Consider the following 53,834-nt stretch of genomic DNA (forward strand, 5'->3'; position numbering starts at 1 on the left):
TGCACCGCCGCTACGAACGCAAGGCCGAACACTTCCTCGCCTTCACCGCCATCGCCTGCAGCCTCATCTGCTACCGCAGACTCGCCAAATGAGACAACGTCTTAGTGCCGGGGGCACGGAATACGAGAATGCAGGTCGGAATCGTCGTGCTGTAAAAGAGGTTCGCGGGTAGCCCGATCACGGCTTCCAGGAGGTCGGTGTCCAGGACGCGTTGGCGGATGGCTGCCTCCTGGCCGCCCCGGAAGAGGACGCCGTGCGGCAGGACGACGCCGGCCCGCCCCTTCTTGGGATCCATGCTGGCGATCATGTGCTGCACGAATGCCCAGTCGGCCGACGACTGTGGGGCGACCCCGCCGATGGCTACCCCATGGCCTCCACTTCAGGCTGTAGGGCGGATTGGCGACAATCACGTCGAATTGCTTAACGGACCCGTCCGGCTTCTTGAAGCGCGGGTCCCTCAGGGTGTCGCCGACCTCGACCTTGAACTCGGTCAGGTTGTGCATGAAGAGGTTCATGCGGGCCACACCTGCGGTATCCGTTACCGCCTCTTGCCCGTTCAGGCCTAGTGTGTATCCCCGCCTGCCGTGGGACTTCAGGAGACTCGCGGCAGCAATGAGCATGCCACCCGACCCGCAGGTCGGGTCGTACACCGACTCATGGTTCTTGGGGTCCAGCAGCTCGATGATCAGTTCCACGACCTCGCGCGGGGTGAAGAACTGGCCGGCGCGGGTGCCGGAACCGTCGGAGAAGCGCTTCAGCAGGTATTCGTACGCTCCCCCGAGCACGTCGTGGGACATGTTGCCCTCGTGCATCTTGGGGACACGGTTCATCGTCCGCATGACCGACGCCAGCACCTCCCCTGGAAGCACCGCTTCGGAGGTCCAGGTCATGGACCCGAAAATTCGGGAGAACTTGTCAGGGTTGGCCGACTCGATGGCCTGGAGGGAAGCGCGAACCCGCTGGCCGAGGCCGTGCTGGGCGACGGTGGCGAGGATGGATGACCAAGAGGCGCGGCACTCGGCGACGGTACCGGGGAAGATGAAGGGGATCTTGAACGTCTGGTAGTTGCTGTACTCGACCTCGTCGGCTTCTTCGGCTGAGAGGTCGAGGTCCTCGTTCTCCTTGAGGAAGGTCTGATGGGTGTGCTCCCAGGTATCCGACAGATACTTCCAGAACATCAGAGGGAAGACGACCGAGGAGTACTGCGCCTCGGGCATCGCCACGCGCAGCTCGTCGGCGGCGTCCCACAACCGGTTCTCGATCTCCTGCTGGGTCACTGCCATCAGTCGGGGGTGTCCTTGCTCGTCAAAAGGTGGCGGCCCGAAGGCCGTGAAATCCTACTTTTCACCCCATTTAGGGCGGGCTCTGCATGTACACACCAGGCTTAACCTACCGGGCGAGCACACGCGGAGCGTCGCACTCCCTCCGCGGGAGACTCACAGACGATATCCGCCTCCCCGGAACCACGAAAAACGGCAAACGACGCAGCCATCGGGACGCACCCTGCGGTGCCCTCGGGCATATGCGCGCGGGTAGCCGACGGCGCCCTGCACACCCCCCGTCGCCACTGCGAGGTTCGTCCGCCGAGCCCCATCGCTCGAGAGCTGCCCGCACCAGACCTCCCAGGACGCAGCACGATGACTTGCTACTTCTGTCCGATCAGTGCAACTCGAGTGAGGTACCGGGCTCGCCCCGATGCCATTTTCCGGCTCGCGAGAGGCGGGAACCGTCATACGTAAGCTCATGCGGGCGACTCCGGAGACGTCGGCAACAGCGCTATGGCATATCCCACCACCCACCACTGACAGTGCGGGCCGCGCGCCTTCCCGGAGCCGAAGACAGAGCGGTTTCAGAGATCCCCATCGAAGGATCCCGCAGGCCGTAGCACAGCTGTCCACAGTGCCGTCCGGCAGCGCCAGCCGACGATAATCGAAATCATGAGCGGATTAATCGCATAAGCGTTCGAATTCTGAGAAGCGTTGTCAGTGCGGTCGGGTATACCGGTCGGCTATGAGTGTTGCTCAGGATGCGGCTGCGTCGGCCTCCGGCGGTACGCAGCCACCGTCGGTTGACGGCGACGTTCCAGATGACCATCGCCCGGCTGCTGCGGTTCCTGCATCGCGGGACGCTGGCCTCAGCGGAGAAAGAGACCCACAGACCGCTCAGGACGACTACCTGCTGGTTGAGCTGATGTGTGCCGCGTTGGCGAAAATCCGCCTCGAACGACAGCGGGCCGGCGTTCAAGCTCGCGGCACGGACGGGTCGGGGCCATTGCCGCGTGCTTGGCGTGATGCACGAGGCCGCTTGTGGTGGAAGGCGCAGTCACTGGATTTGGAAGGGCCCGGCAACGACCTGGAACTGTTCGACTGGTGCCGTCGCCCGCTGAGGTCGTGGCCTGTACCGCTCTCCCTCACCGAGGGCGATCTCGAAGCGGTGCTGCTGGAGGGTGATGCCCTGTCTGAGTTCGCCGAGCAGGCTGCAGACCTGATCCAGCACGCTGACGTCGAGGCGGAACTCGTTCAAAATCAGGTCTTTGCCGCCCTGATGCTGTGTGCACGGATGAACGGTAGGGACGACGACGCTGTCCAGCGGGTCTACTGCCGGCTGCGGAGCCTGCTGATCGACCGTCCGGTGCTCAGCGACCGCGAGGTCCAGGCACTGGCGCGGGAACTCCCCGCAGCGGACTCCCACCATGACTCGTTCCTCGCCAAATTCGTCCGCATCGCCTACGTCCACCACCCGGTCCAGGCGCCGGGGAAGGTTCGCCTTCGGCGCTGTGCAGACTGCCGAAATCCGTTTGACGACGGGGCCGTTGGCTGTGGGGCTCCCGGCTGTACCGGGGTGCCAGAGCAGTACGAGGTGACGTGTCTGGGCGCGTATTGGACCCAGCACCGGGCAACCCGCCAGTTCTTCCACGACCCGTGACTGCTGGAGGGACGGCTGCTGGACCACCTTGGCGAACTCGCCGACGGCACACTGTGCGTCGAGGGCTGGCCGTGCCTGGATGCGTGGGATATCGCGTTGACGTTCAAGGCTCGGGAACCGGGTGCCGAGGCGGAGCGCTGGGCCGTCGACGCCAAGGACTGCTCAAGCCCAGCCCTACTCGCCCGGGGCTTTCGCTGCGATCCACGCGTGCCGGCGCGGCGACGCATCATCGTCATTCCCATGCACCGCCTCAGAACTCCCGGCTACGTAGCGGATCTGGAGCGTGAACTGCAGGGTCGCGTTTCCGGCGTCGAAGTCCTCGACGAGAAGACGTTCCTGCGGCAGGCCGCCGTCCGTGCGCGTCAGACGGGAGAAACGCGATGAGGGACACCCGCGCCTGGAGCAAGTCGCTGGTGAAGGAACTGGCGGACGACAGTGTGCGCCCCCTGCTCGGCCCCCTCAGGCCGTGGGAGATCTGCGCGTTGGAGGTGGGCCTGTCGTTCCTGGACGACCATCTGCCCGGCCAGGGCGTCGGCGCGCTGTGGCCGGTCCTGTCCGGTTACATGCGTCTGGAGGAGGACCTGGGCCCGCAGCTCCGGACCCTGCGGGAGGTGATGGGCCCCCTTGCCAAGACCGGGACCATGAGGGAGAAGCTCGATCAGTACGTGAAGCTGCCGGTACAGGTACGGGGCTTCGAACCCTGCGACATGCTTGGCCACAAGCCGGAGTTGTCGACCGTGTTCACCCGCCGGTCCACCCCGTACGCAGCGGCCCGTCATGACCTCTACCGTCAGACGCTGCAGAAAATCGCCCCCTATCAGACGACGTCCTCATGCCGGCCGGCGCCGCCAGGTTCGGTGTGTTCCTTCGAGCGGGCCGACGGCAGGCGGGAACAGATCCGCGTCCCCGAGACTCTCCTCCCGGCTCCTGCTCCTGCGGTGCTGCCCGCAGCAGTCTCCCGAGTGCAGGAGCCCATCCCCCTCACGCGGGATGACTTCCAGTGGGCTGCCGAACATATCGACAAACTCCTGGAAGCCCATCCAGAGATTGAAAACCGGAACTTCGTCAAACGGTTCGAGGAGATGGAGGCCCTGCTGGCCGACCACGCCGAAGGTCGTCTCCTCGATCAGCAGTGGCGGATGACCATTGATCGCCTGTGGCACGTGGTCGGCCTGATGAACAGCGGCAAGTCCACCCTGCTGGACCTGATCGCCTTCATCGTCGCCCGCCGCGGCGGCAAGGTCGGGTTCGTCCTCGCCTCCGGCAGCGACGTGTTCGCCAAAGTCAGCTTCCTGCAGGCCCTGGGCATCGATGCTGTGCCCATCTTCGGACGCACCCGGGAAGGCGTCCACAAGGACCGGTTCTGGCGCTCGCTCCTCCACGACGGCGAGACGACCTTCCCCACAGGTCTGGACCCTGCTGCGGAGTTCGCTGACGACCAGTGTTGCCTGGAGGAGCTGCGGCTGACCAGCAGGACCGACCGGGCTCCGCTGCCCCGCGAGGAGCGGCCTTGCACAGGCCGTCTCACCGTGGCCGGCGAGAGCGGGCGTCGCGACTGCCCGCTTCTGTCCCAGTGTCCTTCGCATACGGCGGCACGCAAGGTTGCCGAAGCACAGGTGTGGGTGACGACCGCGGCGGGCCTGGCGTCGACGCGGATGCCTCAGTCCCATATCGAGGTCCGCGTCGCCGAAGCGGCGCAGCACCACCTGTCCGTCCTGCTCGTGGACGAAGCCGACACCGTGCAGCAGCAGTTCGACGACCGTTTCCTGCTGCACGAGATCCTTTCCCAGCCCGGCCGGGGCTGGAGTCACCGGGTAGGCGACCGCATCGGGCAGCGGCTGGAGCACTCCTGGTTCCTCGATCTGCTCGACCCGGAGGTGACGGCTGGCGACAAACATTTCCGTCGGCACGATCAGGCACTGACCGAGCTGTACCGGCTGGTCATCGCCTCTGGTGCGAACTCCCTGCGCGACGTCATCGCGGAGGGACCGTTCACCGGCTACAGCCTCATGCGGCGCTTGGCGCGCAGTCTTCACGGCCTTGGTGAACGGACTGACTTCGCGGACAAGGCGGAACAGGAAGAAGCCGCCGACTACTACTTCGAAGAGCACTTCGCCTCGGTGCTCTCCGCCCCGTTCCAGGCTCCTGCGGCGAACTGGGCCGAGCTGATCGAGGCGATGACGGCAGCCCACGACACTCATGTCTCGGCCCAGGAGGCCGCAGAGGCATGGATCACGACGCACCAGCCCGCCATCGACGAGGCGAAGGTCCGAGGCACGCTGGCGGAGTACGCACAACTGCTGCAGGCCGGGGTGTGGGCCGCGCGTATCACGACCTCGTTCTTCGAAGTTGCCCAACGGCTGCACGCCATCAGCTCCTCCCCGATCAGCGACGGGGAGGACTTCTGGAGCCGGCAGCCGCCACGTGACCTGATGCCGTTCGTGCCCGAACAGGCTGCCGGGAACCTGATGGCGCTGCAGTGGCAGCCCAACCCTGGTGGTGACAGCGGGTCGTTCAGCATCCTGTGGCTGCGCGGGGTCGGCCGCTGGTTGCTCTACCACCTCCATGATCTCCTGACAGCCGAGGGCATCGAGGGACCGCATGTCGTCCTGGCCTCCGCCACCAGCTGGATGCCCGCCTCGCCCCGCTTCCACCTGGACGTCGCCCCGAACCTGGTACTCCGGGAGCCGGCCAAGGCCAGGGCGGCGCTGAAGGAGAGCAAGATGTTCTTCCGGCCGCCGCGCTACGCCGACGGCCGCCCCGTCTTTATCTCGGGCACCGGCGGCGACCCCACTCGGCATGCCCACGCCCTGTGCACGGCCGCCGACTGGATCTGCAATCCGGCCCCCGGTGCGCGCGAGTCCCTGCTCCAGCAGGCCCGTCTGCGGCTGGCCGACGACCGTCAGCAGGTCCTGTTCACCGTGCAGAGCACCCGCGATGCCCAGACGGTTGCCGACTACATCAATCACAAGACGCCGTACACGGCCCTCCACGTCATCCGCGACGACGACCCGCCCACTCGGCACAGCATCCCAAGGCGCCGCCTGCCCACCTTTGCCGCTTCCGGCGCGGACATCCTGGTTGCTGCCGAGGGCGCCGTCCAACGCGGCCACAACATCCTCAACGCAGCTCGTCGCGTCGCCGCCCTGGGCGCGGTGTTCTACCTGGCCCGCATCCACCCACCCACCGACGATGCGACCTTCCCGCTGTCCCTGCTCAGCCGCGAGGCGATGCGCCGCCTTCGCGGCCCGATCGAGCTGGCCGACCCCTTGGTCGATCCCGTCGACCTCGCGCGCAAACTCCGCCACGGCGAACGCCGCCGCTGGCAGCAGCGGGTCGGAGAGCCGGTGCTGTTCTCCCGCCTGACCGACCCGGTCGAACACGCGGCGTTCGTCGGCAACTTCCTCGTCCCGCTCCACCAGACGATCGGCCGCGGCATCCGTGGCAATGAACCGGTTCTGGTGTACCTCTGCGACGCCGCCTTCGCGCCCCGGACCGCCACGCTCGACGAAACCGCGGCCGACACTCCCCGCACGAGCGTGATCGTCGCCGCCCAGCAACTCCTGCACGGCTGGCTCATCAATCCAGGCCCGACCGCCACCGCGGCGCAGCGCCTCGACCATGAAATCGCCCACGCCTGCTGGGGTCTGGCCTCCCATCTCCTCGACAACATCGACTGGGGTCACCGCTGATGCCCGCCTACCGCGCCACCCAGGCCACCGTGCTCACCTTCACCCCCGGGGCCAGCTGGCCCGTCACTGGCTATCGCGCGACCTGCCCACCCGGGATGCTTAACGTCCTCCAGGACGCCTGGGAGGCCCGCCCCGGCCGACGAAAGCGCAACGGACCCGACAGCCTGCCCACCAAGCCACTGAAAGACTTGATCACCCTTATCGACCCGGACATCACCTCCGTGCACTGGGACCCTCGCCATCCGGCGTGGCTGCGCGCGCGAACCGAGATCGACCCGGACCTGCTGCTGATCGCGCTGTCGGCATGGGCCTCCGCTCACGTGGCGCCCCAGGTGCCGGACACCGACTGGTACGGCCGTCTCGAAGCCGCCGGCCAGTTCGAATGGATCCCCGAAGACCTCGACCTCGCCCAGCACGGCATCCACCCCAACGGCACCGCCAACCCTCCCGTGCACGTCTTCGACCTCCTGCCCAGCCTCGTCGCCGAACACCTCACCACCACCGACCTTCAGCTCCTGGGCCACCACCGTGACCTGCGGCTCGGCCCCACCCAAGCCGACGGCCGCCGCGTCCTGCACCTCGGCCAACCGGATCCTCTCATCGATGAAGACGGCGCGGTCGGAGCCAGCGTGGACGTCCTCACCCTCCGCCTGGAAACCGTGCCCGGGGTCCCCGAGGTCCACCTCCACCTCGACCTGGGCATGACCCGCTTCGCGACGAACGCGCTCGACTACATCCCCCGCCGCGGAAACGGCGACCCCACCGCCAGCGTCCTGCTCTCCGCCAAGGACGGATTCCTCCACCGCCGAGAACGTCCCATGCTCCTGCAGAGCTCCGTCACCATCCGCCGACGCGGACAGGACACATCCTGGACCTGGCAGCCGGGCGTGACCAGCATCCTCGCCCACCTCACCCACCACGAGCCACCCAGCCTCGACGAACTGCGCAACGCCCCGGGCAACGCGGCGGCTCAGCCCTTCGCCGCCCACCTCGTGCACAGCACCGGCATGACCTACCGCTATCCGGACCAGGACGGCGCCCCGCCGGCTCGTGCGACCCACGACCATCCGGTCGGCCACGGTTACCAACCTCGCGACCACATGGAAGTCCTCGCCCAGGTCGCCGGTCAGCTGGAGGACAAGGGCCTGGTCCCGCTGACGCCCACGCCCAAGGCACGCACGCGTGCGAAAACACGCCTGCCACTGCAGCTGCCCGACTCCCCCACGTACGAGCTCGAAGTCTGGGCGTCCTCCGACCGCTCCTGGCAAGCTCTACAGACCGCCGCCGCTAACAAGCTCGGCCTGACACCCGCCACCTCAACAGCAGCGTGCGCCAGCTTCACCGGACCGATCAACCTCACCCTCCACCGCCACGACCCGCAAGACCTGACCGCCGGTCTGCCACGCTCCATCGAGTCGGACCCGGCAGCCCGGCGGGCCGCCTACGAAGCCAGCGAGGCCGAACGCACCACGCGAATCGCCCGTACATTCCCCCGCCTTGCCCACCCCATCGCCTGCATCGTGGAGATGGAAGGCGCGGCCTACTTCTCCCGCACACACCAGCGCGACCCCAAAACCCTCTTCAAGAAGGTCCTGCCGAGCCTGCGCCGAAACGTCCAGGGGCTGCGCCCCATCCCGCCGGCCAACCCCAATCCCAGCAAAGCAGCGCTCGCCAGGCGTTTTCCCGGCACCGACATCGAGCGCGCCACTTCCGCCCTCCGGGACGCCCTCCGCCAGGCCGGACACCTCCCCAAACTCCCCGCCCCACCCGGCATCGAAGGCTCCTTCGAGCTGATCACCGTCTGGCTCGCCCCCGCAGGCGAGCGGATGCTCGTGCCCATGCTGATCCGTCAGCACACCCACGAGGAACCCACGGCACAACTCATGACGACGACGGGCAGCCCCACCGAGCGCCCCATGCCGTTGACCGCCCTACCGGAAGCCCTCGTGGCCGGCCGCGGACGCGTGCCCCGTACCACACGCGCGGCCCTCGCCGAATTCCTCACCAACGCCCTGTCGCTCGACTCCACCGCCAATCGCCTGCTGCTCGTACGCCGCGCCCGGACGAGCGACAAGGACATCTGGCCCTGGCTCCAGGACAGCCGCATCACCTTCGACCAGCTCGTGCTGCCGGGCATCGACCTCACGGCCCCCAACGCGGACCCAGACCGCCGTAAGCCCGGCGACCAACCTGGCCTGCGCATCATCCGGCTACGCGAGCGCAGCGATCGCTCTGCGGTGCCCAGGGCCTTCGGTGTCACCCAGGAAATGGTCAGCGCCGGCGACGACACCGACGAACTGATCCCCGTCACCCGTCACGGACGATTCTCCGGCCTGGTCGAAGTCGGGGAACGCGCCTTCTGGGGCATCAACCCGCGCCCCGATCAGAACCAGACCCCTCTCACGCTCACCAAGTTCGACCCGGCCCAGACCGCCAACCGGACCTGGACCTGCTCCAACCCCACCTCCCTGGAGATCGTGCCCGCCTTCCTCCAAGACGGCGACAACCCGGCCGACTGGGCCATGTACGTCCAGGCCCAACGACGCCTCCACGCCCACACCGACATCGCCACCACGTGGCCCGCCATCGTCCACCTCGCCGAGCTGATGGAGGAATACATCGTCTGATCGGCCAGCCCATGCCGCTGCTGACTGGTCAGGTCACACGCGCTAGCCGGATGGGTATGAGGCCATCCGGCTACGCGTCACCGCACCCAGGTAGATTCCGCCGAAAGCCGCCCAGGTAGCAATGGCGGATTCTTCGGCGGGCCGTTGTCGTCACCGTACGAACCGCAGCGGCCATGCATCCACGTCGCGGACAGCGGACACACAGATCGTCCCACGTCATTGCGGGTCCTCCCCGCCCACGTCCTCCATCGTCACTGGGAGCTCCGGGTCAGGAGTCGTACGCCCATGCCCGGCCGATCTGCCGGTACTCCTCAACGCGGATAGGCAGCCTGACCGCATACGATCCGCGTCCAGCAGGCCGTCGAGGTGGTCAATCTCGTGCTTGACGAGGCGGTCCAGGCCGCGCTGGTTGGTTACCGTGGCACCGTTGACGGATGTGGTCTCCACGGTCATTCTCAGAGGGCGAGACACCTTCCCTCGCACGTTGAAGAAGGACAGGTACCCTTCGTACTGCTCATCGCTCTCCTCCGACACATCCGTGACACGAGGGTTGAGGACGACGATGGGGCCAGCGCCGGACTCGGCAGGCTGAACGACAGCAGCAGCACGGGTAATGCCGATCTGAGGCGCGGCGATCCCCAGCCCTTGGCGAAGGTGTGCACCTGGGCGATGCACTCTATGAACGCGAAGAGTCTGTCCACAACACGTTCCGCGCCATCCCGCTCGGCGGGAAGGTCGAAGGGACGTGCCGGCTCACCGAGGATGCCCGCCTGGACGACCCCGAGGTTGCGCGTCTGCTCGCTGGGCCCCTTGGCGCACCAATCATCATCACGTTTGTCACGGGGTGAGATGATGACCGGCGCCCGGCTTGTGGGTGGCCGCCGGGCCTGGGAGGGTAAGTGGCTGGGGCGAAGCCGGCATGGTGGCCGCATGCATAGCCAACGCTCGAACTATGTTGCCCCACCACATGTGCGCCTGACCTGCATGTTTCTACCGTGTGCCGACACGTACCCGTCCCCACCGCACACGAGGAAGTGGCGCACATGGCCTCCGGAACCACCGCTCCCCCACCATCCGTGAACCTCAAGCGCATCGTCGCCGCCAGCCTCATCGGAACCACCATCGAGTGGTACGACTTCTTTCTCTACGGCTCCGCCGCCGCGCTCGTGTTCAACCAGCTGTTCTTCCCCGACTCGGATCCGCTGGTCGGCACGCTGCTGTCGTTCCTGACGTACGCGGTCGGTTTCGCCGCCCGGCCCCTGGGCGCGCTGGTGTTCGGGCACTACGGCGACCGGCTCGGGCGCAAGAAGCTGCTGGTGCTGAGCCTGCTGCTGATGGGCGGGGCGACCTTCGCCATCGGTCTGCTGCCGACGCACGCCACCATCGGCACGGCCGCCCCGGTCCTGCTCACCGTGCTGCGGCTGGTCCAGGGGTTCGCCCTGGGCGGCGAGTGGGGCGGCGCCGTCCTGCTGGTCTCGGAGCACGGGGACGCGCGGCGACGCGGGTTCTGGGCCTCGTGGCCGCAGACCGGTGCCCCGGCGGGGCAGCTCCTGGCCACCGGTGTGCTGAGCCTGCTGACCGCCCTGCTGTCGGAGGCCGCGTTCGTCAGCTGGGGCTGGCGCATCCCCTTCCTGCTCTCCGGGGTGCTGGTGATCGTCGGTCTGTGGATTCGTCTGTCCGTCGACGAGTCGCCGGTGTTCAAGCAGGCCCTGGCCCATGCGCAGGCCCGCAAGGCGACCGAGGGAGCGACGGCGGAGAAGCTGCCGCTCGTCGCCGTGCTGCGGCACCACTGGCGTGACGTCCTGGTCGCGATGGGCGCCCGTATGGCCGAGAACATCAGCTACTACGTCATCACCGCCTTCATCCTCGTCTACGCCACCACCGCGGCCGGCGTCTCGAAGCAGACCGCTCTCAACGCCGTGCTGATCGCCTCGGCCGTGCACTTCGCGGTGATCCCGGCCTGGGGAGCGCTGTCCGACCGGATCGGCCGCCGTCCCGTCTACCTGATGGGCGCGATCGGTGTCGGGCTGTGGATGTTCCCGTTCTTCTCGCTGATCGACACCGGCGGCTTCGGGTCCCTGCTCCTGGCCGTCACCGTGGGTCTCGTGCTGCACGGGGCGATGTACGCGCCGCAGGCGGCGTTCTTCTCGGAGATGTTCGCGACGCGCATGCGCTACTCCGGGGCGTCGATCGGCGCCCAGTTCGCCTCCGTCGCCGCGGGCGCGCCCGCTCCGCTGATCGCCACCGCGCTGCTGAAGGACTACGGCAGCTCCACCCCGATCGCCCTCTACGTCATCGCCGCCGCCCTGCTCACGGTCGTCGCGGTGGGGGCGGCGAAGGAGACCCGGCACCGGGACCTCGCCGACGCCGGCCTTCCCCGAGACGCCGCCGAGGTGGAGCGGAGCACCGCCGCGGCGAAGGACGCCCGAGCCGTCTGACCCGCGCCCGATCCGGCCCCCGTACGCCGTCGCGTACGGGGGTCAGCGCCGTTCCGGTGCCGCCAGCCGGTTCAGGCGCAGCGCGAGCTGGATCTCCAGTGCGCGGGCCGGGCTCTGCCAGTCGTCGCCGAGGAGGCGTCCGACGCGCTCCAGGCGCTGGGCGACCGTGTTGACGTGGACGTGCAGTTCGTCCTTGGTGCGGGCGGGGCTCATGCCGCAGGCGAAGTAGGCGTCGAGGGTGCGCAGCAGGTCGGTGCCACGGCGGCGGTCGTAGGCGACGACCTGGCCGATGGTGCGGTCGACGAAGCCATGGATGTCCCGGTCGCCGGCCAGGAGCAGCCCGAGGAAGCCGAAGTCCTCTGCGTCGGCCCCGTCCCCCGAACGGCCGAGGAGGCGCAGGGCGTCGAGGCAGCGCCGGGCCTCCCCGTAGGCCGTGGCGACGGCGTCCGGGTGCTGGGCGAGGTTCCCGGCGGGTGCGGAGGCGCCGACGGTGACGGGGGCGTGGACCGCCGTGCCGAGGTCGCGGGCGGCCCGGCGGGCGAGGCCGGTGGCGGTGTCGCCGGACCCGAGGGGCAGCAGCAGGACCGTGCCGCCGTCGCGGGCGGCGGCCAGGCCGTGCCGTGTCGCGGCCAGGTGGGAGGCCGCCGCGGCGAGGCGTCTGCGGGCGTCCGCCTCCTGGTGGGCGTCGGCCGTGTCGCTCTCCAGGCGGGCGGCCAGCACCACGTGGACGGCGTCGAGGTCGGCGTGGAGCCGGGTGGCGCGCTCCCGCAGCACGCGCGGGTCGCGGTCGCGGGCGTCGAGCAGATCGTCGAGGAGCTCTCCGCGTACGCGCTGCTCGGCCTCGGTGGCGGACCGGCGGGCCAGGAGCAGCAGGGACGTGACCGTGGCCGCCCGCTCCAGTGTGCGCTGGTCGACGGGGTCGAGGCCCGGGTGGCCGCGCAGCACGAGCGCGCCGAGCAGCTCGCCGCCGGCGGCGACCGCCGCGATCCAGTCGTCCCCGTGCCGCACCGCGTGGCCGTCCGCGCGGGACGCCTCCAGTGCCGCGGCCGGTGCCAGGGCGGCCTCGGCGAACTCGACGGTGCCGTCGAGGACCTCGGAGACGGCGGCGGCCACGTCCTGGACCCCGCCGCCGCGCAGCACCAGCTCGGCGAGCCGGTCGTGGACGTCGGAGGCACGCTCGATGACGCCGCTGCGGTCCTGGATGATCTCGTTGGCCCGCTCCAGCTCCGCCAGGGCGGAACGCGTCTCGGTGAGCAGGTTGGCGGTGTCGATGGCGGCCGCGGCGAGGGCGGCGAAGGAACCGAGCAGGGCGATCTGCTCCCGCTCGAAGACCCGGGCGCGGCGGTCCGCGGCGAAGAGCACGCCGATCACGTGGTGCCCGAGCATCAGCGGCACGCCGAGGATCGCCACGAGTCCCTCGTCCCGCACGCCCGTGTCGATGGTGCGGGTGTGCTGGAAGCGGTCGTCCTTGAAGTAGTCGTCGGTGACGTACGGCCGGGCGGTCTGCGCGACCAGGCCGCCCAGCCCCTCGCCCATTCCGAGGCGCAGCTGCTGGAAGCGGGCCGCGACCGAGCCCTCGGTGACCCGCATGTAGGTGTCGCCCCGCTCCGGGTCGTTCAGGCTGAGGTAGGCGACGTCCGTGCCCAGCAGGGACCGGGCCCGCTGCACGATCGCCTGCAGCACGGCGTCCAGGTCACGCAGCCCGGCGAGGTCGTGGGCGGTCTCGAACAGCGCGGACAGCTCGGCCTCGCGGCGGCGCCGTCCCTCCAGCTCCGCGCGGACGCGCAGGGCGAGCGGCTTGGCCCGCTCCAGCGCGGCCGTCCACGCGGCCGGCCGGCCTTCGGCGCGCGCCAGCAGCACCGGCTGCTCGTAGGCGTCGGCGGACGCGCCCCGGGCCAGGAGCTCGAGATACGGCGTCTCGGCGCTGACCGGTGGGTGTGCGGCGTCGGCTGGGCGCTCGGCGTGCTGCGCGTGTTCGCTGGGCATGCCCACAGGATTCACCATGACCCGTTCGCCCCGTCAGGCCTGTGGAAAACTTCCCCGCCGGCGGGTGCGGCCCCTCAGTGGGCGGTCCAGCCGCCGTCGAGCACGAGGGAGGTGCCGGTCACGAAGGACGCGTGCGGCCCGCAAAGGTAGACCACGGCCTCGGCGACGTCCTCGGGCTCGATCAGCCGCTTCACCGCGCTGTCCTGGAGCAGCACCTCGGACAGGACGCGCTCCTCGGGGATCCCGTGGGCCTGCGCCTGGTCGGCGAGCTGCTTCTCGACCAAGGGTGTGCGCACATAGGCGGGATTCACACAGTTCGAGGTGACGCCGTGGGGCGCGCCTTCGAGGGCGGTGGTCTTGGACAGTCCCTCCAGGCCGTGTTTGGCGGCCACGTAGGCGGACTTGTAGGCGGAGGCGCGCAGTCCGTGCACGGACGACACGTTCACGATGCGTCCCCATCCCTGGCCGTACATGTGGGGCAGGGCGCCGCGGATGAGGCGGAACGGGGCCTCCAGCATCACCGTGAGCACGGTGTGGAAGACGTCGGGCGGGAACTCCTCGATGGGGCGCACGAGTTGCAGCCCGGCGTTGTTGACGAGGATGTCGGTGCCGGCGGCGGCGAGCTCGGTGGCGTCCAGGTCGGTGAGGTCGAGGACGTGCGGCTCGACGGTGCCGGCGAGGCCGCCGCCCTGCTCGGCGAGGGCCTCCAGACCCTCCGCGTCCCGGTCGACGGCTCTGACCTTGGCGCCGGCGGTGGCGAGCCGCAGCGCGCAGGCGCGGCCGATGCCGCCGGCGGCACCGGTGACGAGCGCGGTGCGGCCGCCTAGGTCGAGCGGACTGGCGTGGGGGGCCTGGAGGACACGAGGCTCGGTCATGTCTCGACCCTAGGGAGCACCCTTCCTCCGCCCCATGTGGTCACGCTCCATACTTCAAAGGGAAGCAGTGGGGTCGAACCATGTGGGGCCGTCGGAGAGGGCCTGCTTGATCCGCAGCAGGCCGAACTCGTGGAGATCGGGCAGGGCGTCGACGTCGAACCAGCCGACCTCCAGCGACTCGTCGTCGTTGACCCGGGCCTCGCCGCGGACGGCCCGGCAGCGGAAGGTGATGTCCATGTACTGACAGGTGTCGCCGTTGCCGTACGTGACGGGCTGCAGCGCCTGGACGAGGACGACCCGTTCGGCGACGCAGCGCACGGCCGTCTCCTCGTGGACCTCGCGCACGGCGCAGGCCGCGGGCTGCTCCCCCGGGTCGGGGATGCCCCCGATCACGGACCACCTGCCGGTGTCGGCCCGGCGGTTCAGCAGCACTCTGCCCCGGTCGTCGAAGACGAGAGCGGTGACTCCGGGGAGCCAGAGCAGCTGGTGTCCGGCCGAGGCGCGGAGCGTGCGGATGAAGTCGGGGGTAGCCATGGGCACGACCCTAAGGGGCCGGTTCGGGCCGCCTGGCTCGCTCCGGGCCGCGTGCGACCGGCGTACGGCTACGCGTCACCCGCGCGCCGCCCGCGCATCCCGGCGCCGACGGCCCAGCAGACTCCGCCCGCCGCGACCAGCACGAGGGCGATCTCCGGCAGGACGCCCAGCCGGGTGGCGGGGGTCTCGGAGGACCGCAGCGGCACCTTCTGCACCAGCGAGTCGGCGACGAACATGCCCGTCCTCCGCGTGATGCGCCCGTCCGGCATGATGACCGCGCTCACGCCACTGGTCACCGGCACGGTCACGGTGCGGCTGTGCTCCACCGCGCGGACGCGGGACATGGCGAGCTGCTGGTAGGTCATCTCGCTGCGGTCGAAGGTGGCGTTGTTGCTCGGCACGGAGATCATCTGGGCGCCGTCCGTGACCTCGGAGCGCACGGCCCAGTCGAAGGCGGCCTCGTAGCAGGTGACGAGCCCGACCCGGGCGCCGTCCATGGTGAAGACGCCCGGCTCGGTGCCCCTGCTGAAGTCCTGGCGGACCATGGCCGTCCAGTCCCCGTTGATCGCGCCGATGAGGGAGCGCAGCGGGAGGTACTCGCCGAACGGCTGGATCTGGCGCTTGTCGTAGGTGTCCACGGGTCCCTTCACCGGGTCCCACAGGATCTGCTCGTTGTAGAGCTTGCCGTCCCGTTCGACGACGCCGCCCACCGAGACGGGCGCACCGATGGCCCGGACGGCCCGGTCGATCACGGCGCGGGCGTCGGGGTTGGCGAAGGGGTCGATGTCGGAGGAGTTCTCCGGCCACAGGACGATGTCGGGCCGGGGGGCCTTGCCGGCCTCGACGTCGGTGGCCAGCCGTTCGGTCTCGCGCGCGTGGTGGTCGAGCACGGCCCGGCGCTGGGAGTTGAAGTCGAGGCCCGCGCGGGGCACGTTGCCCTGGATCACCGCGACGGTGACGCTGCCGTCCTCTGCCGTGTCGCTGACCAGCGGCCGGGCCGCCACGGCACCGGCGACCGGCACGGCCAGGCTCAGCAGACCCACGGCCGCCGCGGTCCGCTTCACCGTCCCGGTCCGCCGCCACGCCACGGCCAGGCGGACGACCTCGTACAGGCCGAAGCCGCACAGGACCACCGCGAAGCCGAGGACCGGGGTGCCGCCCACCGCGGCGAGCGGCAGGAACACACCGTCGGCCTGCCCGAACGCGATCTTGCCCCAGGGGAAGCCCTCGAACGGCGCACGCGCGCGTGCCGCCTCGCCGGCGGTCCACACGGCGGCCGCCCACACCGGCCGGCCGGGCAGCCCGGACACGGCGGCGACCCCCGCGCCGACGAGCGCCACGAAGAGCGCCTCGATCGCGACCAGGGCGAGCCAGGGACCGGGCCCGACCTCCACTCCGGTCCACACCAGCAGCGGCAGCAGGAAGCCCAGCCCGAACAGGTAGCCCAGGCCCAGGGCGGCCTTCCAGCCACGGCCGCTCAGCGCCGAGCCGAAGACGGCGAAGGCCGGCAGGGCCAGCCACCACAGGGTGCGGGGCGGGAAGCTGACGTACAGGAGCAGGCCGGAGAGCGCGGCTGCGGCGGCCGGGACGAGCCGCCGGAACCAGGCGCGCGCCCGGGGCGCGGTCCGCGGTTGCGGTGAGGCCGACTCGTCGACGGAGGTTGCGGTGACGGTCACTCCCGGAGTCTAAGTCGAGCGGCCCGGGGGCCGACAGCGCGGTCGGCGGGCATCCGGGCCGGTCCGCGGCCGCCGGGTCCGCCGCGGCGTTCCCGCTCATTTCTTCACGACACGTCCCCAAACCGTCCACCAGCCGTTACGGTGTGCCGGAGCCTCGGTCGAGCAGTCCGCGACGGCCCGGACGACCGGGGCGACGGCACGGGTCGGGGGCGACGGGCGCGGGGGGGCGGGGCGGGTGGGTCGAAGCGGGATGACGTCCGCGTCCGGGCCGGACGGGGACCGGGAGAAACGTGGTCTCCCGGAAGCGGACGGTGAGAGACGCGTCGACTCGGACGCGGCGGGTGTGGCGGTGCTGGGGGCCTGCGCCGGCTGGTCCCTGATCACGGCGGCGGCGCACGACGGCCGCCCCGAGGGCGTGCTCCTCGCGGTCCTGGCCGTGGCGGCCGGGTACGCCGCGGGCCGGATCGGGGGCGCGCTGCTGCCGGTCGGCGCGCCCCTCGCCGGGGCGCTGGCCGGGATCGGGCTGACCGTGGCCGTCCCCCATCTCGCGCCGGGCCCGCAGATCACCACGCCCCTGGGGCATGCCGGGGCCTCGGCGGCCGTGCTGACGCTGTCGGCGGGAGCCGTCTGCTGCGCGGCCTGGACCGCTCGCGCAGCGGCAGTACGGCTCGTCCTGCGGCTGCTGGCCGCCGGGATCGCGGTGCTGGCCGCCGGGATCGGATCCACCTCGGGCTGCGTCGCCGCCGGGGCGGTGCTGGTGTGCTCACTGGTCGCCGGCCGCATCCGGCACCGCGGCGCCGGCCTCGCCGCGCTGGTGGCGTTCGGCGCCTTCGCGACCGGTCTGAGCTGGGCGATCGCGGCCGGCGCCGTACCGGGCTCCTTCACCGCCGCCCTTGAGGGAGGACTGACCGCGCACCGGATCGAGCTGTGGCGGGACGCGTGGCACCTGCTGCGCGAGAACGTCGCGCTCGGGGCCGGACCGGGCCGCTTCGGGGAGCTGAGCGCCGCGTCCGCCGCGTCGCCGCTCTCCGACGGCAGGCCCCACTCGGCGCCTCTGCAGCAGGCGGCCGAGCAGGGCGTCGTCGGCGCGGCCCTGCTGGCGGCGGCGTTCGGCTGGACGATCTACGCGCTGTGGCGCGGCCCGCGTCCGACGCCGGTGGCGCTCACCGCGGGCGCGGCCCTGACGGCACTGGCCGTCATCGCCGGGCTCGGCAACGCGCTGAGCTTCACCGCGGTGTCGGCGGGAGCGGGAGTGCTGGCCGGTCTGGCCACGGCACGCCCGCTCGTCCACGCACCGTCGAGCCGTGCCCCGGATCCGCACCCTCGGGACGCCGGACGCACCCGGGCCTGGTGAGCGAGCCCGCGGCGGGACTCAGTGCGCGGCGGCCCCCGGTTCCGTGTGCCGGAGCCGGGCCTTGATCACGCGTACGGCCGCCTCGGCGTCGTCCACGGTGACCGTGAAGGTGTGACCGTCCCACAGCTCCAGCACCACGCCCTCACCCCGTCGCACGACGACCGCGGTGCCCTTCTCTGGCCGCCAGCGGTACCCCCAGCCGCCCCAGTGGCGAGGGGTGACGTGCGAGGTGTACGTGGCGCCGGCCACGCTCGAGAGGGGGATGCGGCGACGGGGCACGCCGATGTGACCGCAGCGCACCTCCAGGTGCTCCTGGTCGACCCGCAGCGCGACGTGCACGAAGGCGAGGGTTCCGAACAGGACGAGGAGCCCGGCGGCGATGCACCCGACGACGGCCATGGCGAGCGGGGCGACACCGGAGGTCCACGGGGAGGCGATGGCCAGTTTGATGCCGAGCGCCATGCAGGCGGCACCGACCAGCGCGAGCAGCCACTGGACCCGGTTGGTGGCGCGGCCGGTCCACACGTCGGGATGCGCGTAGGGGGCGTTCTCGCCGTCGCGGTGGTCCCTCATGAATTCGAGGGTACTCAGGTTCCGCTCTGCTGGTACCTCGTGGCGGAGCGTGACTGGGCCGCCCGGGCGTCGGGCGGTCCGGGGCGCCGGGAAGCCCACGTCTCAGCGCGCGGGCGTGACCGCCTGCAGCATCCGCCCCTCCTCGTACGCCAGGGCCGGCACGGGCAGCGTGCCCTCGCGTCCGCTGAGCAGCACGGTGAGGGTGCCCTCGGGCGTGGCTCCCGGCGCGGGCTGCGCGCCGAGCCGGCGCAGGGCCTGGGCCGCGACGGCGCCCGCCGACCCGTGCAGTACGAGCGGCGCGCGGCCGGGCCGCTGGACGGCTGCGCGGATGCGCTCGGCGACCAGTTCGTAGTGGGTGCAGCCCAGGACGACCGTGGTCACCTCGTCGGGCGTCAGCGCGGCGGCCGCTGCGACGGCGGCGTCGATCGCCTGCTGGTCCGCGCGTTCCACGGCCTCGGCCAGACCCCAGCAGGGGACCTCGGTGACGGGTACCCCGCCGGCGAAGTCCCGGATCAGCGTGCGCTGGTACGTGCTGCCGGTGGTGGCCGGGGTCGCCCAGATGGCGAGAGGACCCCCGCCGGCCGCGGCCGGCTTGATGGCCGGGACCGTGCCGACGACCGGGAGCTCCGGTTCGAGGCGGGCGCGCAGGGCGGTCAGCGCGTGCACGGTCGCGGTGTTGCAGCCGACGATCAGGGCGTCGGGACGGCGCGCGGCCGCCGCCTCGGCGACGGCCAGGGCACGCTCGGTCAGGTCTTCGGGGGTGCGCGGTCCCCACGGCATTCCGTCGGGGTCCAGGGAGAGCACGAGATCGGCGTCGGGGCGCAGCCGCCGAACCGCGGCGGTGGCCGCCAGCAGACCGATTCCGGAGTCCATGAGCGCGATCTTCACCCGATCACGATAGACGATGAGCGCTACGGGTCCGGTGCCGTGGGGCAGACTGCGCGCGTGAGCGCCGTTGTGTGGACTGCCGCTGGATCACTGCTCGCCTGGCTGTGGCTTCTGCTCTGTCAGGGCTTCTTCTGGCGCACGGACGTGCGGCTCCCGCCAGGCCCGCGGCCGGACGCCTGGCCGTCCGTGTGCGTCGTCGTCCCGGCCCGTGACGAGGCGGCCGTGCTGCCCGCCGCGCTGCCCTCGCTGCTCCTGCAGGACTATCCGGGGCGGGCGGAGATCTTCCTCGTCGACGACGGCAGTGCCGACGGCACCGGTGAGCTCGCGCGGGAACTGGCGCGCCGGCACGCGGGGCTGCCGCTGACGGTGGACACGCCCGGGGAACCGCCCGCGGGCTGGACCGGCAAGCTGTGGGCGGTGCGCCACGGCATCTCCCTGGCCCGCGCGCGTGACCCCGAGTACCTGCTGCTGACGGACGCCGACATCGCGCACGCACCGGACAGTCTGCGCACGCTGGTGGCGGCCGCCCGGGCCGGGGGCTACGACCTCGTCTCGCAGATGGCCCGCCTGCGGGTGGAGGGCCTGTGGGAGCGGCTGGTCGTGCCGGCCTTCGTCTACTTCTTCGCGCAGCTCTACCCGTTCCGCCGGATCGGCCGGGACGGAGCCCGGACGGCCGCCGCGGCCGGGGGCTGCGTCCTGCTGCGGGCCGAGGCAGCGGGGCGGGCGCGGATCCCGGACGCGATCAGGCACGCCGTGATCGACGACGTGGCACTGGCCCGGGCGGTGAAGGGCGGCGGCGGCCGGATCTGGCTGGGACTGGCCGACCGGGTGGACAGTGTGCGGCCGTATCAGCGGCTGGCCGATCTGTGGCGGATGGTGGCGCGCAGCGCGTACGCCCAACTGCGGCACCATCCGCTCGTGCTGGCCGGGACGGTGGCCGGGCTGGCGCTGGTGTACCTGGTGCCGCCCGCGGCGCTCGTGGCCGGTCTCGCGGCGGGGAGCACGGCGGCCGTCGTCACCGGAGGCCTGGCGTGGCTGGTGATGACGGGGACGTACGTGCCGATGCTCCGCTACTACCGGCAGCCGCTGTGGCTCGCCCCGCTGCTGCCGTTCACGGCGTTCCTCTATCTCCTCATGACGGTCGACTCGGCGGTGCGGCACTACCGGGGGCGCGGCGCCGCCTGGAAGGGCCGCACCTACGCGCGCCCGGACGCCGTGCCCGAGGAGGGCTGACGCCGCCGGTCACTTCCTTCCCGGGGTCCAGTTCATGCCCCAGCCGTAGGCGTGGTCGACGGTGCGCTGCGGGCTCACCCCGCGCTCGGGCACCAGATAGCGGGCCTCCCGCTGGACGACCAGATCGCCGCCGGTGTTGGTGATCAGGGCCAGCGCGCACACGGGCGAGGGGATCGTGCACTCGTCGAGGGAGAACTCGATGGGGGCGCCGTGCTGCGGCTGGAGCGTGACCTGGGCGTGCAGGTCGGCGAAGGAACGGGCGCCCTCGTAGATGGTGACGAACACGAGGATGCGGCGGAAGGCCTGCTTGTGGTCGAGGTTGACGGTGAGGTTCTCACCGGCCGCCACGGCCCCGGTGCGGTCGTCGCCGTCGAGGTGGATGAACGGCGGCTGGTGCAGCGCGCCGAAAGCGTTGCCGAGGGCCTGGACGACGCCCTTGCTGCCGTCGGTCAGTTCGTACAGCGCGCACAGGTCGAGGTCGAGGTCGTTGTGCATCGCGGTCGGGCGGCCGAACTTGCTGCTCCAGCCTGAGAACTGCTTGTGCACCTGCCAGTTGAGGTTCACGTGCAGGACGCCGGAGGTGCCGCCCTGCTTGGTGAGCGAGACGGAGGGCGCCGCCTTGGTGAGCGTGACCTTGGTGAGCCGGACCGGCGGAGGCGGGGTGGCGGGCCGGGTCGCCGGCGGGGGCGGATACGCCGCGGGGGCCATGGGAGGGGGTGTGGCCGCGGCGGGCGCCGGGGCCGGGGTCGGGGCCGCCTGCCGCGGCTCGTCCACGGTGATGCCGTAGTCCGTCGCCAGCCCTTCGAGGCCGCGGCTGTAGCCCTGTCCGACGGCGCGGAACTTCCACGCGCCCAGGCGGCGGTAGAACTCGCCGAGCACGAAGGCGGTCTCGGTGGTGGCGCCGGGATTGTCGAAGCGGGCCACGGGGGCGTTTGCGGCGGTGTCACGGACCTCGATGTAGAGGTCCGGGACCTGTCCGAACGCACCGCCGTCGGCGGAGGCGGCGAGGACGATCGTCTCGATCGCGGGCTCCACGCGCGCGAGGTCGACGAGAAGGGTGTCGGTCACCCGGTCCCCGGCGGTGCGCTTGCCCTCGTGCCGGATCGCGCCGGAGGCGTGCGCCGGCTGGTTGTAGAAGACGAAGTCGGCGTCGGACCGCACCTTCCCGCTCACCAGCAGCAGCGCGGAGGCGTCGGCGTCGGGCACCCCGGGTCCGGTGCGCCAGCCCAGCTCCACCCGCAGCGCCGTGGTGGGCACCGGAGTGTTCGAACCCTTCGGCATCTGCATGTCCGCCCCCATCGCCTGTCTCCGTGCCGGTCAGCTCCCGGCCGTCCGTCGCGTTCCGTCCGCACAACCTATTCCCCTCCGTGGCGGACTCCCCGGCGCGCTGGACGGAGATCGGTGGCCGACCGCCGGTAACCCGCCCGGAACTCGGCCTTTACGCGATGTAAACCCTGTCCAGTGCCCCTTTTTGTGAAGTTCATTCGCATTGGGGATACCGGGTCACTGCGGACACGGAAAACAACCCTCTTATCGGTCTCCCCAACCAGCACATCGTGGGCTTAACTTATGTGCCATGACCTCCCCCCGCTCCACCTATGGCGGCGGCTACTACTCCGCCTCCTTCCCGGACACCCCGATCTACGACAGGCTCGTCGCCGAGCGGGGCACCCCGCAGATCGCCCCGATCCGGGTCCCCGCGCAGTACGACGTGCCGGGCGGCAGACTGCCCGCCCTCCCGTCCGCGCTGCCCGCTCTTCCGGCGGCCCCCTCCCAGCCCGTCTACGGGTACCCGCAGGCGCAGCAGCCCGCTCCGCTGCAGCAGGCGCCGGCGGCGTACATCCCGCAGCAGGCGAGCGCGCCGCGCGGCTATCCGGGCCCCCAGCAGCCGCGCCAGCCGGCTCCCGCGGGCTACGAGGCGATGCGCCCAGCGGCTCCCCGGCCGGCCCCGGTCCCGTACCAGGACCCGTACAACAACCAGCAGTACCGCGGTTACTGAGCCGCCCGCAGGGCCGTCGGCGCCTGCTGGCACGATGGCCCCATGGGAAACGCTCACCTGCACTCGATCCACGTCCACCCGGTCAAGGCGGTCAAGGGCCTCGCGCCCCGGGAAGCCGCCGTGGAGCCCTGGGGGCTGGCCGGTGACCGGCGCTGGGCGCTGATCGACGGCGGGGGAAAGGTCCTCACACAGCGACAGCGGCCACGCCTCGCCCTCGCCGCCGCCGAGCCCCTGCCCGGCGGCGGCGTACGGCTGTCGGCGCCCGGCATGGAGCCGCTGACCGTGTGCGTGCCCCGGCCGGAGGTCCGGGTGCCGGTGCGGATCTTCGGTGACGAGATCGAGGCGGTCCCGGCCGAGGACGACGCCGCGCACGCCTGGTGCAGCGCCTATCTCGGCCTCGCCGCGCGGCTCGTGCACCTGGACGATCCGGCCACGCGCCGTCCCGTGGACCCCGAGTACGCGCGCCCCGGCGAGACCGTCTCCCTCGCCGACGGATTCCCGCTGCTGCTCACCACGACGGCCTCGCTCGACGCCCTCAACGCCCTGATCGGGCGCGGTGAGCACGCGGACGAGGGGCCGCTGCCCATGAACCGCTTTAGGCCGAACATGGTCGTGACGGGCACCCCCGCCTGGGCCGAGGACGGCTGGTCCCGTCTGGCCGTCGGGGAGGTCGGCTTCCGGGTCGCGAAGCCCTGCGGCCGCTGCGTGGTGACCACCACCGACCAGGGAAGCGCCGAGCGCGGCCGCGAACCCCTGCACAGCCTGGGGCGCCACCGGCGGCTCGACGGGCGACTGGTCTTCGGGCAGAACCTGGTGCCGCTGTGCGGGGGGACGATACGGGTCGGGGACCCGGTCACGATCATCGAGTAGCGCGGACCGGGTTGCCCCGCAGGAGCGGGAACCGCGCCGCGCGGCCGGGCGTTGGGCGTGTGGTGAGACGTTCATGAGAGGCCCGGGGAGAGGTGATGTCCCTCCCCCGTCGACGGGTTCCCGCGTGGACGGCTCCGCCGTGGGTGGTCACGGAGCGGGAAGGGGTGCGGGCGGTGCGAGCGATCAGCGGACTCTGGCGCTGGCGGCGCAATCCGCTCTGCCGCACGACCGATCTGGCCGAGGCCTGGCTGGCGTTCGCGGCCTTCGTCCTGATCCTGGTGGCAGCCCCGGTGACCGGTTCTCTCGTCGGCACCGCCGCACAGGAGGCCCTGCAGCGCTCCGTCCGCGCGCAGCACGAGGCCCGGCATCCGGTCACGGCGGCCGTGGTCCGCAAGCTGGACCGCCCGCCCCTGGACGCCGACCCGGAGACCTCCACGGGCACCATACGCACCCGTGTCCTCGCCGACTGGACCGCCCCGGACGGCACTTCGCACCGGCGCCCGGTCTTCGCGGGCCTGAAGGACCCGGGCCGGGGTGACACGTTCCGGATATGGACCGACGACCACGGCCGGACGGTGGCCCGCCCCCTCGACCCCGCGACGGCGTCGACGTACGCGGTCCTGGCCGGCTTCGGGGCGGCCCTGGCCGCGGGCGGTCTCGTGGAGGGCGGCAGACGGCTGGTCGTCCGGGGCATGCTCCGCCGGCGGTACACCCGTTGGGACCAGGCCTGGCACCGGGCGGGCCCGGACTGGGGCAGGACGGGCACCGGCAGCTGACCGCCTTCCGGCTCTGGTCAACCCACCACCCGTGCGCACGCTACGGTGGTCCGGCCGAACCCGTTCGGCACAGTCCGCGCGCGAGCGAGCAGGAGGGACGCGCCGGTGCCGACGCCGCGTGCGTGTCCAGGCCTCAGGGTCCGGGCCCGGCCCGCGGTCCCGGCAGCGGCGCCGGTGTCCCGAGGGCGAACGAGCCATCAGTACGACCGAGGTGGGGGCACGGCTACACCATGGCACAGGGCACGGTCCAGGTGACGCACACCGGCACGTCGCGGTGGCGGCGCCGCACGGGTGAGTACGCATCGCTCGCCGCCGCCCTGGAGGCCGCGGCCGACGGCGACGTCCTCACCGTCGCGCCCGGCACCTACCGGGAGAACCTCGTCGTGCAGCGGGCTGTGACGCTGCGGGGCCCGGAGAACTCCCCCGGCTCGGTGCGGATCGCGCCCGTGGACGGGGTGCCGCTGACCGTGCGCGCCTCGGCCGTGGTACAGGACCTGCTCGTCGAGGGCCAGGACGCGGCGGCCCCGGCCGTGCTCGTCGAGGAGGGCGCCCCGGAGCTGCGGGACCTGCGGGTGGTGACGCGCTCGGCGGCTGGGATCGAGGTGCGCGGCAGTGCCCGGCCCACCGTCCGGCGCTGCGCGGTCGACAACCCCGCGGGTATCGGCATCGCCGTGGTCGACGGCGCGGGCGGGGTGTTCGAGGAGTGCGAGGTCGTCGCGGCGGGCCAGGCGGGCGTGGCCGTGAGCGGCGGCGCCCATCCCCGCCTGGAGCGGTGCCGGGTGCACCACGCCTCGGGTTCCGGCCTGTCGGCGACCGGGGAGAACTCCGCCCTGGAGGCGGTGGGCTGCGAGGTCTACGAGGTCCGGGGCAGCGGGGTGCAGGTCACCGGCCGGGCCACCGCGCACCTCACGGACTGCGATGTGCACCGCACCATGGCCGACGGGGTCACGCTCGACACGGACGCGGTGCTGACGCTCGCCGACTGCCGCATCCACGACATCCCGGAGAACGCGGTCGACCTGCGCTCCCGCTCCGTGCTCACCCTGACCCGCACCACGGTGCGGCAGTTCGGGCGCAACGGCCTGTCGGTGTGGGACCCGGGCACCCGGGTGGACGCCAACCAGTGCGAGATCTTCGACAGCACCGGCGACTACCCGGCGGTGTGGGTCAGCGACGGCGCCACGGCCGTGCTGGACTCCTGCCGTGTGCACGACGTGCCGGACGCGCTGTTCGTGCTCGACCGCGGTTCGCGCGCGGACGTCGTCGACAGCGACCTGTCGCAGGTGCGCAACACGGCCGTGTCGGTGAGCGACGGCGCGACCGCGCAGCTCGACGACTGCCGGATCCGGGACGCGGCAACCGGCGCCTGGTTCCGCGACCACGGCAGCGGCGGCACGCTGAGCAACTGCACGCTGGACGGCACCCAGACCGGCGTGATCGTCACCAAGGGCGCCGACCCCACGGTGGAGCGGTGCACGGTCGACTCCCCGGCGGAGGCGGGCGTCTACGTCTCGGCCGGAGGCCGCGGCAGCTTCCTCAACTGCCGGGTGACGGGCAGCGGCGGCTACGGCTTCCACGTCATCGACGGCAGCAGGACCACGCTCAGAAAGTGCCGCACGGAGCGCTGTGCGCGCGGCGGTTACGAGTTCGCGGACAGTGGTGCCGACGGGGCCTCCGCGGCGGGCCCCGTCGTCGAGGACTGCACGAGCGACGAGAGCGCGGGACTGCGGACGCCCGCCGCACGCGAGACGGCCGTGCAGACCACGGCCCCCACCCCGGGTCTGCTGGGCCCGGTCCCGGCGCAGCGCACCGAGCCGGCCTCCCCGGCGCACGCACCGGTCGCGGAGCCCGTGCGGCCGGCCCGCAGCTCCAAGGACGTCCTGGGTGAACTCGACGCGCTGGTGGGCCTGGAGAGCGTCAAGCGGGAGGTGCGCGCCCTCACGGACATGATCGAGGTCGGGCGGCGCCGGCAGCAGGCGGGCCTGAAGGCGGCGTCGGTCAAGCGGCACCTGGTCTTCACCGGCTCCCCCGGCACCGGCAAGACGACGGTGGCGCGGCTGTACGGCGAGATCCTCGCCTCCCTCGGGGTGCTGGAGAAGGGCCACCTGGTCGAGGTGTCCCGGGTCGACCTCGTCGGCGAGCACATCGGTTCGACGGCGATCCGCACCCAGGAGGCCTTCGACAAGGCCCGCGGCGGTGTGCTGTTCATCGACGAGGCGTACGCGCTGTCCCCCGAGGACGCGGGCCGCGACTTCGGCAAGGAGGCCATCGACACCCTCGTGAAGCTGATGGAGGACCACCGGGACGCGGTCGTGGTGATCGTCGCGGGCTACACGGCGGAGATGGAGCGCTTCCTGTCGGTCAACCCCGGTGTGGCATCCCGTTTCTCACGGACCATCACCTTCAGCGACTACGGCCCCGAGGACCTCCTGCGGATCGTGGAGCAGCAGGCGGAGGAGCACGAGTACCGGCTGGCGCCGGGCGCGGCGGAGGCCCTGGAGAAGTATTTCGCGGAGCTTCCCAAGGGCCCGGCGTTCGGCAACGGCCGTACCGCGCGGCAGACCTTCGAGGCGATGGTGGAGCGGCACGCGAGCCGGGTCGCCCAGTTCGAGGAGCCGAGCACGGACGACCTGACGCTGCTGTACGCGGAGGACCTGCCCGAGCTGGTCTGAGGGTGCCGCCCGCCGCCCGCACTGCGGGCGGCTCCCGTTCGGGCCGGGTGGGCCTCAGGCCGCGGGGGGTTCCGGCTCGTCGCGCGGTGCCGGCAGGCCGGGCCGCAGCCGGGCCAGCAGCCTGCGGCGCTCCTCGGCGAAGACCGGGTCCGCCTGGTAGTCGGAGTGGCCGAGGATCGGCGCGGGCAGCGGCAGCAGGTCGGTGCGGCCGTAGGCAAGGGGGTCCTTCAGGGGCGGGTGGTCGACCTGGGGACCGCTCTCGCCGGGCAGGCGCACCGGGCCGCCGATGGGGTCGGTGAGCCGGTACAGGTTGCGCCAGCAGTCGACCTCCCGGTGCAGGGAGCTGAGCGCGGCGGGCCCGAAGTGCGCCGGGAACCAGCGGCCGTAGAGGCGCCCCAGCGGGGATCCGTAGGTCAGCAGGGCGACGCGCCTGCGGGCGGACGGGGCGAGTTGCCAGGCCGCGGCGGCGGCGAGGACGCTGCCCTGGGAGTGCCCCGAGATGACCAGCCGGCCGCCGGTGACGCGGGTCCAGGTCGCCATCCGCCACGTCAGGTCGGGCACCGCGCGCTCGGCATAGCAGGGCGGGGCGAAGGGGTGGGCGGCACGCGGCCAGAAGGTGCCGACGTCCCAGAGGATGCCGATGGTGCGGCGGGCCGCGGCGTCCTTGTAGGCGCGGCGTCCCCAGGTGACGAACAGTATGAAACCGAGGCCGATCAGCCACGAGCCGAGGGCCTGGGAGGTCTCCGCGGCGCCGTGCACGATCGGGTAGGTGCCCTGCGCGGCCTCGCCGGGTGTCCGGTCGGTGCTCAGGGCACCGGCGAGGGCCGCGGCGCCGAGCAGCAGGGTGACGCCGGAGGTGACGGCGACGATGCGGGGTCCCCGGTCGGTGAGCGAGGCCATGGCGCGGGCGTAGGCGATCCGGCGGGTACGCGCCCTGTCGTGGGCCTCGTCCGGGTAGTCGCGGGCCACGGCCTCGCGTTCGGCCCGGGCGAGCCGCCAGGCGCGCTGGGCCAGCCAGGCGACCAGCCCGAGCAGCACCACGAGCAGCGGCGGGATCACGGACGCCTGCCAGGTCAGCAGGACCGGCGGGCCCTCGATCGACGTGCCGGTGCCGTCCAGCCAGTCGGAGACGCGCTGGGACACGCCGCCGGACATCACTCCGCCGAGGGCGCAGGCCAGCATGGCGACGGCCGGTCCGCCGAGGCCCCGCAGCACGGCCCGCCGGCCCGGGTCGGTGCGGTACAGGACGTGGGCGACGACGGCGAGGACGATCACGAGCAGCCCCTGGACCAGGGTGATGGCGCCGAAGGCCGTGTCCCCCGGCAGCCGGCCGGCCGACTCCCAGCCGGGGCGGTCCCACCCGGCGTACACCAGGGTGAGGGCGAGCAGGAGGAGGGCGGCGAGCGGCAGGCGGCGTACGGACCGCTCGTCGAGCTCCCGGTCGACGCGCTGCTCGCTGCGGCCCCGGCGGCACACCACCCACACCACGGCCACCGCGCAGGCCGCCAGGGCCGCTTCGAGGAGCAGCCCGAGGATGTGCGGGACGGCGGAGCCGCCCGGTGACCGGTCGTGGCGGGCGGCGGCGCTGCCGACCGCGGCGGCGACCGTGATCAGCCCGGCGGCGGTGTGCGCGGCACGCAGCCGGGCCACCAGCCGGCGTCCGTACCAGAAGCCGGGCCGCCCGAGCGCGGTCGGTCCGGAGTCCTCGTCGGGCTGCGGGGCGCGGGCGAGGGGCTGCTGGGACTCGTAGTCGCTCCAGGTGCGCCGGGACAGGTACCACAGCAGGCCGGTCAGGGCGGCCGGGACGCAGGAGGCGAGGGCGAGTCTGCGGCCGGGGCCGCTCCACCAGCCGCCGTCCGAGACGGTGGGTGAGAGGAAGCCCAGCCAGGAGTGGCGGTCGGCGCACGCGCGCGTGCCCGCGCACTGCCAGGCCGCCAGGTCGAGGGCGACCTCGCAGGCGGCCGCGACGAGCAGCACCGTCAGAGTGAGCCCGGCGAGGCGCACCAGGAGGCCGTACAGGCGCACGGTGCGGCGGCGGCCGTGGGCGCTGGGGCGCATCCAGTGGGCGAGGTTGACCACCATGAACGGCAGCAGCAGCAGCCACAGGGCGCGGGTGCCGCTGCCGGAGGTGAGGTTGCACCAGACGTAGGCCTCGGGCACCGGTCCGTCGCGGTGCCCGTCGTCGGGTCGGTGCTCGGCGTCGACGTCGTCGGCACGGCGGAAGATCGCCGCCGTGCCGTCGCCGGTGATCCGCTCGACCCGCGGATCGTTGAGCATCTCCTGCGGCGTGGTGCCGCCCACGCCGTGCACCAGGAGTTCCAGGGCGGCCCCGGTCTCGCCGGGCCGCCGGGCGGGACCGTCCGGTCCGCCGGTCGCGGCTTGTTCTCTCGCACGTTCCACTGATTCGCACTTCCCCCGTGACACGCCGTCGGCTCTGTCCGTGCGGGCACAGGATCTCCACTTCCGCGGGGCCGCACACCTCCTGTCACGGAATCTCCTCCATCCGTGAGGAGCGATCCGTGATAAGAGGGGGCGGCGGATCGGCCGCCGGGGACGTGCGCGCGACGCACGGTCGGTGACGCCGTCCGCCACCCGACGTGCAAGGATGGGGCGTCCGCTCACCGAATCCGGGGAGAATGTCCCCGTCTGGGAGGGTGTGCGGGGCGTGTCGGACGGCATTGAGGCGAAAGAACCGGAGCGTACGTGAGCGAGAATCAGAACCTCCTCGCGGAGCAGCGGCGCTCCCTGATCCTCGACGAGGTCCGCCGCCGGGGCGGTGTCCGGGTCAACGAGCTGACCCGCAAGCTCGGCGTGTCGGACATGACGGTCCGCCGCGACCTCGACGCGCTCGCACGCCAGGGCGTGCTGGAGAAGGTGCACGGCGGCGCGGTCCCGGTGGTCGAGGCCAGCACGCACGAACCGGGCTTCGAGGCCAAGTCCGGTCTGGAGCTGTCCGCCAAGGAGGACATCGCCCGGACCGCGGCCAAGCTGGTCGCGCCGGGCGCGGCCATCGCCCTGTCGGGCGGTACGACGACGTTCGCGCTGGCGCACCAGCTGCTGGACGTGCCGGACCTCACGGTGGTCACCAACTCGGTGCGGGTGGCGGACGTCTTCCACGCCGCGCAGCGCACCTCCGGTCCCCGACAGGGCGCGGCCACGGTCGTGCTGACCGGCGGGGTGCGCACGCCTTCCGACTCGCTGGTGGGGCCGGTGGCCGACCAGGCGATCGCGGCGCTCCACTTCGACCTGCTGTTCCTCGGCGTGCACGGCATATCGGTCGAGGCCGGCCTGTCGACGCCGAATCTCGCGGAGGCCGAGACCAACCGGCGGCTGGTGCAGTCGGCACGGCGGGTCGTGGTCGTCGCCGACCACACCAAGTGGGGCAAGGTGGGCCTGAGTTCGTTCGCCTCACTGGAGCGGATCGACACGCTCGTGACCGACGCCGGCCTGCCGGACGAGGCGCGCGCGGTGGTCGCGGAGCATCTGCGGCGGCTGGTGGTGGCCGGCGAGCCGGAGCCCGAGGACGGGGCGGACATCTGACGGTGCGCCGGCCGGGGTGACGCTTCCGGTCACGGTTCGCCGCGGCCGGGGAGGGCTCGCGGGGACGCCCCGTCGTCTGTGTCCGGTCGGTGGCGGCACCCGGGTGTGGACCCGCGGGTGGGACAGGGGCGTGCGTTCCGTTCCGGGACGCCGAGACCGCGCCGGACCGGCCGCTCACCCGCTCACCGTCCGGCCTCAGTCGGGCCAGACGCCCGTCGCGAGCAGCGAGTCGATCGCGGCGGTGTACGGCTCGATGTCCAGCCCCTGGGCCGCGAGCCAGGTGTCGGAGTAGTACTTGTCGAGATACCGGTCCCCGGAGTCGCACAGCAGGGTCACGACGCTCCCCTGCCGCCCCTGCGACACCATCTCCGCGACGATCTTCAGGGCGCTCCACAGCCCCGTGCCGGTGGAGCCGCCCGCCTTGCGGCCGATGGCGCGCTCCAGGGCCCGGACGGCGGCGACGCCGGCCCCGTCGGGGACCTTCATCATCCGGTCGATCGCGCCGGGCACGAAGCTGGGTTCCATCCGGGGCCGGCCGATGCCCTCGATGCGGGAGCCGCAGTCGCAGGTGACGTCCGGATCGCCGGTGGTCCAGCCGTCGAAGAAGCACGAGTTCTCGGGGTCGGCCACGCAGACGCGGGTGTCGTACTGCATGTAGTGCACGTAGCGCGCGAGGGTCGCGGAGGTGCCGCCGGTGCCCGCCGTCGCGACGATCCACGCCGGCTCGGGGAACCGCTCCAGACGCAGCTGGCGGAAGATGGATTCGGCGATGTTGTTGTTGCCGCGCCAGTCCGTGGCGCGTTCGGCGTACGTGAACTGGTCCATGTAGTGGCCGCCGGTCTCGGCCGCGAGGCGGGCGGCCTCCTCGTACATCGTGCGGGGGTCGTCCACGAAGTGGCACCGGCCGGCGTGGAACTCGATGAGGCGGATCTTCTCCGCGCTCGTCGTGCGCGGCATGACGGCGATGAAGGGCACGCCGACCAGCTTCGCGAAGTACGCCTCGGAGACCGCCGTCGAGCCGCTGGACGCCTCGATGACGGGCCGGCCGGGCCGGATCCAGCCGTTGCACAGGCCGTAGAGGAAGAGGGAGCGGGCCAGCCGGTGCTTGAGGCTGCCGGTGGGGTGGGTCGACTCATCCTTGAGGTAGAGGTCGATGCCCCAGTGGCCGGGCAGGGGGAACTGGAGCAGGTGGGTGTCGGCCGAGCGGTTGGCGTCGGCCTGGACCCGGCGGACGGCTTCCTTCAGCCACGCGCGGTAGGTGACGTCGCTGCGGTCGACGTCCAGGGTCACGCCGGTCCGGGTCTGCTGAGGGGTGCTCACGAGGGGGCTCCTAACGCTGCGCGCCGACGACGGGGCGCGCAGCCGGCACACCGCATCATAGGCACCTTCCACACGCTGCTCACCTGCATAAACGCATCTTTGAGCCCCCCAAAGCGCCCCCAGGGGCAGAGGCCGGTGCAAGGGGGCGCGCAACCTGGGGGGCGGATGACGGAGCGTGCTGCGGGCGCCCCCGGGGAGGGGGCCGGGGGCACTGGTGCTCGACGGCGGGTGGGGGCAGACTGCATCGCGTGACCAGGCCCCACCGGGGCGTCCGCAGGCACGACGTGCCGCCCGGCGGGCTCGCCGGCAGGGCGCGGGCACCGGTGGGGCGGCACCCATGGGGCGGGGACCGGCCGGGCGAGGATCCGGCAGGGACACGTGCGCGCCCTTCGACCGAGGGCACGGCCCGGGCCCCGCCCGCGGGCGGGGCACACTGAATCAGGACACGAGTTCACACCGAGCCGCGGGGAGCGGGCCGGTACACCGACGCGTACGAGGGGGCGGGTGACATGGGAGAGCCGGAGTTCAGGGCCAGGGGCGTGCGGATCGGGAAGCGGCTGCGCTCGCTCACCCGGGCCGGGCAGGTCCGGATCAACGAGGGCCGGGTCGAGTTGCTGACCAGCTACGGCAGTGAGATCGACAGCGCGCCGGTGCAGGCGGTGCGGGCCTCCAAGCCCTGGTTCGGGCCCGAGGACCGCGCCACGGCGGACCTGAACGGCAAGCGGTACCAGCTCACCCTGGGCGACCACGACCCCGCCCCGGGCGAGCCGGGTCCGCCGGCCGCGCGGAGCTTCATCGAAGCCGTGCGCCGGGCGTCGGGACGTGACGACTGATGTCCGCGACTTGCGGTACCTCACCCCCTGCGCCACCCTGGTCTCACGTCACTCTGGGTTTACCGGCGATAACGCTGCGAACCAGCCCGCCGGCCACGACAGCGGGCGGCAGTGTCACGAAGGCGCCCTGCTGGATCCGAACTCCGTGTTCTTCCGGACCTCACGTCGGGGAGTCGCAGCCGTGATCAGCTACCCAAGCAGGCACTGCACGGTGGAGCTCCAAGCCCTGCCGTCGCGGATCGGCCAGGTCCGCAGAATCGTCTCCGCGCAACTGCGCTACTGGCATCTGGATGCTCTGATCGACCGGGCCTCGCTCGGCGTGACGGAGCTGTTGTCCAACGTCCACCGGCATGCCCAGCCCGACAAGACGTGCACCGTCGAGATGGAGCTGCTGCTCGACCGGCTCACGGTCTCGGTGCGCGACGCCGATCCGCGGATGCCCGTGGTCGACGACGCCGAACCGCTGGCGACCTGCGGTCGCGGGCTCGCGATGGTGGCCGCCATGAGCGAGAGCTGGGGGGTCCGGCAGGACGGCGAGTCCGGCAAGGTCGTGTGGTTCACCCTGCCGGCGACCGCCCCGGCGGTGGCGGCGGCGCCGCGCCGTGCGCGGCGTGCCGTCCAGGAGAAGGCCGCACACAGGTTCGCCGAGGTCGGGCACGTCACCGACGGGCTGCGGCCCGAGCACGCTCCCGCCCGGTCCGCCGTTGCCGGCTGACCGGGCGGTGACCATCGTTCCCCCGGGTTCCCCGGGGGCGTGCGCCTCCGGGTGTCCTCCGGGGGCGCACGTCATGGCGCGGCGACGGCGCGCAGCACGTCCGGGCGTACCGCGCACCGGGCCGGTCGCAGCCCAGCGGCGCCGGAGGCGAGTCCGCCCAGGGCCGCGGCCATCAGCTGCGCGGACGGCACGGCGCAGGCCAGGGCACCGTCGCTCGCGCCTTCCGAGGCCCTGACCGGGACTCAGCCGAACGTGCCGGGGGCGAGCCCGCCCGCGGTGCCGAACGCGGCGACCGCCCGTGCCGAGCTGCCGCCGGCCGGGCTCCTTGCCGGTGATCGCGATGCCGACGGTGCCGAGTTCGCGCAGGGAGCCCTGGATCGTGCCGAGGTCGACGGTGCGTTCTGGGGCGACCGGGTCGGTGACCGTCAGGGCCCGGCCGTCATTTCGCACCTCCCAGGTGCCCGAACTCCTCGTTCAGCACGGACAGGCGGCGCCAGTACTCGTCCTCGTCGATCTCGCCGGCGGCGAAGCGGCGGCCGAGTACGGCGAGGGGCGAGTCGCCCTCGACCGGGGGCCGGCGCCGGGGTCCGCCGCCGCGGGCGTGCCACGCCGTGCGGCGCAGCAGCACGGCGCCACCGCCGATCACCAGGGCCCAGATCAGCGGGAAGAACAGGATCCACGGGCCGGGCCCGCCGTCAGCGAGGTGCGCCAGGGTCTGCATGTCGTCCAACTCCTCGGTCGCTGTGCCGGTGTCTCCGGCTCGCTTCCGAGCGTCGCCCTTCGAGGGGGTCCCGGTCGTCGTACGGCCAGCGGCACCGCGCGTACCGCGCGGGGAGTACGCGGGGCGGGCGTGAACTGCTTCCTGCGCCGCGGCGGGTTCCAGTGCCTCAGCGACGACTTCGGGCGGCCGTCGGTGCGGCGGTGGACGGGGCCGGCGTACGAGGAAGGGAACGGTTCGCCGGCGCGGTTCGCACGCCCACCACCACCTGCTGTCAAGCGGTCGTGGGCCGCGCGAGTGGGAGCGGACCGTGCGCCGACGGCCCCTGGGCGGCGGCCGCCGGTCCGCCGGGGCCGTCCGCCGCCCCGATCCCGGAGCGGCCGGCCGCGGACGCCACCAGGCCGCCGCCCGCTCGGTGGACGACGTCCGCGGCCGGTCTCAGCCGCCGGGCTGGTCGCTGTCCTTCAACGCGCCCCAGCCGTGCCAGCGGTCGACCTCGATCCAGGCGCTGACGCGGGGACGCTCGCGGTCGGGGTAGGGCCGGCCGGTGTAACGCCGGGCGAGGAGGTCGATGTCGGCCAGGTCCTCGTCGTCGTGGATCTCGGTGACGCGGCCGATGAGGGTGACGTGGGTGTACCAGTTGTCACCGGCGAGGACGGTGAGGGTCACGCGCGGGTCGCGGCGCAGGTGCTTGAGGCGGACGCGGCCGGCGTCGAGGTTGATCAGGACACGGCCGTCCTTCCACGCGTACCAGGTGGCGGTGGAGACCGGCGCGCCGTCGGAGCGCAGGGTGGCCATCACGCACGGGTTGGGCCGGCTGAGCAGGGCGTCGGCCTCGGGGGGCAGCGGCGGCTTTGACATGACGGATACCTCCGGGGTGATCAGGTGGACGGCTCGGGGTCTTCGGTGTCGAAGCTGGCGAAGTAGGCGGCGACCATGTCCTCGTCGGCGTGGCCCAGGCCGGCGGCCCGTTCCATGCGGGCGGCGGCCGCTTCGGCCACGTCCAGGCGGACGCCGTGGGCCGTGCCGGCCTCGACGATCAGCCGGGCGTCCTTGGCGGCGGTGCCCACCGCGAACTGGGGCGGCGTGAGCCGGTTCTCCAGGACCAGGCCGGCCTTGGCGCGCAGGTACCCCATGTCGAGAGGGCCGCCCGCGACGAGGTCGAGGAAGCTCCGCGGGTCGACGTCGAGCGCCTCGGCCAGGGCCAGGGCCTCACCGGCCGCGGCGGTGACGGCGAGGACCCAGCTGTTGGCGACCAGCTTCAGCCGGGTCGCGCCGCCCTCGGCCCCGTCCTCGCCGGCCCAGACGGTGCGGGCTCCGACGGCGTCGAAGACCGGGGTCACCTTCGCCCGGCCCTCGGTGGGACCGGCGGCCAAGACGGTGAGCTTGCCCTCCTCGGCGGGCTGCCGGGTGCCCAGGACGGGGGCGTCGTAGAAGACCAGGCCGTGCTCGCGGGCGAAGGCGGCCAGTTCGGCGACGCCCTCGACGCCGGCGGTGGTGGACTGCGCCCAGACCGTGCCGGGGCGCAGGGCCGGGGCGGCCTCGCGCAGGGTGGCGAGGGTGGCGGGGCCGTCGTGGAGCACGGTCAGGACGACGTCGGCGTCCCGCACGGCCTCGGCGGGCGTGCCGGCGATGTGCGCGCCCTCGTCGGCGAGCGGTTCGGCCTTGGCCCGGGTGCGGTTCCAGGCGCGGACGGTGTGTCCGGCGCGGGCGAGGTTGCGGGCCATGGCGGCGCCCATGATGCCGGTGCCCAGGACGCTCACGGTGAGCTTGTCGGTCATTGCGTCGTCTTCCTCGTCGGTGCGGTGCGGGCGTGCTGCCCCCGACCAGCCTGCACGCCGGCAGGGCGCCTTCCCGGAAGCGGCGCGGTCAAGCATCGCGGCGCGGCCGTCGCCCCCGGGTCACCGGTCCGTCCGCCGGCGGGCGCGGCCTCGCCCCGGTGGTTCATGAGGCAAGGGCCCCGAGCGGGTCGTCCAGGACCGGCTGCCATGCCAGCTCCGCCGCTCCCACCAGGCTGTTGTGGTCCAGCGTGCACGCCAGGATCGGGACGCCGCCGCTCTGCCCCCACAGGCTGCGGTCGGCGACGACGGCGCGCAGCCGCTCCGGGTCGGCGTCCAGCAGGGTGCGGTGCAGGCCGCCGAGGATGATGCGGTCCGGATTGAGGATGTTGACCAGCCCGGCGAGTCCGAGGCCGAGGCGGTCGATGAGGGTCTCGGCGGCGGAGCGGACGCCCGGGTCGTCGTAGTGGTGGCGGACCAGGTCGACGGACTGCTGGAGCAGGGAAACCTCCGGCCCCGGCTCGCGTCCCGCCTCCGTGAGGAAGGCCAGCGGATCGGTCTCCACGTCGAGGCAGCCGCGGCCGCCGCAGTGGCAGGGACGGCCCTCGGGATGCACGGTGAGGTGCCCGACCTCCAGCGCGAGACCCGAACTGCCGCGGTGCAGACGGCCGTCGAGGACCAGCGCCCCGCCCACGCCCCGGTGGCCGGTGGCCACGCACAGCAGGTCGCGGGCGCCCCGGCCGGAGCCGTGCCGGTGCTCGGCGAGCGCGGCGAGGTTGACGTCGTTCGCGGCGAAGGCGGGTCCTTCGATACCTGCCGCGCTCACCTGCTCGGCGAAGATGTCCCGCACGGGCGCGCCCGCGGGCCAGGCCAGGTGCAGCGGGTTGAGCGCCAGGCCCTCCGGTTCGGCGACGGCGGACGGTACGGCGAGGCCCGCGCCCACGCACCGGCGCCCGGTCTCGCGCAGCAGCCCGGCGCCCGCCGTGACCACGGAGGCGAGCACCTTCGCCGGGTCGGCGTCGACGACCTCGCAGCCCGGCGCGGTGGCGACGATCCGGCCGCCCAGCCCGACCAGGGCCGCCCGGAACCCGTCGGCGTGCACCTGCGCGGCGAGGGCGACGGGGCCGTCCTCGGCGACGGACAGCTTGTGCGAGGGCCTGCCCTGCGAGCCCGCTGCCGCGCCGGGCCGGGCGTCGACGCGGATCAGCCCGAGCGCCTCCAGCTCGGCGGCGACCGCACCGGCCGTCGCCCGGGTCACTCCGAGCTCGGCGGTCAGGACGGCCCGGGTCGGCGCGCGCCCGGTGTGCACGAGCTCCAACGCGGGTCCGAGCGCCGAGCGCCCCCGGTCCAGCCGCGTCCTCGACGTGCTCCCACCCCCCGTGTGCCGGGGGTCCGCCTTTCCGCTCATGAGGGCGAGTCTCCCATGATCCGCCGGACGGCCGGGCCGAGGTGCCCGGGCCCGGAGCGTCATGATCGGGTCGCTGGTCTCCGCCTCCGGTTCCACTCCGCGCGCAGACCGCTGACCCGCAGTGTGATGTTGAGCCGTCCCGTCAGGCCGAGGCCGGGCGGGGACGTGCCCGCGTGGACCCGGGGGACGCCGTGGTAGGCGAGGCGGGACGGGCCGCCGAAGACGAAGAGGTCGCCGCTGCGCAGCTCGACGTCCGTGTAGGGCCGGGTGCGGGTCGCGGTGTTGCCGAAGCGGAAGACGCAGGTGTCGCCGAGGCTCAGCGACACCACCGGCGCGTCCGACTTCTCGTCTCCGTCGCGGTGCATGCCCATGCGGGCGTCGGCGCCGTAGAAGTTGATCAGCGCGATGTCGTAGGCCGGTGCCGGGCCGCCGAGGGTGTCGGCGACCGCGCGGCGGCCCAGTTCGCCGAGCCAGTCCGGGAACGGCTTCACCGGGGCGTCGTCCCCGTCGACGACCGTGCGGGCGTAGGCGTACGGGTACCAGTGCCAGCCCAGGCACACCTGGCGGGCGGTCATGGTGCCGCCGCCGGGGGTGCGGACCGTGCGCAGTCCCGCGGGCGGTCGGGCCCAGTCGCGGCAGGCGTCGAGCAGTTCGGACTGGGCCTGCGCGTCCAGCCAGTCCGGTACGTGCACGGCGCCGGGTGCCACCTCCGCCCGCTCTCGGGGGAACAGCTCGGCGTCCATGCCTCCATCCTGCCCGACCGGGGCTGAACTGCGGCTCGGCTAGCCTGGTCGCACGATGAACGACCGTATGACGACGCCGTGGGGCGCGCTCGCGCTGACCCGTTTCCCCGAGGACCCGCACGACCGGCTGCGCGCCTGGGACGCCTCCGACGCGTACCTGCTGAGGCATCTGGCCGCGGAGCGGGTCCCGGTGACGGGGACGGTCGTGGTCCTCGGGGACCGGTGGGGCGCCATGGTGACCGCGCTGGCGGAGCACCGGCCCGTGCAGATCACCGACTCGTACCTGACACAGGAGGCGACGCGCGCCAACCTCGCCCGGGCCGGGGTGGCACCCGGGACGGTGCGGCTGCTGACCACGCAGGATCCGCCGCCGGAGCGGATCGACGTGCTGCTGGTGCGGGTGCCGAAGAGCCTGGCGCTGCTGGAGGACCAGCTGCTGAGGCTGGCTCCGGCCGTGCACGCGGGGACGGTCGTCGTCGGGGCGGGCATGGTCAAGGAGATCCACACCTCCACGCTGCGGCTCTTCGAGCGGATCCTCGGGCCGACCCGTACGTCACTGGCCGAGAAGAAGGCCCGGCTGATCTTCTGCACGCCGGATCCGGCGCTGGAGCGGCCCGCCGGTGCGTGGCCGTACGTCTACACCCTGCCGGACGGCATCGGGGCCGTTTCGGGGCGGACCGTCGTCAACCACGCCGGCGTCTTCTGCGCGGACCGGCTGGACGTCGGCACCCGGTTCCTCCTCGGGCACCTGCCGCAGGGCCGGGGCGGGCGGGTCGTCGACCTGGGGTGCGGCAACGGCGTGGTCGGGACGGCGATGGCGCTGGCCGACCCGGGGGCCGAGGTGCTGTTCGTGGACGAGTCGTTCCAGGCGGTGGCGTCGGCGGAGGCGACGTACAAGGCGAACGCGGTGCCGCAGGACGCCGAGTTCCGGGTCGGGGACGGGCTGGCGGGTGTGCCGTCCGGGAGTGCCGACCTGGTGCTGAACAACCCGCCGTTCCACTCCCACCAGGCCACGACGGACGCCACGGCCTGGCGGATGTTCACCGGCGCCCGGCGCGTGCTGCGGCCGGGCGGCGAGCTGTGGGTGGTCGGAAACCGGCATCTGGGCTACCACGTCAAGCTGCGGAAGGTGTTCGGCAACAGCCGGCTGGTCGCCAGTGACCCGAAGTTCGTGGTGCTGAAGGCCGTCAAGCGCTAGACGGGGCGAGGGTGCCGAGGGTGCGCGTCACCGCCTGTGCCATCGCCTCCCTCGCGACGGTCAGGTAGCCGCGCGGGTCCACGGCCTCGGGGCGGTCGGCGAGGAAGTCCCGGATCGCGCCGGTCAGCGCGACGTTCAGGGCCGTGCCGACGTTGACCTTGGCGATGCCGCCCTCGACCGCCGCCGTCAGCTCACCGTCCGGGACGCCGGAGGAGCCGTGCAGGACGAGCGGCACGTCCAGCGCTGCCGACAGGCGTTTCAGCAGGGCGTGGTCGAGGCTGGCCGTGCGGGTGGTCATGGCGTGGGAGCTGCCGATGGCGACGGCCAGGGCGTCCACACCCGAGTCCGCGACGTAGGCCCGGGCCTCGTCGGGGTCGGTGCGGGCGCCGGGGGCGTGCGCGTCCAGCGGGGGCCTGCCGTTCTTGCCGCCGATCTGGCCCAGTTCGGCCTCGATCCACAGGCCTCGCGCATGGGCCAGGTCGACCGCCGCCCGGGTCGCGGCGAGGTTCTGCTCGTAGGGCAGCCGGGCGGCGTCGTACATCACGGAGCTGAAGCCGGCGTCCGCCGCCTGGTGGAGCAGGGTGTCGCTGCGCACGTGGTCGAGGTGCAGCGCGACGGGCACCGAGGCCTGTTCGGCGGCGGTGGCGGCGGCGCGGGCGAGCGGAAGCAGCCGCCCCTGGCGGAACTTCACCGCGTTCTCGCTGATCTGGACGACGACGGGGGCGGGCGCCGACTCGGCGCCCGCGATGACGGCCTCGACGTGTTCCAGGGTGATGACGTTGAACGAGGCGACGGCGCGACGGGCCGCTGCCGCACGGGTGACGAGCTCGCCGGTGGTGGTGAGGGGCACGGTGTCTCCGATGCGTCGGGGGCGGGCTTACGGGAGGATCACCGAGCGCGTCAGGTGGCGGGGGCTGTCGGGGTCCAGGCCCCGGGACGCGGCGACGGCGACCGCGAGGCGCTGGGCGCGGACGAGTTCGGCGAGCGGGTCCAGCCGCCCCTCGATCCACAACGCGCCCGTGGCCCGCACCTGTTCGGCGAGGCCGTCCGGCGCCTCCCCGAGCATCCAGGTCGCCGTGCCCCGGGTGGTGACGCTGATGGGGCCGTGCCGGTACTCCATCGCCGGACAGGCCTCCGCCCAGGACTGCGACGCCTCGCGCATCTTCAGCGCGGCCTCGTGCGCCAGTCCGACGGTCCAGCCGCGCCCGAGGAAGGTGAACTGGCGGCATTCCACGAGCCCTTCGGGCAGCGGCTCGGTCAGGGCGGTGCGGGCGTCGGCGACGGCGGTGGCGGGGTGCAGGCCGGTGTGGGCGCGCAGGAGGGTGAGGGCCGCGGTGGCGAACCGGGTCTGCACGACGGAGCGTTCGTCCGCGTCGTCGAGGACGGCGAGGGCGTCGGCGGCCTTCCTCACGGGGGTGTCGGGGGCCGCGGTGACGGCCGTGGTGGGGGTGCGGCCCTTCAGCCGGGTGAGCAGGTCGAGGACCTCGGTGGTCGTGCCGGAGCGGGTGAGGGCGACGACCCGGTCGTAGGCGCGGCCGTAGGGGAACTCCGAGGCGGCGAACGCGTCGGTCTCGCCGCGGCCCGCGCCCTCGCGCAGGGCCGCGGCGGCCTGCGCCATGAAGTACGAGGTGCCGCAGCCGACGATCGCGACCCGCTCCCCCGGCTCCGGCAGTACGGCCGCGTGCTCCGCCGCCTGCGCGGCGGCGCGCTCCCAGCATGCGGGCTGACTGGCCAGCTCGTCCTCGACGTGCGTCATGCCGCACCCCTCCGATCTGATTTTTCTTGCAAGGTATTCCCCACTTTCGAGCATCTTCAAGCATTCACCGCGGACCGGTGCGCTAGGTTGGGCCGGAGATCAGAGACGTGGAGGTGCGGATGTCGCGCGACGCCCGCTTCAAGACGCTGCTGGACCTGCTCGTCGAGCGCGGCCGGCTGGACGTCGAGGAGGCGGCCGGGGAGCTCGGGGTGTCGGCGGCGACCATCCGCCGGGACTTCGACCGGCTCGCCGAGCAGCAGATGCTGGTGCGCACCCGGGGCGGCGCGGTCGTGCACGGCGTGTCGTACGAGCTGCCGTTGCGCTACAAGACGGCTCGGCACGCCTCCGAGAAGCAGCGCATCGCCAAGGCGGTGGCGGGCCTGGTCGCGCCCGGGGAGGCGGTCGGGCTCACCGGCGGCACCACGACCACCGAGGTGGCGCGGGCCCTGGCCGTGCGGGGTGACCTGGCGTCGGGCGCGCCGGCGCTGACGGTCGTGACGAACGCGCTGAACATCGCCAACGAGCTGGCCGTACGGCCCCAGTTCAAGATCGTGCTCACCGGCGGGGTCGCGCGCGCCCAGTCGTACGAGCTGGTCGGGCCGCTCGCGGACGGGGTGCTCGCGCAGATCACCGTCGACGTGGCGGTGCTCGGCGTCGTCGCCTTCGACGTCGCGCACGGCGCGGCGGCGCACGACGAGGCCGAGGCGGCGGTCAACCGGCTGCTGTGCGAACGCGCGGAGCGGGTGGTGGTGGCCGCCGATTCCAGCAAGCTGGGGCAGCGGGCGTTCGCCCGGATCTGCGCGGCCGAGGCGGTGGACACGCTGGTCACGGACACGGCGGCCGACCAGGAGACGGTACGGCGCTTCGAGGAGGCCGGCCTGCGGGTCGTCACCGTGTGACGGCGGCCCGGAACCGGCGACTCTAAGCTGGGACTGAGACGCCTACCGGGCAGGGAGGCTGTCATGGGCGGAGCGGCTGGGGACCGGGGCGTGCCCGGTGGGGACCGGCGGTACCTGCCGATCGCGGAGCACGGGCTGATCGGCGACCTGCGCAGTGTGGCCCTCGTGGGGACGGACGGCACCATCGACTGGTACTGCTGTCCGGCCTTCGACGCGCCGAGCGTCTTCGCCTCCGTCCTGGACGCGGAGCGCGGCGGCCGTTTCGCCCTGGCGGCGGCCGTTCCGGCGCGGACCAAGCAGTTCTACTTCCCGGACACCAACGTCCTGATCACCCGCTTCTTCACCGAGGAGGGGGTCGGCGAGGTGCAGGACTTCATGCCGGTCGACGGCGACCCGGCCGAGGCCGAGCGCCACCGGCTGATCCGGCGGGTGGTGTGCGTGCGCGGCTCGATCCCGTTCCGTACGCGGGTGGCGCCCCGGTTCGACTACGGCACCCTGCCGCACACCGTGCGGTGGGCCGAGGGCACGGCGGTCTTCGACGCCGGCACGACGGCGCTCGCCCTGAACGCGACCGTGCCGCTGGACGTGGACGGGCCGGACGTGTGCGGGGAGTTCAAGCTCGCCGAGGGCGGGACGGCGGTGTTCGCGCTGGACAAGGTCGGCGGTGACGTGGCGCCCCGCCGGTGCGCGCAGCGGGAGGCGGAGGAGCAGTTCGCGGCGACCGTGGCGTACTGGCGGCGCTGGCTGTCGTCCTCCCGCTACCGGGGCCGCTGGCGGGAGATGGTGCACCGCTCGGCGCTGACGCTGAAACTGCTGACGTACGCGCCGACCGGGGCGATCGTGGCCGCCCCCACCACGAGCCTGCCGGAGCGGCTCGGCGGCGAACGCAACTGGGACTACCGCTACGTGTGGGTGCGCGACGCCGCGTTCTGCGTCTACGCCCTGCTGCGGCTGGGCTTCACCGGCGAGGCCGAGGCGTTCATGCGGTTCGTGAGCCGGCACATCACCCCGGGCGACGGCAAGCCCTCCGGACCGTTGCAGATCATGTACGGCATCGACGGGCGCACCGAGCTGCCCGAGCGGACCCTCCCCCATCTGGAGGGCCATGAAGGCTCCGCACCCGTGCGGGTCGGCAACGCGGCCGCCGACCAGCTCCAGCTCGACATCTACGGCGCCCTGATCGACTCCGTCTACCTCTACGACAAGTGGGCCCAGCCGGTCTCCAGCGACCAGTGGGACGACGTGTGCGCCCTGGTGGACTGGGTGTGCGCGCACTGGGACCAGCCCGACGAGGGCGTCTGGGAGACCCGGGGCGGCCGCAAGAACTTCCTGTACTCGCGGCTGATGTGCTGGGTGGCGACCGAGCGTGCCATCCGGATGGCCAACCGGCGCGGCCTGCCCGCCGACCTGCCCCGCTGGCGGCAGTGCCGCGACACGATCTACCGGCGGATCATGAGCAGGGGCTGGAGCGAGGAGCGCCGGGCCTTCGTCCAGCACGAGGACGGTGACGTGCTGGACGCGGCCGTGCTGATGATGCCGCTGACGAAGTTCATCGCCCCGACCGACCCGAAGTGGCTGTCGACGCTGGACGCCCTGACCGAGGAGCTGGTGTCGGACTCGCTGGTCTACCGCTACGACCCGCGCTCCAGCCCCGACGGGCTGCGCGGCGACGAGGGCACCTTCTCCATCTGCTCGTTCTGGTACGTCGAGGCCATGGTGCACGCGGGCCGGATCGACGAGGCGCGCCTGGCCTTCGAGAAGATGCTGACGTACGCCAACCACCTCGGCCTGTACGCCGAGGAGATCAGCCGCACCGGGGAGCAGCAGGGCAACTTCCCGCAGGCGTTCACGCACCTCGCCCTGATCAGCGCGGCGTTCCACCTGGACCGTGCGCTGGGCTGAGCCTCAGTGCCCGTGGCCGTCCTCCGCGCGCCCCTCGGGGGTACCCGGATCGGCCGCCGCTCCCCCGGCCCGGACCGTGAAGGCCGCCGTGTGGACCTTCCCGTCGTGCTTGAAGTCGAGGAACAGGCGGTAGGAACCGGCGCTGGGGGCCGTGGCCGTGAAGGAGACGTCCGGGCCGGGGCGGGTCGTGCCGTCGCCGGGCTCGCCGTTGGGGTGCACGTGCAGGTAGGCGAGGTCTCCGGAGCGCAGGGCGACCAGGTGGCCGTAGGCGCCGAGGTAGGGCTGGAGGTCGGTGACGGGTTGGCCGTCGCGGGAGACGCGCAGCTTCAGCTCGCCCGCCGCGCCGGGGCGCAGGGCGCCGTCGAGCCGCACCTCGTACCCGTCGGCCTCGGCCGTGGTGTCCGGCGCGGGCAGTTCCTTCGGCCGGTACGGGCCGGAGACGGCGAGGTCGGTGCCGAGGGTGAGGTTGCGGGCGTCCTCGCGCTCCGGGGTGAAGTCGGCGAAGACGCGGTAGCCGCCCGCGCGGGGCAGCTCGACCGGGGTGCTCCAGGTGCCGTCGGCGGCGCGGGTGGGGTGCAGATGACGGTAGGTGTCCAGGTCGCGTGAGGCGACGATGAGGTGGAGCTCCTTGTCGTGCTCGCGCTGGAAGGCGGTCACGGCGCGCCCCTCGGCGTCGCGGACGGTGAAGCGCAGGTCGGTGCGCTGCCCGGCGGTGACGCGGGGGGTCTGCAGGTCGAGCGTGTATCCGCCCTCGGAGATCTGCAGCCCGCCGGCCGGGGGCGTGTCGTGACCGCCGTGCCCGTCGCCCTCCGCCGGCTCCGGGGCGGGACTCGCGTGTGCGTCGCGGTGTTCCGGCGGGCTGTCGGCGACGACGGGGCCGACGCCCTGGCCGACGCCGTAGGCCGTGCCGAACGTCGCGGCCAGGGCGACGGCGAAAGTGGTGATCTTCAGTCCGGTGTTCATGACCGTCGGCTCCTTGGGGTTTCCGGGCCACCCGCTCCATGCGGGGCCTCCATGCAGTTCACCATACCCCCAGGGGGTACCAAGTCAAGCGAGAATCACACTTGCGTCGCATACCCCATGGGGGTATACATGAGGTCGGCGAGGGGATACCCCCGCCCCGTACTCCCGGATCCTGTCCGACCGCACAGAGGAGGCACCCGATGCCCGCCACCACCTACGCCGTCTCCGGAATGTCCTGCGGCCACTGCGAGGCCACGCTGACCAAGGTCATCGGTGAGCTGGACGGCGTCAGCGGTGCCGAGGTCGACCTCGGCACCGGCCGCGTCAGCGTCACCAGCGCCGCGGAGCCGGACGACGCCCTGATCGCCGAGGTCGTCGACGAGGCCGGCTACGAGCTCACGGGAAGGGCCTGAGCCATGAGTGCCAGCACGACCACCGGCACCGCCGCCGAGGTGGAACTCGCCATCGGCGGCATGACCTGCGCCTCCTGCGCGGCGCGCATCGAGAAGAAGCTCAACCGCATGGACGGGGTGACCGCCACCGTCAACTACGCCACCGAGAAGGCGAAGGTCAGCTACACCGGCGAGGTCTCCGTGGGCGACCTGATCGCCACCGTCGAGGCGACCGGCTACACCGCCCAGGAGCCCGCTCCCCCCGCCGAGGAGACCGGCTCCCCCGCCAAGAGGGACGAACTGCGGCCGCTGCGCGAGCGGTTGGTCACGGCCGTGGTGCTGGCCGTGCCCGTCGTGGCCCTGGCGATGATCCCGGCGCTGCAGTTCGAGTACTGGCAGTGGCTGTCGCTGACGCTGGCCGCGCCGGTGGCGACGTACGCGGCGTGGCCCTTCCACCGGGCCGCCTTCACCAACGCCCGGCACGGCGCGGCCACCATGGACACGCTGATCTCGGTGGGCGTCTCGGCCGCGTTCCTGTGGTCGCTGTGGGCGCTGTTCTTCGGCACCGCCGGAACGCCGGGCATGACGCACCCCTTCGAGCTGACCATCGAGCGCTCCGACGGCGCCGGGAACATCTACCTGGAGGCCGCGGCGGGCGTGACCGCCTTCATCCTGGCCGGGCGGTACTTCGAGGCCCGGGCCAAGCGGAAGGCCGGTGCGGCGCTACGGGCACTGCTGGAGCTCAGCGCGAAGGACGTCACGGTGCTGCGCGCCGACGGCCGTGAACAGACCCTGCCGGTGGCCGAGTTGACGGTCGGTGACCGCTTCCTGGTACGGCCCGGGGAGAAGATCGCCACCGACGGCACGGTCGTCGAGGGCTCCTCGGCCGTGGACGCCTCGATGCTCACCGGCGAGTCCGTGCCGGTGGAGGTGGGCGCGGGCGACCCGGTCACCGGCGCCACGATCAACGCCGGCGGACGGCTGGTCGTCCGGGCCACACGGGTCGGGGCCGACACCCAACTGGCCCGGATGGCCCGGCTGGTGGAGGACGCGCAGAACGGCAAGGCCGCCGCGCAGCGGCTCGCGGACCGGATCTCCGCCGTGTTCGTGCCGATCGTCATCGCCCTGGCGCTGGGCACGCTGGGCTTCTGGCTCGGCAACGGCGTCGGGCTCACGGCCGCCTTCACCGCCGCGGTCGCCGTCCTCGTCATCGCCTGCCCCTGCGCCCTCGGGCTCGCCACGCCGACCGCCCTGATGGTCGGCACCGGGCGGGGCGCGCAGCTCGGCATCCTCATCAAGGGCCCGGAGGTCCTGGAGTCCACACGCCGCGTCGACACCGTCGTCCTCGACAAGACCGGCACGGTCACCACCGGCCGCATGGCCCTCCTGGCCGTGCACACCGCCGACGGCACCGACGAGGCCGAAGTGCTGCGGCTGGCCGGGGCGCTGGAGCACTCCTCCGAGCACCCGATCGCCCGGGCCGTGGCCGACGGGGCCCTGGAGAAGCTGGGCACGCTGCCCACGCCGGAGGACTTCGCCAACGTGCCCGGGCTCGGCGTCCAGGGCATCGTCGAGGGGCACGCCGTGCTCGTCGGACGGGAACGGCTGCTGGGCGACTGGGCGATGGAGCTGCCGCGGGGCCTGGCCGAGGCCAGGACGGCGGCCGAGGACGCCGGGCGCACCGCCATCGCGGTCGCCTGGGACGGCGAGGCCCGCGCGGTGCTGGAGGTCGCCGACGCGGTGAAGGAGACCAGCGCGGAGGCGGTCGCGCGGCTGCGCGCCCTCGGTCTCACCCCGATCCTGCTGACCGGCGACAACGAGGCGGTGGCCCGGTCCGTCGCCCGCGAGGTGGGCATCGAGGAGGTCATCGCCGAGGTACTGCCGCAGGACAAGGTCGACGTCGTCAAGCGGCTGCAGGCCGAGGGCCGTTCGGTCGCGATGGTCGGCGACGGCGTCAACGACGCCGCGGCGCTCGCCCAGGCCGACCTGGGCCTGGCCATGGGCACCGGCACGGACGCCGCGATCGAGGCCGGCGACCTGACCCTCGTCCGGGGCGACCTGCGGGCCGCGGCCGACGCCATCCGGCTCGCCCGCCGCACCCTCGGCACCATCCGCTCCAACCTGTTCTGGGCCTTCGCCTACAACGTGGCGGCCCTGCCGCTCGCCGCGGCGGGCCTGCTCACGCCGATGATCGCCGGGGCGGCCATGGCCTTCTCGTCGGTCTTCGTCGTCGGCAACTCGCTGCGACTGCGCACCTTCCGGGCGCTGGACTGACCCGAACGGTCAGGAGGGCCGCCGGGTGGGCGCCGTCATCGCGACGGGACCTCCCGCCCGGCGGCCGCTCGGGCCCGGCCCGCCCGCCCCCGTTCCGCGGCGGCGGCCCGGATGCCCACGCCTTCGCGCGTACGCAGGGTCCGGCCACGGTCCGCCGGGGTGGCCGTCCCTCGGCTGGGCACTCGGGAGGTACCGGCCCGTGGGGGCACCGAGTGTGCGCCCGGCGCGAGCCGGTACCGTGCTGAGGAAGGCCACTGCGGGGAGAAGCACATGACCGATCCGAGGATCACAGACGCCGAAGCCCTCCGTCCGCCGCCCGCGGACGAGACGTCCGCGGGCGCGCGCGGCGGGCTCCTGTCCGCCGTGTTCGGCGATCTCAGGGCCGTGGACGGCGCGCTGTACGCGGCGGTCGCCGCCACCCCGACCCCCACCCTCGACCGGACGCTGCGCCATCTGTCCCACGCGGCCGACCACTCGAAGATCTCCTTCGCCATCGCCGCCGCCCTGGCGCTCGCCGGCAAGCGTCCGCGCAGGGCGGCGCTCGCCGGGGTCGGGGCGATCGCCGTGGCCTCGGCGTCCGCCAACCTCCTCGGCAAGCGCCTGGTGCGCCGGGCCCGGCCGGACCGGGAGGCCGCCCGGGTCACGGTGGACCGGCACGTCCCGATGCCCACGTCGGCCTCGTTCCCCTCCGGACACACGGCCTCGGCGGTCGCGTTCGCCACGGCCGTCGGCGTGGTCCTGCCCCCGGCCGCGGTGCCGCTCGGCGCGCTGGCGAGTGCCGTCGGCTACTCCCGCGTCCACACCGGCGTCCACTACCCGGGCGACGTGGCCGCGGGTGCGGTCCTCGGCATCGCGAGCGCCGCGGCGGCCCTGGCGGCGGCAGCGGCCACGCCCTCCGCCCGCGCCCAGGCCCTCCTCGCCACGGCCCGGTCGTGGCCGCGCATCACGATCGGCGGACCGGAGGGCGGCTGAGCGGCGGTCAGCCGCGGCCACCCGGCACCGGTGCGGCGGCCGACGCGCGGAACCCCTTCGTCCTGTGCCCGGGATGCCGGAGTGACTGAGGTGCCCTCCTCTCACCGGAGTGTCGGCTGAGCCCTCTCGGAGCCTGCCTTCGGGCCACCCCAGGACACCTCACGGATGCGGCAGCGTGGTGCCCGGCAGCACGTACTCGTCGCGGCGTCCGCACCTGCCGAAGCCGCCGAGCCGGGCGGGTGCGGCCTCGTGGGCGGTGGCCTCGGCGAGGTGGCCGGGGTCGCCGGCGGCCAGGGCGTCGCGCTGGGCGCCGGTGCGTTCCGCGTCGGCGAGGGCGCCGATGCGCCACAGCTCGCGCCGGGCGGGCACCCGGGCGGGCACCCGGGCGGGCACCCGGTCGCGCACCCGGTCGCGCACCAGGCGCGCGGCGGGCCGCTGGAACTCCCGGTACGGGGCCGTGTCACCGGCGACGAGCGCCTCGCGCAGAGCGAGGTAGCCCTCGACGGCGAGGTCCCGCCGGCGCCGGGCGGGCGCGGCCGTCTCGGGTCCCGTGCCGGGCGGCAGGGCCGCGGCGGCGGCGTACCGCTCCGGGTCGGCGAGCACCTCGGGCGGGAAGGTGAAGACGGCGTCCCCGGCCTCGGGAAGGCCGCCGTTCTGCACCAGCACGGTGACGCGCAGATCGCCGCGCACCATGGGGGCGACCTGGTCACCTGGCGGCGCGCGGAAGGCGTCGAGGCGCTGCCGGTCCACGTCGACGGCGGCCACCAGGTCCACCCGGTCGGAGTGGGCCCGCAGCGCGGATGACCGCCGCTGACGATGGCTCCGGAGCCCAGGACGGCCACGCGGCGGCCGGCGGGGGACAAGGACATGCGGCGCTCGTCGGACGGCCGGCGGACACACGCTTGGACAGGGCTTGTGCTCGGGAAGCGATCCCAGGCGCGGGAGATTGTCCGGACCACCCCCCTGCCGGCCCGCACCAGGTCCGTCCGCGCACCCTCCCGGCTTGGGGCGGGGTTCCCGGTGGCCGCCCCTGCCACGGACAACGGCGTTCCCCCGGGTCCGGAGGGGTTTCCCCACCGGCGAGCGGCCGCCGTCCGGAGTGGTCGGGCGGAGGACCCGCCGGATGACGCGACGGAGCCCGGACCGATCGAGGTCCGGGCTCCGTCCCGCGCGTGGCCGTCAGGGCCGGCGTGCTCGGATCAGGACTCGACGATCTTGCGCACGTTGTCCACCGAGCCGCAGCCCGCCTCCAGGTGACGCTCACGCTCCTGGACGAACGCCAGACCCAGTTCCTCGCGCCGCTCCATGGCCACGTTCTCCCGCGCGCCGTTGAGGATCGTGCGCTCCTCCTCGTCGGCGTGGTGGGTCACGGCCTGCACGAGCTCCTCGAGCTTTTCGTCCCACGCGTCGGAGCCGACCTCCTCGACCTCGAGGAGCTCCAGGAGGGCCTGGTTGCCCTCGTCGTGCTCGTGCTCGCCGTGCTCGACCTCTTCGTCGTCGATGCCCTTGTACCGCTTGAGGGCCGGGTAGACCTTGGACTCCTCGGCCAGCGCGTGCGCGATCAGCAGGTCCGCGAACTCCCGCAGCGCGGTGGCCCGGTCCGCCTCGACGCTGCGCATCTGCCGGAAGAGGTCTTCCATGCGCCGGTGGTCCTTGAGGATGAGCTCTACGACGTCGTTGGTTTCGGCCATGGGACGGGAACGCCTTTCGTACGGAAGAACCGGGTCACTGTCGTCTACCCCATTCCTGGCGCTTTGTGCGCCCTTGCCGGATGAGGGGCGGTGTACCGCGCCCGTCTACCAGCGGTACCAGCGACCCTTGCGGCCGCCGCTGTCCGCGCTGCGCAGCACGAAGCCGAGCAGCCACAGGACCAGCACGATCACCGCGATCCACCACAGGGCCTTGAGGGCGAAGCCGGCGCCGAACAGGATCAGGGCCAGCAGCAGGACGAGAAGCAAGGGAACCATGGTCATCAACCTCCGCTGTCCCTGATGCCCGGCCGTCCGGCGAACACACAGTCGAATTCGTGGGTTTCTCCGGTGGTCCGGCGGGCATGCGGATCGGTTCCGCCGCGCGGTCGCCACCGAGGGGTGACGGGGTCCGCCGGTCGCCCTTCCGGCGACCGCAAAGACCAGAACCTCCGTTGGTTCCGCAAGCGAGACAGCGCGTGGGCACCGGGGCAGCATGTGGCCCACTTCACCCTCCCCCACAGGGCCTTCATCTCCCCGCAACGACGTACCTACAGGTGGTGGCATTCGTGCGCCTGCGCACTCCCCTCGCCCTGCTCGGGGCCGCCGTGCTCGTGCTCGTCGGACCGCCGCTGCTGACCACCGGCAGCGGCACCGAGACCGGCACTCAGATCCCGGGCCTGCGCTTCATGGTCCCCAACACGCCCGGCGGCGGCTACGACATCACGGCCAGGACGGCCGCGAAGAACGCCGAGGACGCCGGACTGACCCACAGCATCGAGGTGTTCAACCTGCCCGGCGCGGGCGGCACCGTGGGACTGAGCCGGCTGGTCAGCGAGCACGGCAACGGCAAGCTCGCCATGTCCATGGGCCTCGGGGTCGTGGGCGCCGTCCGCTCCAACGACGCGCCGAAGACGCTCGGCGACACCACGCCGATCGCCCGGCTCACCGAGGAGCAGGACGTGGTGGTGGTCGCGAAGGACTCCCCGTACCGGACGATCGGCGACCTGATCGGCGCCTGGAGGAAGGACCCGGGCAAGCTGCCGGTGGGCGGCGGCTCCTCGCCCGGAGGACCGGACCACCTCGCCCCGATGCTGATGGCACGGGCCGCGGGCATATCCCCCAGGCAGGTCAACTACATCCCCTTCGACGGGGGCGGCGAGCTGCTCGCCTCCATCCTCGGCAACAAGGTCGCCTTCGGCGTGTCCGGCGTCGGCGAGTACCTCGACCAGATCAAGGCGGGCGAGCTGCGGCTCCTCGCGGTCACCGGCCCCGAGCGGGTCGACGGTCTGGACGCGCCCACGCTGCGGGAGGCGGGGTACGACGTGAACTTCACCAACTGGCGCGGCATCGTCGCCCCGCCCGGCCTGAACGACGGCGAGCGGGACAAGCTCGTGCGGCTGGTTCAGGAGCTGCACGACTCGGAGGAGTGGCGCACGTCCCTGCGGAAGAACGGCTGGGACGACGCCTTCCTGACCGGTGAGGAGTTCGGCGCCTTCCTCGACTCCGAGGACAAGCGCGTGGTGTCGGTGCTGAAGGAGCTGGGACTGTGACGGCGCAGACCACCGACACTCCTCCCGCGCGGCGCCGTGAACGCCGCCCGTGGCTGCGGGAGCACTCCGAGCTCGGCGTGTGCGCGCTGCTGCTGGTGCTGGGCGTGCTCGTCCTGACCGACGCGCTCACCATGGACGTCGACATCGCCCAGCGCGGCCCGGTCGGCCCCAGGACCGTGCCGGTCGTCGTCGGCGCCGGACTGCTCGTGATCGCCGCCCTGCTCGCGGTGGACGTGCTGCGCGGCGGCCGGGGCCAGGCCGAGGGCAGTGAGGACGTCGACCTGTCCGAGCCGGCCGACTTCCGCACGGTGCTGCTGCTCGCCGGGGTGTTCCTCGGCGCGGCCGTCCTGATCGAACCGCTCGGTTTCCCCGTCGCGGGCGCGCTGCTGTTCTGGGGCGCGGCGTACGCGCTCGGCAGCCGCAGGACCGACCGCGATCCGCTCATCGCGGCCGGGCTGTCCCTGGTGACCTACACCGTCTTCAACAACCTGCTCGGAGTGCCCCTGCCCGGCGGTCCGCTGATGGGAGTGCTGTGACATGGACGCCCTGACCTCCCTGATGGACGGCTTCGGCACGGCCCTCACCCCCGTCAATCTGCTGTGGGCCGCGATCGGGGTGCTGCTCGGCACGGCGATCGGAGTGCTGCCCGGCATCGGCCCGGCCATGGCCGTCGCGCTGCTGCTGCCGGTGACGTACGGGCTCGACCCGATCGGCGCGTTCATCATGTTCGCCGGCATCTACTACGGGGCGATGTTCGGCGGCTCGACCACCTCGATCCTGCTCAACACACCAGGGGAGAGCGCGGCGGTGGTGGCGGCCATGGAGGGCAACCCCATGGCCAAGTCCGGGCGCGGCGCGCAGGCTCTCGCGGCGGCCGCGATCGGTCACTTCGCGGGCGGTCTGATCGGCACGGTCCTGCTGGTGGCCCTCGCGCCGACGGTCGCCGAGCTGGCCGTGGACATCGGTGCGCCGGACTATTTCGCCATCATGGTGCTGGCGTTCATCGCGGTGACGTCGGTGCTGGGTTCGTCCCGCATCCGGGGCCTCGCCTCCCTCCTGATCGGCCTGACCCTCGGTCTGGTGGGGCTCGACCAGATGACCGGTCAGCAGCGCCTGACGTTCGGCTCGCTCCAGCTCGCCGACGGCATCGACGTCGTCATCGTCGCGGTCGGCCTCTTCGCGATCGGTGAGGCCCTCTGGGTGGCGGCGCACCTGCGGCGCAGGCCGCCCGAGCCGATCCCGGTGGGGCGTCCGTGGCTGGGGCGCGGGGACGTGAACCGGACGTGGAAGTCGTGGCTGCGCGGCCCGTTCATCGGTTTCCCGTTCGGCGCGATCCCGGCGGGCGGCGCGGAGATCCCGACCTTCCTGTCGTACGTGGCGGAGAAGCGCCTGTCGAAGCACAGGGACGAGTGGGGCAAGGGGGCCATCGAGGGCGTGGCGGGGCCGGAGTCGGCGGCGTCGGCCTCGGCGGCGGGCACGCTGGTCTCGATGCTGACGCTGGGGCTGCCGACCACGGCGGTCGCGGCCGTGATGCTGGCGGCCTTCCAGCAGTACGGCATCCAGCCCGGCCCGCTGCTGTTCGAGCGCGAACCGGACCTGGTGTGGGGCCTGATCGCCTCGCTGTTCATCGGCATGGTGCTGCTGCTCGCGCTCAACCTGCCGCTGGCGCCGGTGTGGGCGAAGCTGCTGCGCGTCCCGCGGCCGTACCTGTACGCCGGGATCATGTTCTTCGCGGCGGTCGGCGCCTACGCGGTGGGCGGCGAGGTGATCGACCTGGTGATCCTGCTGGTGATCGGCCTGATCGGCTTCGGCATGCGCCGCTACGGCCTCCCGGTGCTGCCGGCCGTCATCGGTGTGATCCTCGGCCCGAACGCCGAGCAGCAGCTGCGGCGCGCCCTGCAGATCAGCGACGGCAGCGTCACGGGCCTGGTGAACACGCCGTTCGCGGTGACCGTGTACGCGGTCATCGTGCTGCTGCTGGCCTGGCCGCTGCTGAGGAGGGCAGTGGCCCGGAGCCGCGCCGGGACCTGACCGCCTTGGCGGGCGGCACCCGCTCCCGGGTGC

45 protein-coding genes and 2 pseudogenes are annotated in these 53,834 nt (G+C 72.8%); 24 read left to right on the forward strand and 23 right to left on the reverse strand.

Translation table 11 applies throughout. The features are described from left to right. A pseudogene (locus ACFW6P_RS27400) lies at positions 1-92 on the forward strand (IS5/IS1182 family transposase); the annotation flags it as partial. On the opposite strand, the gene ACFW6P_RS27405 reads toward ACFW6P_RS27400, so the two are convergent. Beyond that, positions 71-307 carry a class I SAM-dependent DNA methyltransferase gene (locus tag ACFW6P_RS27405; protein WP_386358786.1) on the reverse strand — a complete coding sequence of 79 codons (237 nt, stop codon included), beginning with the start codon at positions 305-307 and terminating at the stop codon, positions 71-73. The pseudogene ACFW6P_RS27400 and the gene ACFW6P_RS27405 overlap by 22 nt on opposite strands. Positions 308-431: 124 nt before the next feature. Beyond that, a pseudogene (locus tag ACFW6P_RS27410) lies at positions 432-1,283 on the reverse strand (N-6 DNA methylase); the annotation flags it as partial. 727 nt (positions 1,284-2,010) lie between these two features. Between ACFW6P_RS27410 and ACFW6P_RS27415 the strand changes: the two are divergent. From ACFW6P_RS27415 to ACFW6P_RS27430, 4 genes are read left to right on the forward strand one after another with little or no spacing between them, the layout of a single operon-like run. Next, positions 2,011-2,925: a hypothetical protein gene (locus ACFW6P_RS27415; RefSeq protein ID WP_386358788.1), complete on the forward strand. Its 915-nt coding sequence runs from the start codon at positions 2,011-2,013 to the stop codon at positions 2,923-2,925. Between the two features lie 18 nt (positions 2,926-2,943). Continuing rightward, complete coding sequence (locus tag ACFW6P_RS27420) at positions 2,944-3,309, forward strand: hypothetical protein (protein WP_386358857.1); 366 nt, start codon at positions 2,944-2,946, stop codon at positions 3,307-3,309. Continuing rightward, positions 3,306-6,617, forward strand: a complete 3,312-nt coding sequence (locus ACFW6P_RS27425) for a hypothetical protein (protein ID WP_386425143.1) — start codon at positions 3,306-3,308, stop codon at positions 6,615-6,617. Before ACFW6P_RS27420 ends, ACFW6P_RS27425 begins: the two co-directional genes overlap by 4 nt. Continuing rightward, positions 6,617-9,244 (forward strand): pPIWI_RE module domain-containing protein, encoded by a 2,628-nt coding sequence (locus ACFW6P_RS27430; RefSeq protein ID WP_386358792.1) that lies wholly within the window; start codon positions 6,617-6,619, stop codon positions 9,242-9,244. Before ACFW6P_RS27425 ends, ACFW6P_RS27430 begins: the two co-directional genes overlap by 1 nt. Before the next feature lie 216 nt (positions 9,245-9,460). On the opposite strand, the gene ACFW6P_RS27435 is transcribed toward ACFW6P_RS27430, so the two are convergent. Next, complete coding sequence (locus tag ACFW6P_RS27435) at positions 9,461-9,919, reverse strand: peptide deformylase (RefSeq protein ID WP_386358794.1); 459 nt, start codon at positions 9,917-9,919, stop codon at positions 9,461-9,463. Positions 9,920-10,287: 368 nt separating this feature from the next. Between ACFW6P_RS27435 and ACFW6P_RS27440 the strand changes: the two genes are divergently transcribed. Beyond that, entirely contained in the window at positions 10,288-11,682 is a 1,395-nt protein-coding gene (locus ACFW6P_RS27440) for an MFS transporter (RefSeq protein WP_386358796.1), read from the forward strand. A 42-nt stretch (positions 11,683-11,724) separates the two neighbouring features. On the opposite strand, the gene ACFW6P_RS27445 is transcribed toward ACFW6P_RS27440, so the two are convergent. From ACFW6P_RS27445 to lnt, 4 genes are all read right to left on the reverse strand, one after another. Then, positions 11,725-13,668, reverse strand: coding sequence for a helix-turn-helix domain-containing protein (locus tag ACFW6P_RS27445; protein WP_386425147.1), 1,944 nt, complete (start codon positions 13,666-13,668; stop codon positions 11,725-11,727). Positions 13,669-13,742: 74 nt separating this feature from the next. Beyond that, positions 13,743-14,543, reverse strand: coding sequence for a 3-hydroxybutyrate dehydrogenase (locus tag ACFW6P_RS27450; RefSeq protein ID WP_386358800.1), 801 nt, complete (start codon positions 14,541-14,543; stop codon positions 13,743-13,745). 54 nt (positions 14,544-14,597) lie between these two features. Next, positions 14,598-15,077, reverse strand: a complete 480-nt coding sequence (locus ACFW6P_RS27455; protein ID WP_386425150.1) for an NUDIX domain-containing protein — start codon at positions 15,075-15,077, stop codon at positions 14,598-14,600. Positions 15,078-15,145: 68 nt separating this feature from the next. Then, positions 15,146-16,753: an apolipoprotein N-acyltransferase gene (lnt, locus tag ACFW6P_RS27460; RefSeq protein WP_386425153.1), complete on the reverse strand. Its 1,608-nt coding sequence runs from the start codon at positions 16,751-16,753 to the stop codon at positions 15,146-15,148. 343 nt (positions 16,754-17,096) lie between these two features. On the opposite strand from lnt, the gene ACFW6P_RS27465 reads away from it, so the two are divergent. Then, positions 17,097-18,107, forward strand: a complete 1,011-nt coding sequence (locus tag ACFW6P_RS27465) for an O-antigen ligase family protein (protein ID WP_386425162.1) — start codon at positions 17,097-17,099, stop codon at positions 18,105-18,107. An 18-nt stretch (positions 18,108-18,125) separates the two neighbouring features. Here ACFW6P_RS27465 and ACFW6P_RS27470 read toward each other — a convergent pair whose 3' ends face one another. Both ACFW6P_RS27470 and ACFW6P_RS27475 read right to left on the reverse strand, forming a co-directional pair. Continuing rightward, a complete protein-coding gene (locus ACFW6P_RS27470; RefSeq protein ID WP_386358805.1) occupies positions 18,126-18,680 on the reverse strand; it encodes a hypothetical protein in 555 nt (184 codons plus the stop codon). 102 nt (positions 18,681-18,782) lie between these two features. Further along, positions 18,783-19,568, reverse strand: a complete 786-nt coding sequence (locus ACFW6P_RS27475; RefSeq protein ID WP_386358807.1) for a glutamate racemase — start codon at positions 19,566-19,568, stop codon at positions 18,783-18,785. A gap of 39 nt (positions 19,569-19,607) precedes the next feature. On the opposite strand from ACFW6P_RS27475, the gene ACFW6P_RS27480 reads away from it, so the two are divergent. Continuing rightward, the gene (locus tag ACFW6P_RS27480) at positions 19,608-20,801 is read left to right on the forward strand and encodes a glycosyltransferase (protein WP_386358809.1); all 1,194 of its coding nucleotides are present in this window, start codon (positions 19,608-19,610) and stop codon (positions 20,799-20,801) included. A 9-nt stretch (positions 20,802-20,810) separates the two neighbouring features. Here the strand turns inward: ACFW6P_RS27480 and ACFW6P_RS27485 are convergent, their stop codons facing one another. Then, a complete protein-coding gene (locus tag ACFW6P_RS27485; protein ID WP_386358860.1) occupies positions 20,811-22,082 on the reverse strand; it encodes a TerD family protein in 1,272 nt (423 codons plus the stop codon). A 295-nt stretch (positions 22,083-22,377) separates the two neighbouring features. Between ACFW6P_RS27485 and ACFW6P_RS27490 the strand changes: the two genes are divergently transcribed. The 4 genes from ACFW6P_RS27490 (at position 22,378) to ACFW6P_RS27505 (ending at position 27,118) form a co-directional block, all read left to right on the forward strand. Continuing rightward, positions 22,378-22,800: a DUF6643 family protein gene (locus tag ACFW6P_RS27490; RefSeq protein ID WP_386358811.1), complete on the forward strand. Its 423-nt coding sequence runs from the start codon at positions 22,378-22,380 to the stop codon at positions 22,798-22,800. 42 nt (positions 22,801-22,842) lie between these two features. Beyond that, positions 22,843-23,670: an MOSC domain-containing protein gene (locus ACFW6P_RS27495; RefSeq protein ID WP_386358813.1), complete on the forward strand. Its 828-nt coding sequence runs from the start codon at positions 22,843-22,845 to the stop codon at positions 23,668-23,670. Positions 23,671-23,843: 173 nt separating this feature from the next. After that, positions 23,844-24,446: a hypothetical protein gene (locus ACFW6P_RS27500; protein ID WP_386358815.1), complete on the forward strand. Its 603-nt coding sequence runs from the start codon at positions 23,844-23,846 to the stop codon at positions 24,444-24,446. Between the two features lie 230 nt (positions 24,447-24,676). Next, entirely contained in the window at positions 24,677-27,118 is a 2,442-nt protein-coding gene (locus ACFW6P_RS27505; protein ID WP_386358817.1) for a right-handed parallel beta-helix repeat-containing protein, read from the forward strand. Between the two features lie 54 nt (positions 27,119-27,172). On the opposite strand, the gene ACFW6P_RS27510 is transcribed toward ACFW6P_RS27505, so the two are convergent. Beyond that, positions 27,173-29,518, reverse strand: a complete 2,346-nt coding sequence (locus ACFW6P_RS27510) for a hypothetical protein (RefSeq protein ID WP_386358819.1) — start codon at positions 29,516-29,518, stop codon at positions 27,173-27,175. Between the two features lie 303 nt (positions 29,519-29,821). On the opposite strand from ACFW6P_RS27510, the gene ACFW6P_RS27515 reads away from it, so the two are divergent. After that, the gene (locus tag ACFW6P_RS27515; protein WP_386358821.1) at positions 29,822-30,658 is read left to right on the forward strand and encodes a DeoR/GlpR family DNA-binding transcription regulator; all 837 of its coding nucleotides are present in this window, start codon (positions 29,822-29,824) and stop codon (positions 30,656-30,658) included. A 195-nt stretch (positions 30,659-30,853) separates the two neighbouring features. On the opposite strand, the gene ACFW6P_RS27520 is transcribed toward ACFW6P_RS27515, so the two are convergent. Beyond that, a complete protein-coding gene (locus ACFW6P_RS27520; RefSeq protein WP_386358823.1) occupies positions 30,854-31,978 on the reverse strand; it encodes a PLP-dependent cysteine synthase family protein in 1,125 nt (374 codons plus the stop codon). 509 nt (positions 31,979-32,487) lie between these two features. On the opposite strand from ACFW6P_RS27520, the gene ACFW6P_RS27525 reads away from it, so the two are divergent. Both ACFW6P_RS27525 and ACFW6P_RS27530 read left to right on the forward strand, forming a co-directional pair. Beyond that, a complete protein-coding gene (locus tag ACFW6P_RS27525; protein WP_386358825.1) occupies positions 32,488-32,811 on the forward strand; it encodes a hypothetical protein in 324 nt (107 codons plus the stop codon). A gap of 181 nt (positions 32,812-32,992) precedes the next feature. Continuing rightward, a complete protein-coding gene (locus tag ACFW6P_RS27530; RefSeq protein WP_386358826.1) occupies positions 32,993-33,526 on the forward strand; it encodes an ATP-binding protein in 534 nt (177 codons plus the stop codon). 439 nt (positions 33,527-33,965) lie between these two features. Here ACFW6P_RS27530 and ACFW6P_RS27535 read toward each other — a convergent pair whose 3' ends face one another. The 5 genes from ACFW6P_RS27535 to ACFW6P_RS27555 all read right to left on the reverse strand — a co-directional run bounded on the left by ACFW6P_RS27535 (position 33,966) and on the right by ACFW6P_RS27555 (position 38,173). Next, a complete protein-coding gene (locus ACFW6P_RS27535; protein ID WP_386358828.1) occupies positions 33,966-34,247 on the reverse strand; it encodes an SHOCT domain-containing protein in 282 nt (93 codons plus the stop codon). Between the two features lie 435 nt (positions 34,248-34,682). Next, the gene (locus ACFW6P_RS27540; RefSeq protein WP_386358830.1) at positions 34,683-35,105 is read right to left on the reverse strand and encodes a PPOX class F420-dependent oxidoreductase; all 423 of its coding nucleotides are present in this window, start codon (positions 35,103-35,105) and stop codon (positions 34,683-34,685) included. Positions 35,106-35,125: 20 nt separating this feature from the next. After that, on the reverse strand, positions 35,126-36,121 hold the full coding sequence (locus tag ACFW6P_RS27545; protein ID WP_386358832.1) for an NAD(P)-dependent oxidoreductase: 996 nt from the start codon (positions 36,119-36,121) through the stop codon (positions 35,126-35,128). Positions 36,122-36,188: 67 nt separating this feature from the next. Beyond that, positions 36,189-37,430, reverse strand: coding sequence for an ROK family protein (locus ACFW6P_RS27550; RefSeq protein WP_386358834.1), 1,242 nt, complete (start codon positions 37,428-37,430; stop codon positions 36,189-36,191). A gap of 59 nt (positions 37,431-37,489) precedes the next feature. Next, complete coding sequence (locus tag ACFW6P_RS27555) at positions 37,490-38,173, reverse strand: alpha-ketoglutarate-dependent dioxygenase AlkB family protein (RefSeq protein WP_386358836.1); 684 nt, start codon at positions 38,171-38,173, stop codon at positions 37,490-37,492. Positions 38,174-38,240: 67 nt separating this feature from the next. Between ACFW6P_RS27555 and ACFW6P_RS27560 the strand changes: the two genes are divergently transcribed. Further along, entirely contained in the window at positions 38,241-39,371 is a 1,131-nt protein-coding gene (locus ACFW6P_RS27560) for a methyltransferase (protein WP_386358862.1), read from the forward strand. Here ACFW6P_RS27560 and ACFW6P_RS27565 read toward each other — a convergent pair. After that, complete coding sequence (locus ACFW6P_RS27565) at positions 39,361-40,221, reverse strand: ketose-bisphosphate aldolase (protein WP_386358838.1); 861 nt, start codon at positions 40,219-40,221, stop codon at positions 39,361-39,363. The two genes, ACFW6P_RS27560 and ACFW6P_RS27565, sit on opposite strands and share 11 nt — an antisense overlap. Positions 40,222-40,248: 27 nt before the next feature. Beyond that, positions 40,249-41,127, reverse strand: coding sequence for an SIS domain-containing protein (locus ACFW6P_RS27570; protein ID WP_386358839.1), 879 nt, complete (start codon positions 41,125-41,127; stop codon positions 40,249-40,251). 119 nt (positions 41,128-41,246) lie between these two features. On the opposite strand from ACFW6P_RS27570, the gene ACFW6P_RS27575 reads away from it, so the two are divergent. Further along, complete coding sequence (locus ACFW6P_RS27575) at positions 41,247-42,026, forward strand: DeoR/GlpR family DNA-binding transcription regulator (RefSeq protein ID WP_386358841.1); 780 nt, start codon at positions 41,247-41,249, stop codon at positions 42,024-42,026. A gap of 63 nt (positions 42,027-42,089) precedes the next feature. Next, a complete protein-coding gene (locus tag ACFW6P_RS27580; protein WP_386358842.1) occupies positions 42,090-43,928 on the forward strand; it encodes a glycoside hydrolase family 15 protein in 1,839 nt (612 codons plus the stop codon). 3 nt (positions 43,929-43,931) lie between these two features. On the opposite strand, the gene ACFW6P_RS27585 is transcribed toward ACFW6P_RS27580, so the two are convergent. Continuing rightward, positions 43,932-44,891 carry a hypothetical protein gene (locus ACFW6P_RS27585; protein ID WP_386358844.1) on the reverse strand — a complete coding sequence of 320 codons (960 nt, stop codon included), beginning with the start codon at positions 44,889-44,891 and terminating at the stop codon, positions 43,932-43,934. A 200-nt stretch (positions 44,892-45,091) separates the two neighbouring features. Here ACFW6P_RS27585 and ACFW6P_RS27590 point away from each other — a divergent pair, with 200 nt between their 5' ends. The 3 genes from ACFW6P_RS27590 to ACFW6P_RS27600 all read left to right on the forward strand — a co-directional run bounded on the left by ACFW6P_RS27590 (position 45,092) and on the right by ACFW6P_RS27600 (position 48,529). Then, positions 45,092-45,304 carry a heavy-metal-associated domain-containing protein gene (locus ACFW6P_RS27590; protein WP_386358846.1) on the forward strand — a complete coding sequence of 71 codons (213 nt, stop codon included), beginning with the start codon at positions 45,092-45,094 and terminating at the stop codon, positions 45,302-45,304. Between the two features lie 3 nt (positions 45,305-45,307). Continuing rightward, positions 45,308-47,557, forward strand: a complete 2,250-nt coding sequence (locus ACFW6P_RS27595) for a heavy metal translocating P-type ATPase (protein ID WP_386358848.1) — start codon at positions 45,308-45,310, stop codon at positions 47,555-47,557. 270 nt (positions 47,558-47,827) lie between these two features. After that, a complete protein-coding gene (locus ACFW6P_RS27600; RefSeq protein WP_386358850.1) occupies positions 47,828-48,529 on the forward strand; it encodes a phosphatase PAP2 family protein in 702 nt (233 codons plus the stop codon). Positions 48,530-48,688: 159 nt separating this feature from the next. On the opposite strand, the gene ACFW6P_RS27605 is transcribed toward ACFW6P_RS27600, so the two are convergent. From ACFW6P_RS27605 to ACFW6P_RS27615, 3 genes are all read right to left on the reverse strand, one after another. Continuing rightward, positions 48,689-49,279 (reverse strand): cupin, encoded by a 591-nt coding sequence (locus ACFW6P_RS27605; RefSeq protein WP_386358864.1) that lies wholly within the window; start codon positions 49,277-49,279, stop codon positions 48,689-48,691. A 449-nt stretch (positions 49,280-49,728) separates the two neighbouring features. Continuing rightward, complete coding sequence (locus ACFW6P_RS27610; protein WP_386358852.1) at positions 49,729-50,220, reverse strand: hemerythrin domain-containing protein; 492 nt, start codon at positions 50,218-50,220, stop codon at positions 49,729-49,731. Positions 50,221-50,325: 105 nt separating this feature from the next. Beyond that, complete coding sequence (locus ACFW6P_RS27615) at positions 50,326-50,496, reverse strand: DUF5670 family protein (protein WP_031108245.1); 171 nt, start codon at positions 50,494-50,496, stop codon at positions 50,326-50,328. A gap of 290 nt (positions 50,497-50,786) precedes the next feature. On the opposite strand from ACFW6P_RS27615, the gene ACFW6P_RS27620 reads away from it, so the two are divergent. The 3 genes from ACFW6P_RS27620 to ACFW6P_RS27630 are packed head-to-tail and all read left to right on the forward strand — an operon-like array spanning position 50,787 to position 53,801. Then, complete coding sequence (locus tag ACFW6P_RS27620; protein ID WP_386358865.1) at positions 50,787-51,770, forward strand: Bug family tripartite tricarboxylate transporter substrate binding protein; 984 nt, start codon at positions 50,787-50,789, stop codon at positions 51,768-51,770. Further along, positions 51,767-52,306 (forward strand): tripartite tricarboxylate transporter TctB family protein, encoded by a 540-nt coding sequence (locus ACFW6P_RS27625; protein WP_386425156.1) that lies wholly within the window; start codon positions 51,767-51,769, stop codon positions 52,304-52,306. The genes ACFW6P_RS27620 and ACFW6P_RS27625 overlap by 4 nt, the downstream gene beginning before the upstream one ends. Before the next feature lies 1 nt (position 52,307). Further along, positions 52,308-53,801 carry a tripartite tricarboxylate transporter permease gene (locus ACFW6P_RS27630; protein WP_386425159.1) on the forward strand — a complete coding sequence of 498 codons (1,494 nt, stop codon included), beginning with the start codon at positions 52,308-52,310 and terminating at the stop codon, positions 53,799-53,801. The last annotated feature ends 33 nt before the right edge of the window (positions 53,802-53,834 follow it).

The sequence above is a fragment of the Streptomyces sp. NPDC058741 genome (assembly GCF_042746715.1).
In the GTDB taxonomy this organism is placed as follows: Bacteria; Actinomycetota; Actinomycetes; order Streptomycetales; family Streptomycetaceae; genus Streptomyces.

Coding starts and splice junctions, on each gene's coding strand:
- ACFW6P_RS27405 (WP_386358786.1), bottom strand. CDS start 307: ATGATCGCCAGCATGGATCCCAAGAAGGGGCGGGCCGGCGTCGTCCTG.
- ACFW6P_RS27415 (WP_386358788.1), top strand. CDS start 2,011: ATGAGTGTTGCTCAGGATGCGGCTGCGTCGGCCTCCGGCGGTACGCAG.
- ACFW6P_RS27425 (WP_386425143.1), top strand. CDS start 3,306: ATGAGGGACACCCGCGCCTGGAGCAAGTCGCTGGTGAAGGAACTGGCG.
- ACFW6P_RS27430 (WP_386358792.1), top strand. CDS start 6,617: ATGCCCGCCTACCGCGCCACCCAGGCCACCGTGCTCACCTTCACCCCC.
- ACFW6P_RS27440 (WP_386358796.1), top strand. CDS start 10,288: ATGGCCTCCGGAACCACCGCTCCCCCACCATCCGTGAACCTCAAGCGC.
- ACFW6P_RS27445 (WP_386425147.1), bottom strand. CDS start 13,668: ATGCCCAGCGAACACGCGCAGCACGCCGAGCGCCCAGCCGACGCCGCA.
- ACFW6P_RS27450 (WP_386358800.1), bottom strand. CDS start 14,543: ATGACCGAGCCTCGTGTCCTCCAGGCCCCCCACGCCAGTCCGCTCGAC.
- ACFW6P_RS27455 (WP_386425150.1), bottom strand. CDS start 15,077: ATGGCTACCCCCGACTTCATCCGCACGCTCCGCGCCTCGGCCGGACAC.
- ACFW6P_RS27470 (WP_386358805.1), bottom strand. CDS start 18,680: ATGAGGGACCACCGCGACGGCGAGAACGCCCCCTACGCGCATCCCGAC.
- ACFW6P_RS27485 (WP_386358860.1), bottom strand. CDS start 22,082: ATGCCGAAGGGTTCGAACACTCCGGTGCCCACCACGGCGCTGCGGGTG.
- ACFW6P_RS27490 (WP_386358811.1), top strand. CDS start 22,378: ATGACCTCCCCCCGCTCCACCTATGGCGGCGGCTACTACTCCGCCTCC.
- ACFW6P_RS27495 (WP_386358813.1), top strand. CDS start 22,843: ATGGGAAACGCTCACCTGCACTCGATCCACGTCCACCCGGTCAAGGCG.
- ACFW6P_RS27505 (WP_386358817.1), top strand. CDS start 24,677: ATGGCACAGGGCACGGTCCAGGTGACGCACACCGGCACGTCGCGGTGG.
- ACFW6P_RS27525 (WP_386358825.1), top strand. CDS start 32,488: ATGGGAGAGCCGGAGTTCAGGGCCAGGGGCGTGCGGATCGGGAAGCGG.
- ACFW6P_RS27535 (WP_386358828.1), bottom strand. CDS start 34,247: ATGCAGACCCTGGCGCACCTCGCTGACGGCGGGCCCGGCCCGTGGATC.
- ACFW6P_RS27540 (WP_386358830.1), bottom strand. CDS start 35,105: ATGTCAAAGCCGCCGCTGCCCCCCGAGGCCGACGCCCTGCTCAGCCGG.
- ACFW6P_RS27545 (WP_386358832.1), bottom strand. CDS start 36,121: ATGCTTGACCGCGCCGCTTCCGGGAAGGCGCCCTGCCGGCGTGCAGGC.
- ACFW6P_RS27550 (WP_386358834.1), bottom strand. CDS start 37,430: ATGAGCGGAAAGGCGGACCCCCGGCACACGGGGGGTGGGAGCACGTCG.
- ACFW6P_RS27555 (WP_386358836.1), bottom strand. CDS start 38,173: ATGGACGCCGAGCTGTTCCCCCGAGAGCGGGCGGAGGTGGCACCCGGC.
- ACFW6P_RS27560 (WP_386358862.1), top strand. CDS start 38,241: ATGACGACGCCGTGGGGCGCGCTCGCGCTGACCCGTTTCCCCGAGGAC.
- ACFW6P_RS27570 (WP_386358839.1), bottom strand. CDS start 41,127: ATGACGCACGTCGAGGACGAGCTGGCCAGTCAGCCCGCATGCTGGGAG.
- ACFW6P_RS27575 (WP_386358841.1), top strand. CDS start 41,247: ATGTCGCGCGACGCCCGCTTCAAGACGCTGCTGGACCTGCTCGTCGAG.
- ACFW6P_RS27580 (WP_386358842.1), top strand. CDS start 42,090: ATGGGCGGAGCGGCTGGGGACCGGGGCGTGCCCGGTGGGGACCGGCGG.
- ACFW6P_RS27585 (WP_386358844.1), bottom strand. CDS start 44,891: ATGAACACCGGACTGAAGATCACCACTTTCGCCGTCGCCCTGGCCGCG.
- ACFW6P_RS27590 (WP_386358846.1), top strand. CDS start 45,092: ATGCCCGCCACCACCTACGCCGTCTCCGGAATGTCCTGCGGCCACTGC.
- ACFW6P_RS27595 (WP_386358848.1), top strand. CDS start 45,308: ATGAGTGCCAGCACGACCACCGGCACCGCCGCCGAGGTGGAACTCGCC.
- ACFW6P_RS27600 (WP_386358850.1), top strand. CDS start 47,828: ATGACCGATCCGAGGATCACAGACGCCGAAGCCCTCCGTCCGCCGCCC.
- ACFW6P_RS27610 (WP_386358852.1), bottom strand. CDS start 50,220: ATGGCCGAAACCAACGACGTCGTAGAGCTCATCCTCAAGGACCACCGG.
- ACFW6P_RS27615 (WP_031108245.1), bottom strand. CDS start 50,496: ATGGTTCCCTTGCTTCTCGTCCTGCTGCTGGCCCTGATCCTGTTCGGC.
- ACFW6P_RS27630 (WP_386425159.1), top strand. CDS start 52,308: ATGGACGCCCTGACCTCCCTGATGGACGGCTTCGGCACGGCCCTCACC.